We start from the raw sequence: 55,471 nt of genomic DNA, 5'->3' as shown, positions 1-55,471 counted from the left end.
CAGAGTTGGGTGAGGGCGATTAAGTATTTTTTTGGGTGAAGGCAATATATCATCGGCCTATTGATCACCTGTAACCAATGGAAGCTTTTCATGTACAACGTCCGTGACAATGTGCAGGCCAGTTTGGGGCATTTTCGTATGGAAAATTACTGGTTTCGTTACAGTAATTTCGTGCCGCGTTTGTTTAACTGGTGCATCGAACTGGGGTTTGAACCGGGGAAAATCATGCCCTCACGGGCGTTTTGTTCGGATGAGAGTCAAGGCTACCCGGTGATTTTGCTGGCAAAACATTTTGGTATATTTCCATTCAATCATGGGCAAGTGGGCGGGATTATGGCGTGTGACAGACATGGCCCGCACGCACATCACGGTAAAGATTTGGTGATTGTGCATTCCAGCCACGTCGGTTATGACCCCGAAACTATGACTTTTGGTTCTTATCGGCGCATCCAGACGGCGAATCATCGCTGCTCCAGTAACTGCGGTAAAATCCACGCCACTTTGGAGTGGTATCTGCGCGAATACGAGTTTGCCAGCCAAAATATTTTCGTGGATATGCGGGCAGATCATTGCCGTTTAACGCTGGATAACCAGTATTTGTCGCGCAGCCGTGAGCGCAGTCTGGTATTGCATCTGGAAAAGATGGTGGAACACCAGCACGACGGCGAGATGTTGCCGATTGCGATGCAAAGTACCTCGCGCACCTTCATGGCGACCACCACATTTTTCCAGCACATGCGCTGGTTTTTCAATGCAGGCTGCGGCAAGCAACCGATTGGCGATGCGTTGTTGCCGGAATATTTCACTTACCACACCAGCTTGCGCGAAGACACCGATGGCTCGCGTCAATTGGAACAAAACCTAATCGGCGCAATGCCGTGGATTGTCACTTCATCCGAACCCATGCTGACAGCGGCGCAAGCCAATACGCAAGCCGAATTTGACCGCGCTTACCGCAGCATTTCGCAGGATAAAGCGTATCGGGGGCGTAATTTGCTCTACATTGCAGGCTTGCACGTGGATATTTCACCTTCACCGGAGCAGGCGTTCGTATTAACCAAATTCATCCCTTGGGCAGCGTTTGTGCAATTGAAAAATGGCGAGCGTTATGTGCTGGAGCAGGAAGCACTGTTTGCGCGTTTGCAAGCGTGTAACACAGACAACCCGCAGCAATTGGGCTTAGATGCGGCGATTCAGATGATGGAAGACGAGGAAGAAATCCACCTGCACTTGCCGTATTAGCTTCTTGATGTAATCGCTTAAATCGAACGTTACATTAGAAACAATCATCTTTTAATTTCATTAGCACCTGCTTATACTGCGCCCAATCCCATCAGTTTTATAGATTGTTAAAGATTAGTTAATTTGTTTTTTATCAAAAAAGGAAGCTTATCATGTTCGAGAATAAAGAAGGCCAACCAGTCCCTAACGTGACGTTTCGCACTCGCCAAAACAACGCTTGGGTTGACGTGACCACTGACGACGTATTCAAAGGCAAAACCGTCATCGTTTTCTCACTGCCGGGTGCATTCACCCCGACTTGTTCTTCTACGCACGTACCGCGTTACAACCAGTTGGCTGATACCTTCAAGCAACACGGCGTTGATGAAATCGTTTGCATGTCCGTCAACGACACCTTCGTCATGAACGAGTGGAAAGTTGACCAGAAAGCCGACAAAATTACCTTCATCCCAGACGGCAACGGCGACTTTACCGACGGCATGGGTTTGCTGGTCGATAAGCAAGACCTCGGTTTCGGCAAGCGTTCATGGCGTTATTCCATGCTGGTAAAAGACGGCGTGGTTGCTAAAATGTTCATCGAACCCAACAAACCGGGCGACCCGTTTGAAGTTTCTGACGCTGACACCATGCTGGCTTATGTTGCACCACAAGCGACTGCCCCGGCTGACGTGGTAGTATTCACGCGCCCAGGATGCCCGTTCTGCGCCAAAGCTAAGGGTCTGTTGCATGACGCTGGCGTTGATTTCGACGAACTGGTATTGAACCAAGATTACACCAACCGCAGTTTGCGTGCAGTTGCTGGCGTTGACATGGTTCCACAAGTCTTTATCAACGGCGCGTTGATTGGCGGTTCGGATAAACTCGAAGCGTGGTTGAACGCACGATAAGACCCCTCGATAGGTAGAGACGCAAAATTTTGCGTCTCTACGGCTGGTTGTATAAAGTACAGCAAGAATTACGGAGCAAAGCATGAGCCAACATTACGATTTAATCGCCATCGGCGCGGGCAGCGGTGGTTTGTCAGTGGTCGAAAAGGCTGCGAAACATGGCGCGAAGTGCGCAGTCGTGGAAGTCAATGATGACCTCGGCGGTACGTGCGTCAATCGGGGTTGCGTCCCCAAAAAAGTGATGTGGTTTGCCGCGAACTTGGCTCATGCCCAGCACGATGCACAGGATTACGGTTTCGCCACTGTTCCCGGCAAGCTCGATTGGGGCAAGCTGGTGAACAAGCGCGACAACATGATCGGCGGGATTACCGACTGGTACATGGATAGCTTTTTGTCCGAAGCGGGTATTGATCTGATCCAAGGGCAAGCGCGTTTTGTCGATGCGAAAACGCTGGAAGTGAACGGCGAAACCTATACCGCTGACCATATCGTGATTTCTACGGGTGGTCGCCCGATTGTGCCAACGGATATTCCGGGGGCAGAACATGGCATCAGCTCCGACGGCTTTTTCGAGTTGGACGAGCAGCCTGCAAAAGTCGCGGTTGTCGGCGGCGGTTACATCGCACTCGAACTGGCGGGCGTGCTGAATGCTCTCGGTTCAGAAACGCACATGTTGCATCAAGGTTTCCCCGTGCTAATCGGTTTCGATAGCTTGATGCAGAAAACCCTGCGCACGCAAATGGAACATGATGGCATTGTGTTTAACGACACGGCGAAAATTGCCAGTGTGGAAAAGCAGGCTGACGGCAAACTTACCGTGAACTATGCAGATGGCAGCACCTTAAGTGATCTGGATCAGTTGTTGTGGGCGATTGGCCGTAAGACTAACACCGACGATATTGGTTTGGAAAACATCGGTTTGCCACTCGCACCCGGTGGTTTCATCGACGTGAATGAGTATCAGGAAACCAGTGTTCCCGGTGTTTACGCGATTGGGGACATTATCAATAAGCGCGGTGTGCAACTGACCCCGGTAGCGATTGCAGCAGGTCGTCGCCTCGGTGATCGTTTATTCGGTGGCATGAAAGACCGCAAGCTGGATTACAGTCTGATTCCAACCGTGATGTTCACGCATCCGCCGATTGGCACGATTGGTTTGTCGGAAGAAGCGGCGCGGGAAAAATACGGCGATGCGGTTAAGGTGTACAGCACCGAATTTACCCCGATGTATTATTCCTTCGTCAAGCACAAAGCCAAGACCGCGATGAAGCTGGTTGTGGTTGGCGAAGACGAAAAGATCGTCGGTTGCCATGCGATTGGTTTAGGCGTGGATGAAATGATGCAAGGTTTCGCAGTTGCTATCCGCATGGGTGCGACTAAGCAGGACTTTGACGACACCATTGCGATTCACCCCGTTAGTGCCGAAGAAATGGTCACAATGAAATAATTGGGTGGCATTGTCCACCACCGTAGAGACGCAAAATCTTGCGTCTCTACCCCCTGCCCCGCGCTTACAGTTTTTCTAAATTCGCATACCCCAACACCAGCCACTTCACCCCGGCAGTTTTGAAATTTACCTGCACCCGCGAGTGCGCTCCCGAACCTTCAGAATCCACGATCACTCCATCGCCAAATTTGGCATGGCGCACCCGTTGCCCGATCCGATAGCCGACTTCGCTTTCGGCGTATTTGTTTGGGGTGCGTACTGGTGCGGGCGGCGTAACCGGACGGTAGCCGCCGCCATCGGTGTAACGGGTGGGCTGATACGCTTTCACTTTCGGGCGCACTTCTTCCACCAATTCCGGCGGTAATTCGCGCAAGAAACGTGACGGCGGGTTGAATTGGGTACGCCCGTGCAACATGCGCTGTTCGGCGTAACTCATCACCAGTTCTTTTTCCGCACGGGTAATGCCAACGTAGCACAGGCGGCGTTCTTCTTCCAACCGTGCCGGGTCATCGGCGGACATTTGGTGCGGGAACAAGCCTTCTTCCAAACCGCACAAAAACACCAGCGGGAATTCCAAACCCTTGGCAGAGTGCAGCGTCATCATTTGCACGCAATCTTCACCGGCTTCGCCCTGACCTTCGCCCGCTTCCAACGCGGCGTGCGAGAGGAAGGCGGAAAGTTCGCTCATATCCGGGGTTTCTTCGGATTGCACGTAGGTGTAACCCTGTGCGGCGGTGACTAATTCGTTGAGGTTGTCGACGCGCCCTTGCCCCGCTTCGCCTTTTTCTTTGGCGAGAAAATGCGGCTTGAGTCCGGCAAGCTCGATGACGATTTCGACTTGTTCGCGCAAGGGCAGGCTGTGAATGTCGCTCGCCATGCGTTTGATCAGTTGCACGAAACCGAGTACGCCATTGCTGGCACGCGGGGTGAAATCGCCGATGTCAGCGGCTTGCGCGGCGGCTTCCCATAAGGACAGATTGGTGGCGCGGGCGTGGCTGCGCAGGATGTCGACGGTGCGTTCGCCAATACCGCGCGGTGGGTGATTGACGATGCGTTCAAACGAGGCATCGTCTTGATGGTTAACGGTGAGGCGCAAATACGCCAGCGCGTCCTTGATTTCGGCGCGATCAAAGAAGCGTAAGCCGCCGTAGACGCGGTACGGAATACGGTTTTCATTGAAAGTGCTTTCAAATACCCGCGATTGGGCGTTGGAACGGTACAAAATGGCAACGTCGCGACGCATTCCACCCTGATCCACCCATTTTTGAATGCGTCCGGCAACAAAGCGGGCTTCGTCGATTTCATTGAAGGCGGCGTAGAGGTGCAGGCGTTCGCCGTCTTTGCCATCCGTCCACAAGTTTTTGCCCAAGCGCCCTTTGTTGTTGCTGATCAAGGTGTTGGCGGCGTTGAGGATATTCGCAGTAGAACGGTAATTTTGTTCCAGCCGCACCGTTTCGCAATCGGGGAAATGTTTGGTGAAATTGCGGATGTTTTCGATCTTTGCGCCGCGCCAGCCGTAAATCGACTGGTCATCATCGCCCACCGCAAATACCGGATTCTTATCCCCCGCCAGCAGGCGCAACCATGCGTATTGCAGCGCGTTGGTGTCTTGGAATTCGTCCACCAAAATGTGGCGGAAACGGTTACGGTAATGCTGTTGCAGGTCGGGGTTATCGCGCAGCAATTCCAGCGAGCGCAGCAACAGTTCGGCGAAATCGACCACGCCATTGCGTTGGCAGGTTTGTTCGTACACGCTGTAAATTTGCACCATTTGGCGTTGGTTGAAATCGCCTTTGTCTTCAATGTGGTGCGGGCGCGAACCTTCGTCCTTACGCGCATTGATAAAACCGGCGACCTGACGCGGCGGGAAGCGGGTTTCGTCGAGTTCCAATGACTTGAGGATGCGCTTGACCATCCGAATCTGGTCTTCGGAATCGAGGATTTGGAAAGTTTGCGGCAATTTGGCTTGCTGCCAGTGCAGGCGGAGCAAACGGTGCGAAATGCCGTGGAATGTGCCAACCCACATGCCGCCGCTGGGCAGTTGCAGCAGGTCTTGGATGCGCCCGCGCATTTCTGCCGCCGCTTTGTTGGTGAAGGTCACGGCGAGGATACTTAATGGCGAGACATTTTCGACTTCGATTAGCCATGCAATGCGATGTACCAGCACGCGGGTTTTGCCGCTGCCTGCGCCTGCGAGGACGAGGACGGATTTGGGCGGCGCGGCAACGGCGAGTTGCTGCTGCGGGTTTAGGGGGGCGAGTATAGGGGATTGGGTATTATTCATCGTGTGATTGTACTGTAAAAACGCATTAAATCAGAGTTAGCCATGTGTTATTCCACCACCCCATGCAATTCTGCCTCACCCATCCAGTAGCATAATAACGGTGCAGGCAAGCGCATAATGTTAATCCCTTCTGGTGTTCCCGCCAGTAGCCCGAAATCATCCAAGGCTTTAGTGACGACGTAACCGCGACTGATATTTTTTTGCTGGCACAATTCCATCAAGCCCTTGAGTTCGCGCACGCCCGTGTGTTGGGTGCGATATTTCACTTCAAATGGCACAATTTGCCCGCCGACTTCTGCGACAACATCGACTTCGCGCTCCTGTTTACCGCGCCAATAGGTGAAACGTACTTGTTGGGCATAATAACGGGCGAATAAGTGACGAAAAACGGCTGTTTCGGTCGCTACACCCAGTGCTGTCGGGTCATCGAGGATGTTTTTGCCTTTCAATAAGACAGCGGAGGAAATCGCCGCGTCCGCCAGATACACTTTGTAACGCGCCCGCAACACATCTTTGCCATAGCCTAATGGCGGTAAACGATAGATCAGGTGGGTAGCTTCCAGCAATTCGATAAAATGTTGTGCCGTGGGGCGTTTAACTTGCAGGTTGCTACACAAGTCGGTCATATCCAGCAGCCCGCCATCGTGCATACACAGATACAAAAAGGTGTGTTCCAAATCTAAAATACGCCGCACCCCAAACAAAGCGGTCATATCACGTTTCAGCACTTTGTCGATAATGTCTTCGCGTAGCAGGCGTTGGGCTTGTGCCACGCTCTCAATTTGTGCCGTTTGCGGAAAACCACCACGCACCAGATATTCATGAAAATGCCCGGTATACGGTGCAGCTAACTCGGTGACACGGTAAAAATCGGGTGCTGTCCAATCGAACAAATGGCGCAATGAACGCAGTGGCGGTAATTCAGGCAATGCGAGTTGTTTGATGTGCAGGTATTCATAAAACGACAAGGTGGTAATACGGATAGCGTGCCAACGCCCGACCCCGGATTCCTGATCTGCTTCCAACAAGGGCGTGGCTGAACCCGTAAATACAATGCGGCGATCTTTAATAAAATCAATCTGATGTTTGACCCACGTTCCCCAATCGCGAATAAATTGCGCTTCATCCAAAAACAAGTATTCGATGCCTTCGGTACGCGGTTCACGTTCACGCCAAGCGGCTAACACCGCATCAATACCGCCTAATTTGAGCATGGGATGATCAAAAGTGACATACAAAATATTGGCGGCTGGCACACCTTGTTGCAGCAAATCTTCAATGCACTGTAGCAACAAAGTCGTTTTGCCGACCTGCCGCGCTCCCGATAGCAATACCGCACGGTGAACCGGCGGCTGTGTGACCCATTGATTGAGTTCATGCCAAGCGGCACGTTTCCAAGCAGGCAAACCGGCTATATGCCCACCACGCCACCAAGGGTTAAACTGTGCGAGTACGCTGATGAGTTCAGATGGTGATATTTTCATGGAAATAATACTAAATGACTTATTTAGTTAAAGTATAGTTTAACTATTTTGAAAATTTTAGCTAATTTTAGACTTTTCAAATCACTGTGATTGAGGAAACCACCATGCAAATCTGGGTCGATGCCGATGCCTGCCCCAATGTGATCAAGGAAATCCTATTTCGCGCGGCGGAACGTTTACAAATTCGCACCACCTTGGTGGCGAATCAGCCTTTACGCATTCCTCCATCGTTGTACATCAAAACGATTCAAGTGCAGGCGGGCTTTGATGTGGCGGATAACCGCATTGTGCAAGATTTGGCAGCAGGTGATTTGGTGATTACCGCCGATATTCCGTTGGCGGCAGAGGTTATTGAGAAAAAGGGACACGCCCTCAACCCACGCGGGCAGTTTTACACCCCGGAGAATATCCGCGAACGTTTGCGGATTCGTAACGCGATGGAGGAAATGCGCAACAGCGGCGTGATGACCGGCGGGCCTGCGACCTTGAGCTTGAGTGATCGGCAGGCATTTGCGAATCAGTTAGACCGTTTCCTCACCCGCCATCACAAACCGGTTGCGAAAACTTAAACGCAACGCACGCCCGTACCGCCTAAACCACAGTACCCGCCCGGATTTTTCGCCAAGTATTGTTGGTGATAATCTTCCGCGTAATAAAACGTCGGTGCGGACAGCACTTCCGTAGTGATTGCCGGATAACCCGCAGCCTGCAACGCCGCTTGATAAGCCGTCAAACTCGCTTGCGCCGCCGCGTGTTGTTGCGGGGAAAAGGTGTAAATGCCGGAGCGGTATTGCGTGCCAACATCATTGCCTTGGCGCATTCCTTGGGTTGGGTTGTGCGCCTCCCAAAAAATGCTTAGCAAGGTTTCGTAACTCGTTTTCGCCGGATCAAACACCACCAACACCACTTCGTTATGCCCGGTCATACCCGAACACACCTCGCGGTAAGTCGGGTTGGGCGTATGACCAGCGGCATAACCCACCGCAGTGGTATACACACCGGACGCAGACCAAAACTTACGTTCCGCCCCCCAAAAACACCCCAAACCGAACATTGCCTGTTCAAAACCTGCCGGAAACGGCGGCTGCAACGGCTGACCATTTACATAATGGCGGCTTTCCACCGGCATCGGCTCATCACGCCCCGGCAATGCATCGCCAGCTTCGGGCATAACTGCTGCTTTAAATCGACCAAACATAGCAACCTCCGTAAACGCTAAAACCAGTGAATGTCACTATGCCACGTAACGGGTGTTATCCGCTAATTCCGCCTCTTCAAAGCCCTTACTGCGCAAACGGCACGCATCGCATTCGCCGCACGCCTCACCCTGCGCATTCGCGGCATAACACGTCACGGTCGCGGAATAATCCACCCCCAAACGAATGCCTTCACGAATAATATCCGCTTTGGTCAACGCAATCAGCGGGGTATGCAAGGTAATCGGCGCACCCTCGACCCCGGTTTTAGTCGCAAGATTCGCCATCGTCTGAAATGCTGCAATGAATTCCGGGCGGCAATCCGGGTAGCCCGAATAATCCACCGCATTCACCCCGATAAAAATGGCTTGCGCACCCAGCACTTCCGCCCAACCCAATGCAATCGACAAAAACACCGTATTACGGGCAGGCACATAGGTCACAGGAATACCCTGCGTCGGGCTGGTCGGCACCTCAATGCGATCATCCGTTAACGCCGAACCACCGAAACGCGACAAATCCAGATCAATGATTTCGTGACGAACCGCGCCTTGACGCTGCGCTTGCTCAAGTGCCGCCTGCAACTCCGCCGTGTGGCGTTGCCCGTAACGAAAACTCAGCGCGTAACACGCATAACCTTGCGCGATAGCCATTGCCAACACCGTCGCGGAATCCATCCCGCCAGAAAGAAGTACTACTGCTTTTTTCATTCATAAACCTTGAGTTAATCGGCTTTATCGAAATACTACATCGCTTTCAGACGTTCCATCAATCCATATAACCCAATCTGAGTGGTCTGCTCATCTATCGGGAACACGCTCTCCTGTGGTGTCACCACATAACTGTGTTTGGGTTTGATGTCCTGCTGTGAGATGTAAAAGCCTTTACTGATTTTGGGGCGTGGATTACGCTTGATTTCGATCGCCAACTTGCTTTGATCTGGAAATAGCAGGATCAAGTCAATTTCAGCCCCTGCACTGGTGCGGTAAAAATAGGGAATGACCGAATCAGGTGCAGCCGCCAGCAGATTCTCGATCACAAAGCCTTCCCAACTTGCCCCAGAAACCGGATGCATAATCAGTGTATCCCAGTCCTGAATCGTCAGTAGCGCGTGCAACAAACCACTATCCCGAATATACAATATCGGTGTTTTCACCAGGCGTTTGCCGATATTAATGTGGAAAGGCTGCAAACGACGCACCAGCATCAAATCAACCAACAAATCGGTATAGGCGATGATTTTACGGTAATCAATCCCCAAATTATCTGCAATCACCGAGGCATTAAACGGTTGCCCCTGTAAATGCGCCAACATCAGCCATAAACGCTGCATGGTTTCCTGCGGCACGGAGCGGTCAAAAAACGGAATGTCTTTTTCCAGATAGCTGCGAATCAGGTATTTACGTTTACGGAAGCTATCTTCATCTGACGCGGCGAGGTAACTTTGCGGAAAACCGCCGCGAGTCCAGAGCTTTTCGATATTTTCCTTGCCCACTTCCATCGCGTGCAGCGGTGTCATGTCCAAATAAGCGACTCGCCCCGCCAGCCGTTCACCTGCCTGTTTCATCAAATCCACCGATGCCGAACCCAGCAACAGGAACTGCCCAGACTCGCGCCCTTCACGCCTACGCTTGTCGATAACACCGCGCAAAACGGGGAATAAGTCCGGCGTGTTCTGGATTTCATCGAAGATTACCAATTCATCCTTGTGCTGCTCACAAAATAGCTTGGGATTTTGCATCACGCCTTCGCGCTCAACGTAATCTTCTAGGTCAATGTAGATCGCTTTGTGCGTGGTGAGCAGATGTTGTGCCAGTGTGGTCTTACCCACTTGACGTGCGCCGAGTAGCACAACAGCAGGTTGAGATTGCAGGGCTTCAATGAGCGTTTGGGTAAGAGTTCGCTTGATCATCCTTGTAAATTATCATTCATATTGATAATTTACAAGGATGACTGGCGTGCTGTGACTTTTCATTGCACTCACTGCCCATATCCGCTATTAAATAAACAGCCTTCGCCATCAAACAGGTTTGCCCCATGCCGATTGCCCGCAACCCCGCACAGCACAACTACCATTGGATTCCGCGTGAAGCCGAAACCGAATTCCAAAACCTGCTGAAAGACGGCAAAGCCTACGTGTTGCCGCTGGTCGGGGTCGGTGGTGCGGGCAAAACCAGCTTGTTGAGGCGTTTTTTCAGTTATTGCGAACGCAATGAAATCCCCGCGCTTTACATTGATTTGCCGCGTTTGATCGTGTCGGGCGCATTGGATATGTGGCTGCGGGTTGAAACTGTCCATACCAAAGCCTTTGACGAACACCGCAAAAAACTGAATACCAGTTACGAAACATTGAGCGCGATGCTGCAACCCTACGGCGACAATGCCAGCGGTGCGGCAGAGTTATTACAGAAAGGCGTGGGCAAGGATGAGAATTACGGGCTGGCAGTAGGCGCAATCCGTGATGCTGGCAAGCTAGTGTATGAATTTTGGCAACGCAGGGAAAACCAACAACAGCAAGAATTGCTGCAAAAACCAGAAGAAACCTTATTACGCGCCTTGGCTAAGGACTTCCAAAAACACGGTGTCATCCTGATTGACACGTTGGAACAAGCGGGTAAACAAAATCTCTCAACCCGTTTGCGCTTCCGTGATGATGGCGAGTTGGAAACACCTGCCGCCGAGCATCCGCGTACTGCCAACCTGATTGAGTATTGTGCAGGTATGGCACATTTCTTGTTCGATAAGCCTGTCATTATGGTGTTGGCAGGTCGTCCGCCAGCCATCCGCGAATTGGGAGCGTTGCCCTTGGATTATTTTGCCCCAACGGTGGATGTCCCCGCGTTTACTGCTGACGAAATCCGCACCTATCTGGAAAGCAGTTTGCCGCGCCAGATTACGCCCCCGCAAGACAGCGACATTAGCAAGCTGCAACAACTGACCCTTGGCAACCCCTTCTTGCTGGAGCGGGTAGTGCGCCTGTTGGCAGACTGGCAACCGACGTGGGAATGGAAGGTGGAGCAATGGCAACCATTACTCAACAGCTTCCAACAGGACGAACGCCACGGGCTGCTGCTGTACGTCACCCAACGCCTGCTCACGCATGTGCTACCCGACGACCGCGCTTTCTGGCGGCTGGCACTGCCGCGCCAATACATCCACCGCGACATGGCAGAACTGCTGTTCCCCAAAGACGAATTCGGCGAACAATCCGGCTTGCAACGACTGAAAACCTACGAAGAAAAAGGCACGGTTTACCGTGAGCAAGACCCCGACCGCTACTTCCTGCACGATGAAACCCGCGCAGCCTTCACCGCGTGGGCGAAGCGGGAAAAGATTTGGCTGGATAAGACAGCATTAGAAATTCATGCCAACCTTGCCGCATGGTTCGATCAACAAAGTGGTTGGCCTGATAAATACCCCGATCCGAAAGCCAAAACACCGGAAAATGACAATGCACTTTTACTAGAAGGTGCGTATCACACGTTTATGGCAGACTTCGGCTTTGAACAACGGGAGCAAGGCCAAGATAAAGAAGAATTCTGGAAAATGCTGGCGGGTTCATTATACCGCTCAAATGCTTGGAAACGGCAACGTGTTGATCTGCTTCCCAATGAAGAACCACGTAAAACTTCCGAACTGTTAAAAGCAGATTGGGATTATTGTTCAGCCCGTTTCCAAAATCACACGACCCAATACTTGACCCAAAAAGCCAGCCGTGGGGATTTGCCTGCTGATTGGCAAGATAATGAATCCACTCTCCGCGAACTGCTAAAAACAACGCCTGATGACCCTGAAGTGTGGGGACTAATGGCAGAAGTTGATTCCCTGCCAACTGATGAGCGTGAGCAACACCACAGAAAAGCACTTGAACTTGCTCCAAATAATCCAAACAGATTAGGTAGATTTGCAAAGTTCATGGGGATAAAACTAAACAATTACGATGAAGCTGAATATCTTTTGCAAAGGAGTATTGAAGCCGACCCGAAGAATGCTTATTGGCTTCATGATTTTGCCCTCTTCATGGAAACCATCCGCAAGGACTTCAACCGCGCCGAAGCTCTCTACCAGCAGGCCATCGACGCTGATCCCAGCCATGTCCGCAACCTCGGCAATTTCGCCATCTTCATGGAAACCATCCGCAAAGACTTCGACCGCGCCGAAACCCTCTACCAGCAAGCCATCGACGCTGACCCCAATCATGCCCGTAACCTCGGTTGGTTTGCCAACTTCATGTACTCCACCCGCAAGGACTTCGACCGCGCCGAAACCCTCTACCAGCAAGCCATCGATGCTGACCCCAAGCACGCCAACAACCTCGGCAACTTCGCCATCCTCATGGAAGACACACGCAAGGACTTCGACCGCGCCGAAACCCTCTACCAGCAGGCCATCGACGCTGACCCCAAGCACGCCCGCAACCTCGGCAACTTCGCCATCCTCATGGAAGACACACGCAAGGACTTCGACTGCGCCGAAACCCTCTACCAGCGGGCCATCGACGCTGACCCCAAGCACGCCCGCAACCTCGGCAACTTCGCCGACTTCATGAAAACCATCCGCAAGGACTTCGACCGCGCCGAAGCCCTCTACCAGCAAGCCATCGACGCTGACCTCAACCATGCCAACAACCTCGGCAACTTCGCCGACTTCATGGCAAACATCCGCAAGAACTTCGACCGTGCCGAAGCACTCTACCAGCAAGCCATCGACGCTGACCCCAACGATGCCTACAACCTCGGCAACTTCGCCGTCTTCATGCAAAACACCCGCAAGGACTTCGACCGCGCCGAAACACTCTACCAGCAAGCCATCAACGCTGACCCCAACCATGCCCGTAACCTTGGCAACTTCGCCACCTTCATGGAAAACATCCGCAAGAACTTCGACCGCGCCGAATCCCTCTACCAGCAAGCCATCGACGCTGACCCCAGCCATGCCAACAACCTCGGCAACTTCGCTGCCTTCATGCAAAACATCTGCAAAGACTCTGACCGCGCCGAATCCCTCTTACAGCAAGCCATCGACGCTGACCCCAACCATGCCCGCAACCTAGGCTGGTTCGCCGTTTTCTTGCACCTGTACCGCAAAGATTACCCGCAAGCCCAACAGCTTTATCACCGCGCATTGGAAATCGTACCGGACTATGCCAACGTCATGGCAAATCTGGCGCAGCTTTACCTGATAGAAGGCGACAAAACCCAAGGCAAAACCCTCATCGACCAAGCCTTTGCCACCAATCCCGAAGCAGCAGACCTAAAGCTAGAACTCTGGTTCTACCGCCTCGCCCATTTCCCACAAGACTACCCGCAAGCTCAAGCCGAAATCATGGCATTGCTGGAAACGGGCGCACGCTCGGAAGGCTGGGACTTTTCCGGCAACATTGCGCAAGCGGAGAAAGACGGGCATCAAAATATTGCGTTGCTGCGGACACTCGCTGACACCATCAGCGGGCGGACAAGTGAAACGCAAGCCTCTATACTGTGATGAAAACACAAAAGCAGGAAACCACCATGCACGCAATCAAATACGAATACCTGAACCTCGATGAGTATCTCACTGGAGAGCGCGATGTCGATGTCCGCAGCGAATACGTGGATGGGCAAATCTACGCCATGAGCGGGGCAAGTGCCGCACACAATATCATTGCAGGGGAACTGTTCGCCGCTATCCACAACCGCACCGAACCACCTTGCCAACCGTTCATGTCCGATATGAAAGTGGTGATCCGGCATAATGGCAAGAATTTCGCCTATTATCCCGACGTTATGGTTGCCTGTGATAAAAACAATGCCGACAACTACACGCGCAATAGCCCCATTCTGATCATCGAAGTGCTATCCCCCAGCACCCAACGCACGGATTTGGGCGAAAAATTCGCAAATTACACCCAGATTCCCACTTTACGCGAATACGTGATCGTCTCGCAGGACACCCCCCACCTGCAAATATTCCGCCGTCGTAACAACTGGAAGCCGGAGTATTTCTACGCGGGCGACACCTTTACCCTCGAATCCGTCGGGTTGGAAATGGCAGTGGAAAACGTCTACCGACGAGTGCGTAAAGAAGTGGGCTTAGACTAATTTGCATGGCTTGTAATATTGCCAAAATGGCAACATCTTGATAGTCTCTAATGAACTATTTAGAGGAAAACCCCATGTTAGAAACAAGCATTGAACACAAAAGTGAGCGCGTCGTCAGTCGAGTTTCACCGAATGTGAAAGCCCTATTGGAACAAGCGGCTTCTTGGGCAGGGTTTTCTTCGGTTAATCAATTCATTGTGCAATCAGCGGTACGCGAAGCCGAACGGATTGTTCAACAAGAACAGGTTATTCGTTTAAGCTTGCGTGATACTTATGCTTTTCTTGATGCACTAGAACACCCTCCAGCACCCAATGCCGCATTATTACGGGCAGTAAAACGCTATCGTGACAGTGTGATTGTCGAATGATCAGCAGTGCCGAGACGTTAGCGATTGTGTCATTAAGCACAATCCATGACCGCAAAGCGTTCGATTGTGGACAAGAAGACTTGAACCACTATTTGCAACAAACCGCACAGCAGCACCAGAAAAAGCAGGTTTCCCGCACTTGGGTAGCCATTGATCCGACGCAACCCAGCGTAATTTTGGGGTTCTACACCACTACCTTAGCTGAAATTCCGCCTGAACACTTGAATGCAGGCGACGCTAAACGCTTACCTAAAAGCCACCTGCCAGTCGTGCGCTTATCTCGGCTGGCGGTCGACCAACGTTATCAAGGGCAGCAAATTGGACAGAGGTTACTAGTAGATGCAATGGTGCGTATCGTCCGACTGCTGGATGAATTTGCTGTTGTAGCGATGGTAGTAGACGCGAAAGATGCGCAAGCAGCAGCTTATTACCAGCATTTTGGGTTTACGCCGTTGCTGGATGAGCCGTTGAAACTGTATATGCCTGCGGGGGGATTGGTTGCAGCGGTTGGGTAAAGCACTCAATGCCCCGGTTCGTCGTTCCACAAATACTTATGCAACTGCAACTGAAACCGCACCGGCAACCGATCTTCCAACACCCATTCAGCCAGTTCTCGCGGCTTCAGTTCCGTATGGCTGGGGGAAATCAGCACTTCGCACCGCTCGAACAAGCCATGAACTTCGGCAATATCCCGAAACCATTCGTAGTCGTCACGGCTGCAAATCACCGCTTTAAGCTGATCTTTGCTGTCGAGTAACGCGAGGTTTTCCCAACGGTTTTTTGCCGCTTCGCCAGATGCGGGGGTTTTAATGTCCATGACCTTGACCACACGCGGGTCAACGCCTTCCAAAGTGATTGCGCCGCTGGTTTCCAATGACACTTCGTAACCTTGGTCACACAACGTGCTCAATAACGTCAAACAGTTTTTCTGCGCTAATGGCTCGCCGCCCGTTACTGTCACGTAATGCGCTTGATAACTCGCCACTTGCTCAACAATATCCGCCAACGCCATGCTCGTGCCGCCCGTGAAAGCATAAGCGGTATCGCAATAATGACAGCGCAACGGGCAGCCCGTCAGACGCACAAACACCGTTGGCAGGCCAACGGTGCGGGTTTCCCCTTGCAGGGAGTGGAAGATTTCCGTAATGCGTAAGCTGCTCAAATCAATGCCCTTCGGCCTTCATTTTGTCGAGGCGTTCTTGGGCTTTTTGCACGGTTTCGGTTTCACCGGGGAAGAAACTGATCACGTCTTCGAGGGTTTTACGGGCTTTATCCCATTCTTTCAGCTCGTAAAAGCTGTAACCCAACTTTAACGCCGCACCGGGTGCTTTATCGCTACCCTTGTGCTCTTTCAACACCACCAAAAACTCATCAGAAGCGGCTTTGTAGTCTTTTTCAGCATACAAAGCTTCGCCCACCCAATATTGCGCACTGGAAGCCAGTGAACTATTGGGGTAATCCTTGAGGAAGTTGCGGAACAACGGAATCGCGTCTTTAGGCTTTTTCAGCAAGGTGTTAAACGCATCGTCGTAAACCGCACGTTCTTCACGTACCGGCGGTGGCAACGTGCTATCGGTTTTGGTTTCAGCCGACTTGGTGTCATCCGCTTTGGGCGTTTCAGACTTGCTGTCGGTGCTTGTTAGCTTAGCATCATCTTTTGCAGCATCGGGCTTGCTGTCATCAACCTTACTGCTATCGGCGGGTTTACTCGGATTTTTGTCATCCGTCGCGCCTGTACCGTAGCTGTAATAGCTGTTCGGATCAGTGGTCGTAGATTTACCAGCACTAGTGTCTGGCAAAATATCAGGCTTACCCGCATTGGGGTCTGGCAAAACAGTGGATTTGCCGACCGCATCACTGCTTGCACCGGTGCTGGGTGTAGCCGCTGGTGTTGCATCAGGGGCTAACTTGTCCATTTTTTCATCGACTTGCAGAAGAGCTTCTTTTTGGCTTTTCTGTAAACCTTGCAGATCATTACGCAGTTGCTCATTTTCACCGCGCAAACTGCTCATGTCCCGTTCCATTTGGTTCAGGCGTTCTAACAGTTGCAGTGCCGCATCGTCCGATAACGGGGCGGCGATGGCGGGGGCTGACAACAGCAACCCCAGCAGCATCGCCAATGGGCGACGATTATCCTTGTCTCGCATGTCCTTACTCTCCAGCATATTTGATTTCGACGCGGCGATTTTTACTCCACGCGGATTCATTATGCCCGAACTCAGCAGGGATTTCTTCCCCGTAGCCAATCACTTCCATCTGACTGGTATTTGCGCCCTTGATTTGCATGTAATCCAGCACCGAGTAACCACGACGCTCAGACAAAGCCACGTTGTAATCGCGTGAACCGCGCTCATCCGCATGACCTTCCAACCGCACCCGCAAATTCGGGTAGGCTGCCAGCAACGCGGAATGCGCGTTTAACGCATTTTGGAATTCCGGGCGGATGGAGGAGCTGTCGAGATCAAAATAAATGACCCGTTGCGCCAAAATGCTGTTGGGATTGCGTAAATCTGCCGGGGTATATTGCCCGGAACCGTTAGCGTAACCACCGTTAGCACCGTTGCCGTAACCATAGCCATTGCTACCGTTACCTGCACCGCCGCTGCCGTAACCGCCGTTAGTACCGCCCGCACCCGCGCCACCATTGGCATTACCACCTTGTTGGGCGCAACCACTGATGGCTAATACTGCTGATACCAGCATCGCTACTACTAATGTTTTAATATTCATAACACTCGTTCTCTCGCTATTCGTGTTTAATCATTAATCCAGATAAGGCGACCAAGCGGGGTCACGTACATCGCCTGCTTGAGAATACAAAAGCTGATGCGCTTTGCCGTTATCACTCGCCACTGCCAGTGAACCGCGTGCGCCCGCATCGGTGGCATACAATACCATCGTGCCGTTCGGGGAAATCGCTGGGGAGTCGTCCTGCGTACCGCGTGAAATAACGCGCTCTTCACGAGTCGCGGCATTCATCACCGTAATTTTGGAAGAGCCGCCACTTTGACGCACCATTGCCACGCTGTTGCCCGCAATGCTTGCACCGGCATTATACCCGCCGCTGAAAGACATGCGACTATCCCCACCACCGCTGGCGGATGTTTGGTAAAGCTGCGGCTGTCCGCCCCGATCCGAAGTAAACACAATCGTGTTGCCGTCAGCCCATTGCGGCTCGGTATCAATCCCACGGCTGTTGGTGATTTGACGCATCCCGCCGCCGTTTGCACCCGTCACGAAAATATCGTATTCGCCGCGCCCGGTTGCCACACTCATTGCCAGCGATTGACCATCCGGCGACCATGAAGGTGAAGTGCTGGATTTACCGGCTTCAGAAACCGCACGTTTACCACCTGAAGCCAAATCCTGTACATACACCATCGGTCGACCGCTTTCGTAGGAAACGTAAGCAACCTGATTACCGTTAGGCGACCAGCTAGGCGACATCAACGGCTGACGTGAAGATGCAATCGTGCGCGGATTATGCCCGTCAGCATCCGATACGATTAACTGAAAGGTTTGACCACGCGCCGGACCACTGGCAGACACATACGCAATACGGGTATCAAACGCGCCCTTTACCCCGGTAATTTTTTCAAACACCAAGTCAGCGGCTTTGTGTGCCATACGGCGTTGGTTAGGGTGCGCAGGAATACGGAAAGCACCGACGGCCTGCCCGCTACCTACATCAATCAGTTGAAAATCCAGCCCACCGGACTGGCTTCCAACCACCGCATACTGCGCTCCGGCTGCACGTAACGCAGCAGGAGACATATCACCCGCTCGTGTCGGATCAATTAAAGCAAACCGTCCGCTGCGTTGCAGGTCAGCCTCAATGACTTTCGCCAGAGGGCCAAACGGTGCAACCACAATGCGCGTGCCATCAGCGGCAGCATCACTGTCGATACGGATATGTAACTCTTCGGCGTGCGCAGGAGCGACTGCGGCAAACAGGGCGCACACAGAGAGCAAGGTAGTGGCAAGCAGTTTCTTTGTCATAGCTATTACTCAAACGTAATTACAAGGGTATCGCTGTAAAGTTCATCGTATTGTGGTTTTGGAAACGGGTCGGAACCATGAATCGCGGCTTTAAGCGATTCGCAGAACGCGGGGCTACCGTTACAATTTAAAGAGAAACGTCCGATTGTTCCCGGCGCATTGACTTTCAAACGCGCAGTGCCGGACATCCCGAAACGCTCAGACGGTTGCCGCCAATTGCCTTTGACTTTGCGTTTAATCGCACTCGCCCACGCGCTACGCGCAGAGCCTAAATCACGGGCACTAGGGCCGCCACTGCCTGCATTACCACCGTTGCCAGTCGCGGCAGCAGCATTGCGGCGAGCAGCTTCTTCGGCGGCTTTGCGCTTGGCTTCAGCAGCTTTCCAACGTTCGCGGTCTTCAGCTAATTGGCGATCTGCGTCGGCTTCGGCAGCTTTACGCTTGGCTTCCGCAGCCTTCCAACGTTCGCGGTCTTCGGCTAATTGGCGATCCGCTTCGAGTGCGGTACGTGCTTTGTCTTCTTCTGCTTGTTTACGCGCCAAGGCTTCGGACTTTTCTTTTGCTGCTGCTTCGACCTTTTCGCGGGCAATGGCTTCGGATTTTTCCCTGGCACTGGATTCTGCCTTAGTCGCAGCTTCTGCTTTGGCTTTAGCGGCGGCTTTTTCCTGCGCTAAGGCTTCTGCTTTTGCCTTGGCTTTGGCATCGGCTTTTTCGCGCTCGGCTTCGCGGCGTTTTTCTTCGGCTAAGGTTTCACGACGTGCATCAGTTTTAGCTTCAGCTTTACGCTCTGCTTCCGCCGCCGCGCGTTTGGCCTGAGCAGCACGTTCACGTTCGTTTTCTTCGGCAATTTCCTTGGCACGCTTGTCGGCTAAGGCTTTACGACGCGCTTCTGCTTCGGCGACTTCCGCAGCTTTTTCAGCAGCAGCGGCACTGGTTTGCGGCTCCACTACAGGCTGTTTAACTTCTGGCGGCGTTACCGGCGGTGTGGGCGGCAATGTCGCGGTTTCCGTTTCTGGTGGAGTCGCTGGCGGTGTGGCGGCTTGTTCCGGTGGCGTTACTTTTTCTTCAGGTAACGGTAAACCTTCTGGGGCAACCATTTGCACCGGCACATTGGTATCAACGCTAGGGCGATCTGTGAATTTAAAACTCAACAGCAGTAAAACGATGATCAGCACATGGAAAACCAACGCCCACATCAGGGCTTTGGGGTTTTTTAGCAATTCCTTAAACATGGTCTAATCCATCCTTTCGCGCTTAGGGTTTGTTCGGGGCGGGAGCTGAATCAACCACTAGGCTGATTTTCTTTGCCCCGGCTTGTTGGGCTGCCACCATTGCCCCTACCAAGTGCCGGTATTCCGCCGTGCCATCAGCACGTACAAAAATCGGGCGTTCTGCCTTGGGATCAAGCTGGGAGGACACATAGCTGGTAATCGCTGCTGCATCCACTTCCGCACCGTCATCAAGGAAGAAGTGTCCAGCTTTGTCCACAGAAATCGTCAGAGGTTCCTGCTGATTATCGGCGGTTAACGCTTCTGCCTGCGCATCGGGTGCATCCACTTCCACCCCCGCTTGCATCATCGGTGCTGTCACCATGAAAATCACCAGCAACACCAACATAACGTCAATGTAAGGCACAACGTTCATCTGTGACATGGCGCGGCGTTTACGCCGACATTGACAGTGGGCACTCATGCCGGTTTCCTCTGTGCGCTGGCGTGACGTTCCAACAACGCGGTAAATTCTTCGCGGAAGTTGTCGTAGCTCACCACCAAACGGTCAATTTTATCGCTAAAACGGTTATACGCAATGACCGCCGGAATCGCCGCAAACAAACCAATCGCAGTAGCAATCAACGCCTCCGCAATCCCCGGCGCAACCACTGCCAAGGTAGCCTGCTGCATCTGCCCCAAAGAAATGAAGGAATTCATAATCCCCCACACCGTGCCGAACAAACCCACGTAAGGGCTGGTCGAACCCACGGTTGCCAAGAACGCCAGATTTTGTTCCAACTCATCCACTTCTTTGGAAGCCGCCACCCGCATTGCCCGCTGTACCGAGTCCGTCACTGACAAACGCGAACTTGGCTCCGTCGCAATCGCACGCTTATATTCGTGGAAACCGTCGTAGAAAATACGTTCCAAACCGCGCCGGTTAGTTTTCTGCGCTAACTCTTCATACAAGGCATTCAGCGACACCCCGCTCCAGAAACGGTCTTCAAAACGGGTAACATTGGTCTGGGTCGTCGCGATTTTGCCCGACTTCGCCATAATCAATGACCATGAAAACAGCGAAGCCAGCACCAACATCAGCATCACGATTTGCACCACGAGGCTGGCATCAGTAATCAATTTCAAAATGGAAAGGTCGGTAGTCACGGGATCAAATTCCTTATTGCTGGAGGTAGCGGCGTGGGTCGCCGCGTATCTTGGGTAATGCACACTACTTTGACGCTACCATCGGCTAACAGTTCACGTGCATCGGCCTGATTTTGCCGCCAAATCTGTTGATTAAATAGCATACTGGCTTTATGGCATTCGGTCAGCGTCGCGCTGACATAAATTTGTTCATTAAAAAGGGCAGGTTTACGGTAATTAATCGACAACTGACTCAACACAAACAAAAACCCTTGTTGCGCCAGTGCGTCTTGCTCCATCCCAAGGCTGCGTAACCATTCTGTCCGCGCCCGCTCCATGAATTTCAGATAATTCGCGTGATACACAATGCCGCCCGCATCGGTATCTTCGTAGTAAACCCGTATTGGCAAGATAAACTCATTCAAACAGCTCAAAACTGCTACCTTCTTGATTAGTGCCTGCACTCAGATGCGCAGGTATCGTTAGCCCAAAATGTTGCCATGATCGCCGTGTTGCGACACGCCCACGCGGGGTACGCATCAAATAGCCCTGTTGGATTAAAAACGGCTCTAATACATCTTCAATCGTACCGCGCTCTTCCCCAATCGCAGCGGCGAGGCTATCGACCCCAACAGGGCCGCCGTCAAATTTTTCTATGACTGCCAATAACAAGCGTCTGTCCATGTGGTCAAAACCTTGCTCATCGACATTCAGCATATTTAGCGCACGATCCGCAATGTCTGACGTAATCAAACCGTTATGCTTCACTTGCGCGTAATCACGCACCCGCCGTAACAAGCGGTTAGCAATCCGTGGTGTGCCGCGTGAACGCCGCGCAATTTCATACGCCCCGCCCTCGTCAACCTGCGCCCCCACGATTGTACCCGCACGCCGCACGATGTACGCCAAATCCTCCACATTGTAAAACTCCAGCCGCTGCACAATCCCAAAACGGTCACGCAACGGCGAAGTCAACAATCCCGCACGGGTAGTCGCCCCCACCAAGGTAAACGGTGGTAAGTCCAGTTTAATCGAACGCGCCGCAGGGCCATCGCCGATCATAATGTCGAGCTGAAAATCTTCTAACGCCGGATAAAGAATTTCCTCGACCACCGGACTCAGGCGGTGAATTTCGTCGATAAATAATACATCATGTGGCTCAAGATTGGTTAATAGCGCGGCAAGATCACCCGCTTTTTCTAATACTGGCCCCGATGTTTGACGTAAATTTGCGCCCATTTCATGCGCAATGATATGGGAAAGTGTGGTTTTACCCAACCCCGGCGGACCAAAAATTAACACATGATCCAGCGCATCGCCGCGCTGCCGTGCTGCACCAATGAAAATTTCCATTTGCTCACGTACTACTGGCTGCCCGATGTAATCTTGCAACCGGCGTGGGCGAATATGGTCGTCAGCGCGGTCTTCTTCGCGGCTGGCGTGCGGGGAAAGCGGGCGGGCGTGTTGTTTGTCCATCGTTTTGATTCATGTCTTTGATTGTGCGATATTCTAACGGGTTGTGAAGGGTGTAACCAGTGTGTTGGTTACGCCAGCCTGCCACGCCTACCACCAATGTCTAAAACCAAGGAGAATATAATGCTGACGACCAAGACTTTATTACTGGATGCTATTTTTGACCCGCAAAAGGGCTGGGAATATTCGCCCAGCCATGTTCCGCTGAAACGTATTATCGGTGACGATGGCAATGTGAATTACGCGGTAACGGTCGATGACAATGTAATCATGGTCTGTGAACAAAGCGAATGGAAAGGCGGTGAAGCCAGCGACGTACCCGCCAATCGACTGGTGGCAAAAGTGTATTTCACTGGCTTGGAAATTAGCGACGCGCTGGCATTTTTACAATCTAACGCCGGAACCAGCGGTTTACCCGCGTGGGGCTTGGACGGCGATGGCGACCTCACATTGCAAACCGCGTTCCCGATTTCTGCCGATTTCCCGGTGGAATGGGCACGTAAACAGTTGTTGGTTTGCATGGCATTGTTGCGGGAAGCAACCTACGATTTCCTCAAAGCGGTCAATCAGGAAGAGCCTGAGACTGCTGCGCCACAACACCTTTCCTCACAGGAAGATCGCTTTGACTGGGATTCGGCAAAGCAAGTGGCTTCGGTGGCAGGTGAATTTTTAAAGGCGTTTTTGCGCTAAACGTTTGCCTCTTTCCACACCGCTTCCAGTCGCTTGCTGGAGGCGGGTTTCGCTGTCCCTAACTCTTGCGCGAACAGTGAAATGCGGAACTCTTCCAGCAACCAACGGTATTCGTGGCGTTTTTCGCTGGATTTACCACGCTTGTGACGCTCTTTCCACTGATCCCAAAACGGTTGCACTTGCACCCGTAAGGCGCGGTCTTTGGTTGGGTTTTCCGCCAGTTTTTGCAAACGGCGTTGAATGCCTTTGAGGTAACGCGGGAAGTGGCGCAATTCGTCCGGGGTTATCGCTTCCAGAAAACCGACGTACACCAGATGGTTGAGTTGGTCGTTGATGTCGTTTAATGCTTCCAGCCAGGTGGGTGGTGCTTTACTTTTCAGGGATTTACGGATGTCGTGGTAAAGACTTAACGTCGGGGCAAGCAGCCGCGCGGTTTCCTGCGCTTGGGCAAACACTTGCTTGCGGCATTCGCCGAGCGCTTGGGCAAAGCTATCCTGTTTGCGAATGGTGAGATAATCGGCAAATGCTTGGCGGAAAACGTAACGGGTAATGCTTTCCTTGAGTTCTTCGCACTTGCCCGTCGCGGCGTATTGCAAACACATTGCCGCCATCTGCTGGGTGTGCTTCGGCACATCGCGTACTTCCGCAGGCAGTGCCAGCAGGAATAAGCGCAATACACCACACCAATGTTGCGCGGTAGCATCCGGTTCGTTATCAAACAGGCGAATGCTGACGCTATTGCCGTTATCCACCAGCGCAGGCCAAGTGCGCAATTTCATCCCTCCCATTTCCAGCCAATGATTGTCGGGTAAATCGCCAAAGTCCCACGCCGTAATGCCGGTGCGTTCGATGGATTGCACCGGTTGCACTGCCAATTGGTGCTGAGTTTGTTCGCGCACTTTGCCTTTGAGTGCGTCTAAATCGCGCCCTGCTTTCACCACTTTGCCACTGTCGTCGGCGACTTCAAAACGCATTAGCAAGTGTGTCGGCAATTCCAATTCTGCCCATGCTTCGGGCGGAATTTGGCTGCCAGTCATGCGCCGCAAATGCTTTTCCACCTGCACTTGCAACGGCACATCATCGCTGGGTTGAATGGATTCTAGGCAAGCCCGTGCGTAATCCGGTGCAGGCACAAACTGTTTACGCACGTGTTTCGGCAAGCCGCGAATCAGTGCGGTAATTTTTTCTTCCAACATCCCCGGCACGAGGTATTCAAAGCGCGTCGGCGCAAGCTGATTTAAACCCAGCAACGGCACACGCACGGTCACACCATCGTCATCCGCTTTCGGGTCGAAATGGTAACGCAACGGCAAAATCATTCCCTGCACCTGCAAGCTGTCGGGGTATTGTCCGCTGCGTTCATGCCCTGCTTCGCGCTGCATCAGGTAATCACGGGTCAAAAATAGTAGCTTGGGATTTTTGTGTTCCGCGTGTTTGCGCCAGCGTTCAAACGAATGCCCGTTGACCACTTGCGCGGGAATTAACGGCGCGTAAAAGTCGTACAAACGCTGTTCATCGGCGAGAATATCGCGGCGGCGACCTTTGGCTTCCAGCACTTCGATTTCGCTGATTAAATCGGCATTGTGGCGAAAGAACGGCGCGGCAGTGCGGTATTCACCGTACACCAGCGCGTGCCGGATGAAAATCTCACGGCACACGGGCGGGTCAATGCGCCCGTAACTGACTTTACGTTTAGGGGTAATGGTAATACCGAATAATGCGGTGCGTTCAAATGCAGCAACTTGCGCGGATTTTTGTTCCCAATGCGGCTCGGTGTAATGGCGGCGCAGCAAATGATCGGCGAGCTTTTCCACCCATTCCGGCTGGATTTTTGCTACTACCCGCGCATACAAACGTGAAGTTTCCACCAACTCCGCTGCCATGAGCCATTGCGGGGCTTTTTTCTTCAAGCTGGAGGCGGGAAAAATGTGGAACTTGCGCCCGCCCGCGCCTAAATATTCGCGCTCTTCGTCTTTTTGCCCGATATTGCTGAGCAAACCCGTGAGCAAACTCAAATGAATCGCGTCGTAACCGGCTGTGCTAGTACTTCCCCCCATCCCCAACCCTTCCCCCGCAAGGGGGGCAGGGGGTAAGACAGTACCGCCCATTTCCAGCACCATTTGATGCAATTGGGTGTGAATATCGTGCCACTCGCGCAAGCGCATATACGACAGCAGTTCTTTCTGGCACAACTCGCGGAATTTGCGCTGCGACAGGTGTTTACGCTGTTCGTGGAAATAGTCCCACAGTTTCAAAAAGCCCAAGAAATCGGATTCTTCGTGCTTGAAACGGCTGTGTTTTTCGTCAGCGGCTTGTTGCTTATCAATCGGGCGTTCACGCGGATCTTGCAAGGTTAACGCACTGACAATAATCAGCACTTCGCGTAACGCACCGTTGTCGTGTGCCGCCAACAGCATCCGCCCGTAACGCGGGTCGAGCGGCAATTTGGCGAGTTGATGACCAATAGCGGTGACATTGTAATCGTCATCCACCGCGCCCAATTCGTACAGCAACTTGTAACCGTCGCGCACCAAACGGGTATCAGGCGGCTCAACAAAGGGGAAATCTTCGACATCCGCCACCCACATCGTCGCCAATTGCAAAATGACCGCCGCCAAGTTGGTGCGCAAAATTTCCGGCTCAGTAAATAACGCCCGTTTGTTGTAATCGTCTTCGCTGTAAAGACGAATCGCGATACCGTTACTAACCCGCCCGCACCGCCCGGAACGCTGATTCGCCGAGGCTTGCGAGACTTTTTCAATCGGTAAACGCTGCACCCCCGCCCGCCAGGAATAGCGCGAAATCCGCGCATAGCCGCTATCCACCACGTATTTAATGCCGGGAACAGTGAGCGAGGTTTCCGCCACGTTGGTTGCCAAGACGATGCGCCGCCGCCCGTGTGGCTCGAAAATACGGTGCTGTTCCTCGTTGGAAAGCCGCGCATACAATGGCAAAATTTCCGTCGCAGGTGGATGATGTTTGCGTAACGCTTCCGCCGTTTCCCGGATTTCACGCTCACCGGGTAAAAACACCAAAATATCGCCGGGAGCTTCGCGCCCCAATTCATCCACCGCGTCCAAAATCGCTTGGGTTTGGTCACGTTCAAGTTCTTCTTCCGCATCCACGTCCACCAGCGGGCGATAACGGATTTCCACCGGATAAGTACGCCCCGACACATTAATAATCGGCGCGTTATCAAAATGTTGCGAAAAGCGTTCGGGGTCGATGGTGGCAGAGGTGATAATGACTTTCAGGTCACGGCGTTTCGGCAATAACCATTTCAGGTAGCCCAGCAAAAAGTCGATATTGAGGCTGCGTTCGTGGGCTTCGTCGATAATCAGGGTGTCGTATTGGCGCAGCAGCTTATCTTGCTGAATTTCCGCCAGCAAAATCCCGTCGGTCATCAGCTTGATGTAACTGTCGGGCGAGCAACGGTCGTGGAAACGCACCTTATAACCGACCTGTTGCCCCAAAACCGTTTTCAACTCTTCCGCAATCCGCGCTGCCACACTCCGCGCAGCAATTCGGCGTGGCTGGGTGTGACCGATGAAACCGTTGACCCCGCGCCCCAATTCCAAACACATTTTCGGCAACTGGGTGGTTTTACCCGAACCGGTTTCCCCGCACAGAATCACGACTTGGTGGGTGCTGATCGCTTTGAGGATTTCTTCGCGGCGTTGCGCAACCGGCAGGTCGTCCGGGTAGGTGGGTGTGGGCAGGTTTTGCAGGCGCAGGGCGCGGCGTTGGGGGTTCACTGCGTATAAAACTCGTTAAGTGCCAAGCTAATTCCTAACGTATCAAACACCAGCACATCGTCCGGTTGGCTATAAACACGCAGCAACCATTCATCACGTTTCAGACGGTGAAAATGCTCAACAGCTACCGCTTCCGGGTCAATCAGCAGATAGTCTTGCAAGCTGGGAATGGAACGGTAATGTGCAAACTTACTGCTGCGGTCGTACTCACGGGTACTAGGTGATAAGACTTCAACCAATAAAACAGGATTCAGTAACGTTGTCTGCTTGTCATTCAAATCGGGTTGCCCACAATACACTGACACATCGGGGTAAGTATCCAAACCCGACGGCGTATGCACTCGCATATCGCTATTCATCGGTTGGCAAGGCTTACCACGCAATAACTGACGCAAACTCGCAAACAGATTGCCCGCCACCCGCGCATGGTTGAACGTACCACCCGCCATCGCATACGCCTGCCCTGCCAAGAACTCATGTTTGACATCACTCTGCGCTTCCAATAGCAGATAATCTTCACGACTAAAGCAGGGCTTTACTTGCAACATCAACATCCTCCGCAGGATTACGTGGCTGGAGGCACAGTATAGCGGTTACGACCTCAATCCGAAATGTTCTTCCAATACCGCCGCTTGTTCATGTGGCGCAAGGGTGCGCTGGGTGGTGATACCCGCATCCACCTGCTTAAAACTGTCGCCAAACAGGATATTGCGCCCGTTTGCGGTGAAGCACACCACCAGCGGTTTCTGGGTAAACACTGCGTCGGGGTGGGTAGAGTTCAACCAGTTTGCCGGAGCAAAATCAATCCACTCGACCGGGCAGCGGTTAAAGCCGTATTGCTTTGCCCATGCTCCTTCCACTTGCGCTTTGAGGATAATATCGCCACCTTCCTCACTCAGCATGAAAGTGTCGCAACCTTGTGGGATTGGCGTTTCCAGCACATCCAGCCGCAGCGGTGCGCGGATGCCGTAACTGCCAAAACCGAGATCACACAACCATTCTGCTCCGTCCAGCGTGACCAGCAACGCCATGTGGGTACGTGGGCGTTTCATCGGGTAAAACATCGGGCGGGCAGCGACAAACTGGTAAGGGATTCCCAAGGCTTGCAGTGCCATTGCAAACATGCCGTTGACTTCGTAGCAGTAGCCGCCACGCTGCCTACCAACGATTTTCGCCACGATGTCATCGGGGTTAAGGGAAATGGGTTTGCCTGCCAATACGTCCAGGTTTTCAAAGGGTACACTGCGCAACTGGTGCTGCATCAGGGCTTGTACGGTGGCAAGGTTGGGGCGTAATTCGCCTGTGTAGCCGATTCGTTGGCAGTAAGCGGTGAGGTTGAAATTTTCGGCAAGCATGAGAACTCCTCAAAAATTTAATTGTTGGTTCAACTTTGCAACAGCCGCTTCCCAGTTGCGACCGTCAAACGGGATCACTTCGGGTTTGACCATATCCAGCTCGAAATCATCCAGACAGCACACATTGATGCTGATCATGTCCGGCGCGGCGCGGGGGTTACTGAATGGGTGGATGCCGCAGTGACGGCAAAACCAGTGTTTCGCTTCTTTCGTATCAAACTGGTAAAGCTGCAAGGCTTCCTGCCCCTGCAATAGCTGGAATTGCTCCGGTTTAACCCGGTGATGCAGCACGCCTTTCTTGCTACAGATGGAACAATTGCATTGCACCACTTTGTCCAGCACCGTGATGACGGTAAATTTGACCTGTCCGCAATGGCAGCTTCCGTACCAGATTCTGGATTCTTGCTCACTCATCACCATAACTCCCAACCGGTATCGCGCCCGGAGCCAGCCGGGTCAGGTTGCTGTCGATCTGCAAAAACGCCTGCCAGACTTCATCCGGCTCCCATTCCGGCAGCATCACGGCTTTGGCGTCTGCTTCCGGCATCCCCAGCACCAAGTGGTGATACTGGAATAGAAACGCGGAAACGCGGTGATTGAGTGCGCAATGCACCCACACCTTGCGCCCTTCCAGCATTTGCATCAGGGCGCAGAAACGTTGCAAGTGCGCTAGTGTTGGCTCCTCCCACGGTACGGGAATGTGGTAGTAATCCAGCCCCAGGCTGATGACGCGGAAACCTTCGTCTTCCAGTACATTCGGTGAATACGGCATCGCCAGATTAATCACTGCCTCGTAGCCAGCATCAGCAATCGACTGGATTTCATCCGCCAGCGGCTGGCCGGAACTGGCGAGCCGTGCGTTGATGTAGCGGTAGTTGAGGATGGTGCTCATGTCAGCCTCCTGTTTCTTGCTGGATCAGGGTGGAAAATGCCTGTGTCAGTTGTTGATAGTAGGTTCCGGGGCATTCTGCCATTTTCCGCCCGTCGATTTCGCGTACCGGAATCAGTTTCGCGCCTGTGCCGGTGAGGAAACATTCATCGGCGTTGTAGAGATCGTAGGGTGTGAGGATTGCCTCACGCGCCGGGATGCCGTTGGCGACCGCCAGTTCCAGCACGTTTTGGCGAGTAATGCCTGCCAATGCGCCTTCGGTAGCGGGCGGTGTCAGCAACACACCATCGCTGACGATGAATAGGTTGTCTGCCGTACCTTCTGCCACGCAGCCCCGGTCATTGAGCAGAATCGCTTCTTCCACCCCTGCGTAGTTGGCTTCCATCCGCGCCAGAATCGCATTGAGGTAGTTGAGGCTTTTGATACGCGAATCCAGCCGGTCGGGGGTCAAACGGCGCGTCGAAGCGATGATTGCCCGTACCCCTTGCGCCCGCTGCGCATCACTCACCATCTGCAACTGGTCGGCAATGATGATGACACTCGGCTGTTGGCAAGTGGTGGGATTGATACCCAGCACTCCAACCCCGCGTGTCACGATAATACGCAAATAGCCGTCGCTCAGGGGCGAAGCAGCAATGAGTTCCGCCACCGCTTGCGCCAATTCATCGGCTGACAGTGGAATTGCCAGTTGCAACGCCTGCGCTGAACGCTGCAAACGCTTCAGGTGCAAAGGCAGGCGGAATGCCTTGCCATTGTAGAAACGCACGCCTTCAAATACGCCATCGCCATACAGGAAACCGTGGTCAAAAACCGAAATTTTTGCTTCTGATGCGGGCATAATGCTGCCGTCTATCCAGCAGCGGGCTTGGTCAAACATGGCTGATCCCCGAATCCTTGTTGTTACGGAATAGCCAGTGTAGGGTTTCCAGAAAAAGCATTACAGATACAGATTTTCTTTAATTAAGCGACACAGTTTTTGCAGGTATGAGCATTGTATTGCGGAAATTCCAGAATATGGTGATGGAACTCACGCGGCTTGTAATCCAGTCTTTTGCAAAGCCGCTGCCAGCCATTCACTGGCTTCGCTCAAGGTACGATTGCGCAACACTACGCTAATGGTGGGCAATTCAGGAACACTTGGTGGTGGAGCAAGGATTGCCAATCCGGCAGAAACAGCGCAATCGGCACGCACCGTTACTGCCAGCCCTGCCCGTACCGCCGCCATCAATGCCGCCAAGCTGTTGGTGCTATAAACAATCCGCCAAGGTATGCCTGCCTGATCCAGCGCATGGGTGGCGGCTTGCCGAAACTCGCAAGCCCCCTGATACCCCGCCAGCCGCAGGGGATGCAGACCAGACCATTCACTCCCCGCCTTGCCGATCCAGACCATCGCGGCAGTTCCAATCACCTTGCCTGCCAGCGGTTCACGCTCCAGGGTCAGAATGAGATCGTAATCGCCACTGTCATAGCGCTGGATCAACTCATTACCATAGCCTGTTTCCACCACCAGATTGACGTGCGGGTAAGCACGGGAAAATTGCGCCAATAATTCCGGGAGTACACCTTCGCTTAAGCTATGACTAACACCCAGACGGATTTCGGCGGCAAGGCTGTTTTTTGCTAGTGCAAACAAGGCTTCATCCTGTAATGCCAGCCAACGTTTGGCATAGCCGAGGAACTGTTCCCCGGCAGGTGTCAGTAACCGTCGCCTTCCCGAAGTGGCGAACAGGTTGGCATCAAGCTCTGTTTCCAGCTTACGGATTTGCTGGCTAACGGTGGATTGTGTTTTATACAAGTGCTGCGCTGCACGGATAAAACCACCGGACTCGACTACGGTAACAAAGGTTTGCAGTAGCTCCGTACTGACATTGGCCTGCTTCATAGCGATACCCACAATGATCGTCAATAACGATTAATTTAAACAGAAAACATCGTTATACACGAACACTATCGGAAGCTAAAGTAGAGCTACGTTAACCAACAGGAGTTTTACCATGCCTTACATTGCAGTCCGTATCAGCAAAACCGTATCCGCCACGCAAGCCCAGCAACTGGCTGGCGGAATCACCGACATCATGACCAATACCCTGCGCAAACAGCGGTCGTTGGTGGCGGTTTCCATTGAAAGTATCCCGGCCTCCCAATGGTTTATCGCCAGTCAGGATATGGAGGTGCTGCAAAACATCACCGCGTTTGTGTCCGGCATTATCACGGAGGGTACGAATACGGAAGCCGAAAAATCCCGCGCCATTGCCGCCATCTTTGCGCTATTGACCGAGGTTTTGGGTGAGCTGGCGGAAGCCAGTTACGTGGTGTTGGACTGCGTACCTGCAAGCGATTGGGGCTACAGCGGTAAAACCCAGGCAAGCCGCAAGGCGACAAGGAAACAGGAATAGCACTTGCTTACAAAACCATACAGATTTAGATTGAGTGCTACTTGACTCAAACTGTACCGCATGACCCTCTACGACGATATTGCCAACAAACTCACCGCCCACATCGACAACGGCATCTACCAGCAAGGCACGCGCCTGCCCGGTGTACGCCGCCTCAGCCAGCAATTCGGCGTAAGCATTTCCACCATCGTGCAAGCGCAACGCCAGCTCGAAAACCTTTGTCTGATCGAAGCCCGCCCGCGTTCCGGTTATTACATTCGCCTGCGCCCCTGGCTCAAACCCGAATTGCCTACCACTTCACAACCTGTCCTCAAACCCACGCCCGTAACGGGTCAAGAACTGGTGTTACAACTCGCGCAAGCCACCAGCCGCGCCGGTTTCGTGCAACTGGGGGCAGCCGTGCCGGATGAATCGTTCATGCCGATGCGTGCCTTTCAGCGCAGCCTCGCCAAAACCGTGCGGCACTATGGCAAACGCGCCGCCAACTACGCTTTCCCGCCCGGTTTGCCCGAATTGCAGCAACAACTGGCGCGGCGAATGCACCTGTGTGGCAGCCCCGTTGCCGCCAACCGCATCCTCATCACCAACGGCTGTCAGGAAGCACTTTCGCTTGCCCTGCAAACCGTTGCCTGTGCGGGCGATATTATCGCTATCGAATCACCGACCTTCTACGGCTTGCTGCAAGTCATTGAATCATTAGGCATGAAGGCACTGGAAATTCCCACCGACCCGCAGGAAGGCATCAGCTTGCCCGCCCTCGAACGCGCTTTGGAACAATGGTCGGTGAAAGCCTGTGTGCTGATCCCCAATTTCAGTAACCCGCTTGGCAGCCTGATGCCGGTGGAGCGCAAGCAGCAACTGGTCGCCCTCGCCCACCGTCACGACTTACTACTGATCGAAGATGATATTTACGGCGACCTCGGTTTCAACGGCGCACGCCCGCCCAACTTGCTCAGTGTCGAGCCAGATCCTGCCAACGGCAATGTGATTTACTGTGCGTCGTTTTCCAAAACCGTGGCGCAAGGCTTACGGATTGGTTGGATGGTATTGCCGGAACGCTTTTTCCGCCGCGCCGAATACCTCAAATACGTCACCAACCTTGCCGCGCCGACGCTGCCCCAATTGGCACTGGCGGATTTCCTTGCGCACGGCGGCTACGAACGTTATTTGCGCCAAGTGCAAACCCGCTACGCCCGCCAAGTCGATTTGTTCAGCCACGCCATTAGCCAGCATTTCCCCGCAGGCACACGGGTGACGCAACCCAAAGGCGGCTTCGTATTGTGGGTGGAATTGGCGGAGGGCAGGAATACTTTGCAGATGACGCAACACTTGCTGAAACAAGGCATTAGCATTGCACCGGGGCAAATCTTTTCCGCCACGCAAAAATACCGGAATTGCATCCGCATTAGTTGTGCGCAGCCATGGACAGAGCAAGTCGAACAAGCGGTGGCGAAAGTGGGCGCGTTGTGTGCTATTCCACTGGCTTTTTGATTCGCTACTATTTCTTACCCAACGCCCCCACTCCCAGCATCACCAACAACATCCCCGCCAGATGGAACCAGCCGAACGGTTCCCCCAGCAATGCCACTGCCAGCAGGATGGTGATGAGCGGGCCGGATGTGCCGACAATGCTGGTACGCGCCGCGCCGATGCGCCCAATCGCCTCGCTGACCATGAAACTCGGTAACACTGTGCTGAAAATGCCCAGCAGCAGCGCGTAACCCCACGCCGTCGGGTTGACCAGCAAATCACTGACACGATGGGTCAACAGGAAATGAATGCATACGAACAGCGTCGAAGCCAACATCGCAATGCTGGTGAATAAGCGGCTGCCAAATTGCCCAATCAAACCTTTACTGAACACCACGTAAAACGCAAAAATCAGTGCAGCGGTTGCCACCATCGCCACGCCCAAAGTCACATCCGCCCCGCCGAGATTGGCCTCGTGCGCATACAGCAGCATCACCCCGCTGTACGTCAGCACCAGTGCCAGCATAATGCGCGGGGTAATCGCTTCGCGCAGAAATACCCAACCCAGCAATGTGGTCATGATCGGGTACGTGTAAAGCGTGAGGCGTTCGAGTTGTGCCGAGACGTAATTCAGCCCCTGCATATCCAGCCAGGATGACAAGTAATAGCCCATGAAACCCAGCAACATGATTGCCGCCAACGGTTTGGGTGCAGGTATCCGGGTTGGCGTTTGCCGTAGCAACCAGCCAAGCATGAGCAGATAAAACGGTGCTGCCACCAGCATCCGCAAGGTCAACAGCGTAACCGTATCCACCCCTTGCGCGTAGGCCAGCTTGATGAAAATTGACTTGAGCGCGAATAACGCCGTGCCGCCGACAGCCAGCAGCCAGCCGGTACGGAAATGGTGTTGTGATAAGGCGATTGACGTTTTTCCCATATTGGGAATATAACACCCGCCCTGAATGATAAGAATCGCTGCCATGAAAAACCGTCCTGCCCTGTTCGCCATCGTCCTTACGATCATTGCCTCCGTCATTTTGGCGGGAATGGATTCGTTGGGGAAATTCCTGATGCGCGAGTTTTCGACTTTTCAGGTGACGTGGGCGCGGTTCCTGTTCCACAGCATTATCGTGTCGCTGCTGTTTTATGGGCAGGGTTTGCGCCATTTTGCTGTGACCCGTGCGCCGAAAACGCAGTTGTTGCGCGGCTTGTGCATGGTCGGCATTAACACCTTGCTGTACATGGCGATCAAGACGGTGAGTCTGGCGGAAGCGACGGCGTTGATGTATTTGTCGCCGGTACTCGTCACCTTATTCGCGGGCATATTCTTGGGGGAACGTATTTTGCCGCGTCATTTATTAGCGGTTGCTGCCGGGTTTGTCGGGGTGCTGGTGATTATTCGCCCCGGTTTTCAGACCTTTGAACCGGCGTTATTGCTGGCGTTTTTTGCCTCGCTGCTGCTGGCACTGTATTTTCTGCTGACCCGTAAAGTGGCGGGTGTGGATGATCCGCGCACCTCGCTGTTTTATACCTCGATTGTCGGCGCAGTGGTGCTGAGTTTCCTCGTGCCGCTGTGGTGGAAAACGCCCGATGCGCTGCAATGGCTGCTGCTGATTAGCATGGGCGCGTTCGGTGCGATTGGGCATTTCCTGCTGATCAAGGCGTATACGCTAATCACCGCGTCGGAACTGTCGCCTTGGCTGAATGCGCAGGTGGTGGCAGCGACGTTATATAGCGTGTTCCTGTTTCAGGATGTGCTGGGGTGGAATTTCTTTGTGGGAAGCGGGCTGATCGTGGGCGCGGGGCTGCTGTTGTGGTTGCATAACCGGCGGGTATCCTGAGAGCAAAAAATACCCTTGTATTTTATCCAAATACAGCCCAAAACTACCTTGTGTTTTATACTTTAATAGATAGTTCTTCAGCTATGTATAGGGATATTATCGTTGTCGCTGTATTTGCCATCAGGTGATTACGGATATTCGAGCAATTAGATTTTTTCATCTGAAATCTCCAAATCTACTTTCACAATGTCCGAATTGGTCGACCTAACTATGCGGAGAATTGATATGGTGAAGTCAGAAGGTGTTTCGACTCCACCTTCAAGTTTTCGCACTTCACGGCTGCCAAATGCCCAGAATCCACCTTCCTCAAGCTCATTGAGCAAAAGCGAAAGTCGATAAGCAGTTTGAACCCTATCTCCAGCCTCAAGATCTGCTGATAATTCACCATAATCTTGAGCTTCTTGCAGAAATGAAGCGATTAGGTTGGTTTCTGTCTCCGACTTCGGATCATCGTGTTCAAATTGGTAGCCATGTGCATTGGACAAAATTGTCAACAAGTCTTGACCAGTCATCAACCGAACCAAATGGCTGGGTATGTTTTCTGTAACCTGACGAATCCTTATTCCTTCATGTGTCGATTGCTCTAGTGCTGTTCTGACCCATTGCTCATGATTCGATTTGAGGGACTGAAGTAAGCCGACTGTATAAGTTTCGCACTGATCATCAATGATCTTGTGATGGACTTTGCACAATAAAATGAGATTGTCGATAGCGTCGATTTGATCAACTGGAAATACGATGTCGTGCCTCGGTCCATTAATTTGTCCCGAAATAATATGACATTCGTCTCCAATAACGGATTCATTGTCGGCAGCGGTCGAGTCAGCTACAAGCTCCTTCCGACACATCGCGCAACGATTGCCTGATCGCCCCCATAAGACCTTCCTAGTTTTATTTGAGATTCCCATATTGACCTAATTGTTGTTGGTAACGATAAATAGGGTAGCTGTAGAGTTTGAGTTGAGTCATAGCGTTTGCTCTCGATCAAGTATCCAGCAACGTGGATGGTGAGTGTAACCAATCCGCCCGTAATACGCATTCGCCGCCGGAGCTGCAATCAGTATCAGCTTACAATGCCTGCCCAATTGCTGCTGGGTGAGGATTTGCAGTTGCTTGCCGATGCCCTGCCGCTGGTAGTTTTGGTCAACTGCCAGATCAGATAGGTAACAGGCGTAATGAAAGTCGGTCATGGAACGCGCCACGCCCACCAGTTGGTCGCCATCCCACGCTGTCACCAGCAAGTTGCTGTTGTTTACCATGCCTTCCATGCATTCGCGGTCGTCGATGGGGCGGCGTTCGCCCAAGGTAGAGCGACGCAGCAGGTCGATGAATTGGTCTGCCGAAATGGGGGTATTTATCTGGTACTGAATCGTCATAGGATGTAGCGGCGGGCGAGGTAAGCCAAAATCGCCGCCGGAAATGGGGTGGTCATAGAGTTTGAGTTGGGTCATAGTGTTTGCTCCCGATCAAGTATCCAACAACATGGATTGTGAGTATACCCGCAGGAACAGCTTGGAATGCAGCGTTAAATATTTGCGCTCATCCAGAACTCGCAAACTATAAAAATTAGGCATCATTAAAACAATGCCTGAGAGAAAAGCCCCACCATGCGATAGACGGGGCAAATATTGAATAATGTCTCGATAAATTATCGTTAAAAATTAAGGGCGTGTCGGATAAGGGCCTGCTACGGATACACAATATTTAGTTCCCGCTGGAGCCTGCAAAGATGGAAGCTTGTCTGAACCCAAAATAGATTTCAACATTTGATTTGATGTCGCTGAACCATCTGCTGGTGCAAATCCTTGAGGACAATAACTGGCAGCTACAAGGCAAACAGAACCTAAGTAATCATGTTCGCTACAAGCCATTGCATTTGCGCTAACCAAGATACCAGAAGCAGTAATGAGCGTTGCAAGCACGCGGGTAATTTTATTAGCCATGAATAATCCTTTGTTGATGATTTACAGGGAAATGATTTGATTAATAACAAACCACTTGTTTTAGTTATAAGCTATTGACTATATTTTGGTCAATTGATTTTTTGTAACATCCATTGTTACAAAAAATCAGCAGCAATGTGATCCATCTGAATTCATGTGCGCTGGTGCTTCTCGCCAATCAGCTCAATCTGATAGCCATCCGGGTCTTCGAGGAAGGCGATAATGGTCGTACCCGCATTCATCGGCCCGGCTTCGCGGATGATCTTGCCGCCCGCTGCCCGCATTTTTTCGCAGGCGGCGTGCACATCCGGCACTTCCAGCGCGATATGCCCGAACGCCGTACCCAGTTCGTACTGATCCACGCCCCAGTTGTAGGTCAGCTCCAGTACGGTCTGGTCGGTTTCGTCGCCATAACCGATGAAAGCCAGGGTGAATTCGCCCGCCGGATAGTCCTTGCGGCGCAGCAGTTGCATACCGAGGACGTTGGTGTAAAACGCAATCGAGCGTTCCAGATCGCCGACGCGCAGCATGGTGTGAAGGATTCGCATGGTAAAACTCCTGAAAATACGATCCGCCCATTCTGCCCCGATCGGGTCGTGGCAGCAAATCTACACAAAACTTTACATTCACTGCACATTCCAGCAACGCACGCCGTTCATGATTAACCCATACCAGCCAGACACGGGTTGGTTCCAAACCACTCATTTTAGGAGCATTGATCATGACTGACGTAAACCAGACAACAACAGACACCACCACTAACACTACGGAAACCACCGCCAGTAACCCGGCAGCGGACAACACCACGGCTGACACTTGCCGCTGGCATAAATGCCGTCCCTTTGGGGATCAGCACGGCTGGCATGTCCCACACGCTGGCAAAAAGAAAGTGGTGTTGGGTGTGTTCCTGATTACACTGCTGGCATTCATGGCAGGCAAGGGTTGCAGCCACCACCCGCACGGACACTGGCAACACCGGGGGCAAGCAGAACAGCCCGCCGTTACCCAGTCCTACAACGGACAAAACCAGCAAATGCCCTTAAGCATGATGCTGGATGGCATTGCTGCCACCCCGGAACAGCGGGCCAAAGCGGTTGATCTACTGCATTAAGTTGCATTTGGGCGATAATCAAGGCAGCGTTACCCCGTGACGCTGCCCTTACCCGTGGAGAATGAACGTGCCGGAACCCTTGTTGCTGATTGATGACGATGTGCGTTTAAGCCAGATGCTGGTGCAATATCTGGGCGAAGCCGGTTTTGCCGTCACCTGTGCCGCTACCGGCAAAGCGGGCTTGCAGCTTGCCAGTCAGGCGCATTGGGGCTTGATTATCCTCGATCTGATGCTGCCGGATGCGGATGGGCTGGATTTGTGCCGCACCTTGCGTAATGGCAATACGGCATCCATTCCCATCCTCATGCTCACCGCGCGTGGCGATGCCACCGACCGTATTATCGGGTTGGAAATGGGTGCGGATGATTACCTGCCGAAACCGTTTGAACCGCGAGAATTACGCGCCCGCATCAAGGCTATCCTGCGGCGTGGGGCACGCGATGCCACGCATGTGCCGGTCTTGCGTTTTGGACGTTTGGAAATCGACCGCGAAGCCCGCGAACTCCGTGTCGATGGGCAAGTGCGCGAAGTCACCAGCTACCAGTTCGACCTGCTGGTGGCGATGGCGGAACGTGCCGGACGGGTATTGAGCCGCGAACAATTGCTGGACATGGTGAAAGGCGAACCGCTGGAAGCCTTCGACCGCTCGATTGACGTACACATTTCACGCCTGCGGGCAGCCATCGAAGACAACCCCAAACATCCGCGCCGTATCCTCACTTTGCGTGGGGCAGGGTATGTGTTCGCACGTGCACAAGACAGTGACGATGCCTTATGAAAAAAAACTGCCGCCACCCCGGACACCACATGCGCCAGCATCTGGAAAGCCATTACCTCAAGCACATTGAGGGCGTGGAAGAACCGCGCCGCTTTCGCCTGTTGCGCAAACGCCTGTTCCTGCAAATCTATGTGGTGGTGGTCAGTAGCGTCTTGTTGGTGTCGGCACTCTCCGGGGTGCTGCTGCATTTGCGGGCGGAAGGCGTGACCCACATCCCTATTATCCCGTTGTTGATGTTGACCGCGTTGGTGGTGTCACTGGGGGCGTACCCAATTGCGCGTCGCCTCACTTACCGTCTGGAACAGTTGCGCCAAAGCGTGGAAGCCCTAGGCGAAGGCAAGCTCGAAACCCGAATGCCGGTCAAGGGCTGTGATGAAGTGGCGATACTCGCCAGCAGTTTCAACCAATCCGCCGAGCGTATCCAGACCCTGCTGGTTGGGCATCGCCAACTGCTGGCGAATGCTTCGCACGAATTGCGCTCGCCACTAGCACGGCTGCAAATGAGCCTCGCGATGCTGGCTGAACAGCAACACCTAGAAAACACGCCCGCTGTGACTGCGATGCGTCAGGACATGCGCGAACTCAACCAGTTGGTGGAAGAAATCCTCCTCGCCAGCCGTTTGGACACGCTCGAAATCCCACTCGAACAGCAAGCCGTCGACCTTGCTGCTTTGCTTGCCGAAGAATGCGCCCGCACCTCCGCCGACTGCGAAGCACAAGCCTTGCAAGTCATGGGCGATGAACGCTTGCTGCGCCGTTTGCTCCGCAACCTGCTCGAAAATGCTCGCCGCCACGGCGGAGGTGAAGTCACTGCCCGCTTGTATGGCACTGATTCGCACACCCTGACCCTGCAAGTGCTGGATCGTGGCGCGGGCATTCCCGCCGACGCACAAAGCCGCGTATTTGAACCCTTCTACCGCCCCGCTGGTCATGGGGAAGCACAAGGTGGTTGGGGGCTGGGTTTGAGTTTAGTCAGGCAGATTGCCACCCGGCATGGTGGCAGTGTGGTATGCAAATCCCGCGCAGGGGGCGGGACGGTGTTTGAGGTGGTGTTGCCGCTTCAGCAAGCCGGTATCGGGTAACGGCTACTTGCCAGCCAACGGTCATGCCAGCCGCGCCATCACCAGTTCCATATTCGCCACCGCCAACCCCGGTTTAACCTCAAACACCTTGTGGCTGTCAGGAAACTGCTGGTGCAATTGCGCCAGTGCGGTGAAGTAATCCCATGCCTGCGTGTAGTCATCCGCGCTGTTCAAGCCGAGGCTTTCGCTTTCCACAAAGGTGAGGTGTTGGTCAGTCAGCCCGTTGTTGGCGTGCAGGTGGAAATGCAGCCGCACGCCCTTATCTTCCAGTTCATGCAGCCATTGCAACCATTGCGGCAGGCTTTCCGGTGACCAAATCTTGGCATGACCGATGTCGAAACAGCAGTGGACGTAACGCAGCTCCAGCCGTTCCACCAACTCAAACAACCAGCGATAAAACGCCAGCGAGTGGAAGGTATTCTCGATGTGAACCGGGTGGTCGTATTCCGCACAAAAGCGTTCCAGCAAACGCAATTGCCGTGTCAGATGTTCGCCTAGTGCGTCACGGAACGCGGGGCGATGACTGAGCGAATACTTGTGGGCGTGCATAATTGAATACGCCGAACCGATGGCTTTGGCGGAAGCAAACTGCTGGTGCAATTCCATTTCCTGCCGGTCAAGCCCAAACAGCGTCGCTTGGTAATGGTTAAAATGGGTGTTGATGGGGATCGGCTGGACGGCTTCGCGCAGAGTGGCAACGATGAATTCCCAGATTTCCGCATCGCCCGAATACAAGCCAACTTCCAGCGGGCGTTGCTGGGCAATGGCGGCATGAACCACGGGTGCTTCGTCCGCGAGGTTCTTTTTCATGATTTTGTAGCCGAATTTTTGCATGGTGTTGCATCCAATCAAGGGTTTACGTCACAGAAGCTGCGCTGCCGTCAGAATTTGCCCATAGTCCGCGTCGCTCATATCGGTAAATTTGCGCAAATTACTTTCGGCAACGCTGGTCGGAGGCCAAGGCGGAGGCTCTGCCAACCAGCCGTATTCATCGCGCATGTGCCGCCGGTCGCTCAACAACTTTTCGGCATATTCCACACTAGGCATGACCCGGAATAGCGGTACAAACCTCGGTTTTAACAGGGATTCATCCAAAAATGCTTGGCGAAAATAATCCGCTATAGGCGTGCAAAATGCCAAGGTGGTGTCGAAATCGAGAATGTAACGCGCATCCGGCGCGGCGTGCCACAGCAACACAACGTGGTAATCCCACAGCAGGGGTTCAGTTGGCGTATTCGCTTTGCGCTGGCAGCGGATGGGGAAAAACCTGCCTTTTGATGCCATCACAATCACATCGCTGTGCTGAAATTCTGGCTGCTGACACAGATGCCAGATGTTTTCTTCGCAATAGCTGGGCTGATAGCGGTAATGTTCCCGTTCGGGCAGTTTCATAACGCTTTTACATCTACTCCCCAACTCGCGTCAGGATTTGGCGGATAACGGCGGCGGCAATCCGAAAATCTGCCTGATGCAAAGTTTCAAACACTTGGCGGGCGGACGTGATCAAACCTCTTTACGACGCGAGCCATTGTTCCAGCGTATCCATGTCTTGGTTGGCTTCGGAGGCGGTTTGATTGATGACGGGAATACCCAGCCGTGAAATATGTGCGATGAAATCTGCCAACACCATATTGGCTAACCGGGCGGAACGTGCCAGTGACAATACCCCACCCTTGAATAGAGACGTTGCTAACGCCGTGCGCACACCGGGCATATCCAGCATTCCGCCAGTCTGGTTCAAACCAATCATGAGGGCATCGGGCTGGTCGCGGTTCATTACCAGCACCATATCTTCGTGGGCGTAGCGTAAAGCTTCACTAGGGTTGTTTTTCAGGCTGCTGATATTGACCGTTTTCATGCCTATATATCCAAGGATGGTTAGATAGGATGATTATAGGGGATAATCACACAAGTTATTACTGAATATACTTGTCTTGAGGCGCATTCATGATTGTAGTAATGTATCTACATCAGCACAAGATCAGCGAGGTACACACCATGATCACCACCCTTTCCAGCCGTGCGTTCAACCAAGATGTAGGCCACGCCAAGAAAGCCGCCATGAATGGCCCGGTTTTCATCACTGACCGTGGGCGGCCTGCACACGTGTTGCTGACTATCAGCGAATACCAACGCATCACCGGCAAATCAACGAGCATAGTCGAATTATTAGCCATGCCCTCAGTGACTGAGATTGAATTCGAGCCGCCCCGCCTGCGCGGTAAACTCTACCAACCTGCGGATTTGTCGTAATGTTTGTGCTGGACACCAACGTAGTTTCCGAATTGCGCAAAGCCAACACAGGCAAGGCGAACGCAAATGTTGTCGCATGGGCAAACAGTGTCCTACCTGCCAGCCTGTTTCTGTCCGTCATCAGTATTTTGGAACTGGAAATGGGCATTCTCCTGATTGAACGCCGCGATCAGGAGCAGGGGAAAATGTTACGAAACTGGCTTGAAAATCAAGTATTACCAACGTTTGAGGAGAGGATTCTGGCGGTTGATACCGCCGTTGCGCGGCAATGCGCCCGCTTGCATGTTCCCGACCCTTGCTCAGAGCGCGATGCGTTGATTGCCGCCACTGCCTTAGTCCACGGAATGACGGTCGTTACCCGCAATGTGGATGATTTCAAGCCCACCGGCATTGCCATTCTGAATCCTTGGGAGTGACCCTCATGCCGCCGCTGGCTTCAAACGCTCCACCACTTTCGTCGCATACGACAAGTAAAATTCGCCCTGCGCATCGGTTTCATGATCAAGGGTAATCGGGAGTTTTTCACCCAAACCTTCCGCCGCATTGAGCCGGTTCTGGAAGGCGGATTTATTGCGTGCCAACCAGATAAATTCGCGGTGAGCAGGCTCGGTAAACACCATCACCAATAACGCGGCATGATCGGCTTGCATCACCGCACACAAAGCGTTTTCAAAATCTTTCATGCGAGTGAGTTCTGCCGCGCTGGGCAGACCTTCTGCGTCGAGTTCGGCAAACTCCCACAAAATGCTGAAGCGTTCGGGGTAGTTCCGAAACGGGAAATTCACCCCCACATCCAGCACCCGCAACAGGTGTAAACCGTCATCCGCTGCGGCTTGTTGCACCACTGTCCACGAAGGTTCGGCTGGGTTGCTAGTGTTGTCGGTCATGGTCATTCACCTAGGTTTGCTGCAAAGCCGTCATCTTAAACTAAAAATGTGCCTAATATTTCCATGCCTCATAAAATAAGCTATAAGTGAGCTATAGAATAACGGCGAATGACTCATGACATGGAACTGGCAACAACCCGACTGGCCTAACTTCAGCTTCGACCCGCTGAAGCTGATGCCATTGGAAACCGCTTTTGCACACGAATCCGGCTTGCTGCTGGGCGCATTCACGCACCTGACGGAAGACAACCGCATCCAGTTGAAAGTGGAAATGGTCAGCAACGAAGCCATGCAAACCTCAGCGATTGAAGGCGAATACCTCAACCGTGACAGTGTGCAATCGTCGATTCGGCGGCAGTTTGGTTTGCAAACCGATCGACGACAAGTGACACCTGCGGAATACGGCATCGCAGAAATGATGGTGAATTTATACACCCACTTTCAGCAACCGCTCAGTCATCAAACCCTGTTCGACTGGCATTCGATGTTGTTGAACGGGCGGCGGGATTTGCAGGTAATCGGCGCGTACCGCACGCATGTTGAAGCCATGCAGGTGGTTTCCGGGAGACTGGACGATCCCAAGATACATTTTGAAGCCCCACCTTCCGAATGGGTTGCTGCGGAAATGGCTACCTTTGTGGATTGGTTCAACCGCACCGAAACCAACGCACCGCACGCATTGCCGCCCCTGATCCGCGCAGGCATTGCCCATCTGTATTTCGTCAGCATCCACCCGTTTGAAGACGGCAATGGGCGTATTGCCCGCGCTTTGGCAGAAAAAGCCCTTGCGCAAGGCTTGGGGCAACCCACGCTGATTGCGCTTGCTCACACCATCGAACAGCACAAAAAAGCCTATTACACCGAGCTGGAATGGGCGAACAAGGCGAACAACATTCAACGTTGGCTGGCGTATTTCGCCGAAACCGTGCTGGCGGCAGTACGCCATTCGCGCCAGCAAGTCGAATTCCTGATCGGCAAAACCCGTTTGTATGACCAAGTGCGTGGCAAACTGAATTCACGTCAGGAAAAGGTCGTGGCGCGGCTATTTGCGGAAGGCATCGGCGGGTTCAACGGCGGTATGAGCGCGAAAAACTACATCAGTTTGACGAATGCCTCCCGCGCAACGGCTACCCGCGACCTGCAAGATCTGGTTGAATTGGGTGTGCTGCACAAAACCGGGGAATTGCGATATGCGCGTTATTGCATCAATTTAGCGGTGTGTATCGACAATTAGGCCACCGATGGTTTCAAACGCTCCACCACTTTCGTCGCAGATGTAATACTATCCGCGAATACCAAAATCACCAGCCAGAGGAACACATGAGTAAACCAACCCACGAAACACTCGGATTTTCCACCCGCGCAATCCACCATGCTTACGACGCTTATGCAGGCACGGGCGACTTGAATCCGCCGGTACACATGAGTTCCACCTACACCTTCCCCACGGTGGAAGACGGCATGAAACGTTTCGCGGGCGAGCAACAGGGTTTCGTGTATTCGCGTGTTGGCAACCCCACCACGGTGTTGCTGGAACAACGCCTCGCTGATTTGGAAGGCGGGGAAGCGGCGTTGGTCACAGCCTCCGGCATGGGCGCAACCGCCGCCTTGCTGTGGACGTTACTCAAACCGGGCGATGAAATCATTGCCGATAAAACACTGTACGGTTGCACTTATGCGTTTTTCAATCACGGGCTGGCGAAATTCGGCGTAACCATTACCCACGTCGATATGGCTGACCCCGCCAACCTTGCGGCTGCGATTAGTGCGAAAACCCGCATCGTATTCTTTGAATCGCCTGCCAACCCCAATATGCGTTTGGTGGATATTCCGGCGGTTGCGGCAATCGCTCACCAGCACGACAATTGCAAAGTGGTAGTCGACAACACTTATTGCACGCCTTATTTGCAACGCCCGCTGGAATTGGGCGCGGATTACGTGGTGCATTCCGCCACTAAATACCTCGGTGGACACGGCGATTTAATTGCAGGAGCCATTGTTGGCGATGCGGAAACGCTGACTCAAGTGCGCTTTTACGGCATCAAAGATATGACTGGCGCGGTAATGTCATCGCAGGATGCATTTCTGGTGTTGCGCGGTTTGAAAACCCTCGCGCTGCGGATGGATCGGCACTGCCAAAATGCGCAAGCGATTGCCGCCTTCCTTGCCAATCACCCCGCCGTCGCAGTCTGTCATTACCCCGGCTTGGAAAGCTTCCCGCAATACGCTTTGGCACAACGGCAAATGGCACAACCGGGCGGCATGATTGCGTTTGAACTCAAAGGCGGCTTTGAAGCAGGTTGCCGTTTCATGAACGCACTCAAACTGATCACCCGCGCGGTAAGCCTCGGCGATGCGGAAAGTCTGGCGCAACACCCCGCGAGCATGACGCATTCCACCTATACGCCAGAAGAACGTGCAGAACACATGATCAGCGAAGGACTGGTGCGGATTTCAGCGGGTCTGGAAGACATCGCAGATTTACTGCGGGATGTGGAACAAGCGTTGTGTCATTGAAAGCGTCAGGTGTTCAAATAATTTGAAACTTCGATCAGATTCATGTCTGGGTCGCGGAAATACACAGAAAGAATGGAGCCAGTTGCTCCTGTACGTTGGACTGGCCCCTCAATTACTGCGACATTGCACGCAGTAAGGTGGTTTATTACCTCAGATAGCGGAGTTGACGTGATAAAACACAAATCAGCAGAACCGGGGGTAGGTTGTTGTGCTTTTGGCTCAAACTCTTTTTGATACTGATGCAAGTTGATTTTCTGCGAGCCAAAAGACAGAGCCTTTCGATCACCAGCAAAAGTAACAATGCCCATGCCCAAGACACTGGTGTAAAAGGTGGTGGTAGCCTCGATATTGCTAACGGTCAACACCAAGTGATCAAGATAATCAATTTTCATGGCGAGTTCTCATATGGTCAACCTTTGAGATAATCAGCCTCACACTGTCTTTACGCAATCAAGTGTGCAAGACACCATTCCCTTTTGCTATTCGATACACTCACCCACTGCGTGAGTTTGACTCGTGGAGCTATGGATGGTGGGCAAGACGCAAACGCGGCATAAGCGCAAAGACCACCAGCATGACAAGGTACACCGAGCCAGAAATTTTGTCGCGGCTGGCGAGGTATTCCGCCAGTGATTGGCTTTGCAGCACAACAGCCAGTACCAGTTCCGCGCTAACGGACAGTGCCAAGGCAGTAAACCCGACCACCAGCACACGACCACGGGTTTGCACTTCGGGGTAACGCCGCAGGATGTAGCCCGCCGCGACAACGATGACCATTGCCATGATCGGCATTTCGGCAAGCTCTGCCCAACGTTCGCCGAGGTGAGGTACGACAAAGAGCACACGCACGCTGCCCAAGAGAAAACCTGCGCCCATCACGAGGGCAAAGTAGAGAAAACTGGCGCGAATCATAGCGGTCATGGGCTGCTCCGTTTCGATGAATGCGAGGCTTGAACATCATCCTGTCACGCCTACGTCGCTTAAACCAGTTGTTTCACGTTGTTTTCTTCGGCTTGGCTTTTTTTGGGGCAGGCAACGGCAATTCACTAGCCGTTAGCCGAATCAGCTCCGCCATTGCCCGCTGGTCATCCAACTCTTCGCCAATCAGAAAATGCGGCTTCGCGCCCGGATAGGGCGGTGCTTCGGTAATGCTGTCGAGTTTGGCACGTCCTCCCGCTGTCGGCTTGACGAACACTTGGTTGTCGCACACCAGTGCCACCACTTTGCCGTCGCAATACAGCGCGTATTCACCAAACATTTTTCTGAAGGTGATTTGCCCCGCACCCTGCATCTGGTCGCGGACGTATTCGACGAAACTTAACTCGGTTGCCATAGCTTTTGCTCTCCGAACCAACGGGTAGATTGTGGAAGGAAGTGGGGTTTTACGTTAGCAGTCATGATATTACAACGCTTGCCGAAACGTCAGGTTGATACGCGCTTCAGTCCACGGTTCAGTGGGGTGTTGAAGAGGTTGAGGTTCATGGGGGGATTTTAACCGGCTTCTCTGATATTTATCATCAGCCCCTGCAAACCCATCAGTTAGCATGATGGTAAGCCTTAAGGAGAAGGCGAGTTACGCAAAGGAAATCAATTGACTTTCCCTGTTCTGTTTTAAGATTTGAAGGAGAAAGTTTATGAAACTGAAATCAATATTATCTTCCGCGCTAGTTACAATGATGTTGTTAGCGTCTTTTAGCGTAAAAGCGGCGGATGAAGTAAAAGGTTTGTTTGTTGTTGTGACGACACCTGACCCGCAAACACAAATGATGGCAATGGTATTATCAACCCAGACCCTTAAAAAAGGCAAAACTGTGCAGGTATTGCTGTGCAGTGCTGGAGGGGATCTTGCTCTTAAAAATACGCAAGAAGTTATTTTAGAACCCCAAAAGAAATCCCCACAAATGCTGTTAAAAAACCTGATGAAAGAAGGGGTAGTCGTGCAGGTTTGCCCGTTGTATTTACCCAATAAAGGGGCGGCACTGACCGATGTAGTAGAGGGCGTGACTCAGGCTGACCCTGCATTAATTGCGGATGTGCTGTTACAACCTGACGTTAACTTATTTGCCTTTTAGGGAAAATACCGTGTAGCCCCGCCGTATCCACTCCGCTAATGATCGCGGGTGGTGCGGTGGGGTTTTGTATTAATGGCAATGGCATTACAACGCTTGCCGAAACGTCAGGTTGAGACGCGCCTCACCCAGCAACGGGTGTTGTCCCGCTTTGAGTGGTGCAATGCCGTGGAACACCAGCCGCGCTTCCCTGCCCCACACCACCACATCGCCGTGCAGCAATGGCACTTTCAGCACCTTGTCACTGCGCTGCAAACCGCCCCACAAAAACGTCGCGGGCAAACCCAACGACACCGACACAATCGGCGCGGTCAGATCGGGTTCGTCGCGATCTTGATGCAGTGCCATTTTCGCACCCACTTGATAACGGTTGATCAGGCAAGCATCCGGCTGGAACGCGGGGAAACCTGCCGCCAGTGCTGCGGCTTGCGCCAAGCTGCGGAAATCCGCTGGTATTGCAGGCCAGGCTTGCCCACTCAGCGGGTCAGTGGTGCTGTAGCGGTAGCCTTTGCGGTCGGTGATCCAGCCCGCCGTGCCGCAGTTGGTCATCGCCACCGACATCGTATAGCCGCCGGGCGTTTGCATCTGCCGGAACGGGGCTTGGGCAGCAATGGCGTGGATGCCTGCCAGCAAGCTGTCGGTGTGGGCGGTGGCGTATTGGCGCAATACCTGCGCACCGGGGCTTAAGGGTTCAGTCCACTGTTCGGGCGGGGTGTTGAAGAGGTTGAGGTTCATGGGGGGATTTTCAGCGAAAAAACACTGCATGATAGTGATAATTGACTGTATAATCTTGAGTAATCTATAGCCAAATAGGAAAATTTTCCGTAATGACAATAAGTCATCACTCAGCACAAGTGGTTGTGTATTCTGATTAGCGGTTTCCGCATAGCCATGTTATGGATGGCTTCCGTTTGAGCATGGTGATTTCATGAGTACAAGAAATGGATTATGAAATGGATAAGAAGACACAAGGTGCATGGATTGTCCACCATGCTGAAAAGTTAAAATCTGTAACAAATGCTGACAATGAATTTGAACAAATTAATTTTGCCGGAAAGTGTGGTGTTTTGTTGTCAAGTTTGTCTTCGGATAATCAGAGTGTATTGGATAATAATCGCGTAAATGCTTTAGCACGAGCGGCCAATATTAATGCAAGAACGGAACTTCCTGCATTTTTAGGCGAACTCGAAAGACAAAGAATAATTTCAATAGGTAAAAATGCAATTGAGGTTTTAGGATTGCACGCTGGCAGCGTTTTAGAGCATACATCAAGAATATTTGAAGAGTCATCACCTGAAAGTAAAGAAATTGCTGTAATTCAACTAGCAGAAAATTGCTCTCAGCTACCGATGGATGAAAAGAATGCAAAAGAAATTATATCCGATTTATTTAAAATAGATTCATCTGACATTAATAATTTATTTCACAATGCCGAGTGCATAGGATTTATAGATAGCGAAGAAGCTTATAATAAAAACAAACTACTGTTTAACGGTAACTTGTTTCGAGGCACTGATACTAAAAAAGCTTACGCCATTATTAGTGCAATGAACCAAAATGATAATTTAAAGCTAAAAGAAGTAAACGATATGCTGGCTAAGGAAGGATGCTTAAGTGCGGCAATAGTAAAGAGGATACTAGGTAATGATTTATATGTAAAGGCTCAGTCGATAGCATTATTCGATGTGAACGCTATTGGTAATGAAAGCGGACGCCATGAGTTTGTTACACGACCATCTGCGTTTAATAAATACTCTAATTCAACAGTAGAAGATGCGTTCGATCTTGCGAAGGCGTTTGTTACCTCTTTGACTTATGGCATGACTTCAAGTGCTTATAATCGAGGTCGAATTCAAATGATTACAGCCTTGCTTTCTAAATTAAATCGTGGTGAGTGGGTCGGGCCAGCAACAGCAATAGGTCAAGACTATCAGATTTTGGAAATGAAAGGAGTTGTTAAAGTTGAGAAAGTAGTTGGCAATCGGTGTAGAATGAAGTTATTAAAACGAGACGTTGGACAGTTAGCTCTACAAGTAATAAACGAAGGTGATGCTAGTCAAAATTCACTTGAATCATTGCCAAGTGTTTCTGTTACTACTTATCAAGCCCCAGAACAAACCAGGCAGTTAATTCGTAAAAATCAAACCACACCAATGAAGCGCAACGTTGGTGAAATATTGAATCAGCTAAGAACAGGGGGAATATAATGTCTAATGCCGAGTTAAAAAAAGGAGAAAATGCAGAGGAAAAGTTAAGACTTTACTTTCTTAGCCTTGGTTATTTTGTTGTTAGATCAGTAAAAGCTGAATACAAGGGATTCGATGTTACAGACGTAGATTTATTTTTATATTCAAGATCTTCTCCTATTTCACGAGAAAGAACCAATGTTGATATAAAAATGAAACAGCGTCCCCAAGCACTGGAAAGAGTTTTTTGGACGAGAGGATTAAAAGAAGTCCTTGGTTTAGAAAAGTGTATAGTTGCCACTACTGATAAAAGAAGTCATGTGGGGGAGTTTGGAGCTAAAAATGAAGTTTTAGTATTAGATGGTAACTTTATGAACAAGCTAGACTCTACAAATCGCTATTCTATAGAACGACTAAATGAAGAAGAATTTATTTCACTCATGGAAAATTATAACTCTAAGAGCTGGAAAAAGGATTACGAAGAAGCCAAGTCAAACTTATTAAATAGATTCAATTTTGATGGATTAAATAGCCTACTTAATAAAATAAAGAATTTTATGGAAGAAATCTGTTCGGGGCATTCAAATGAAGTATGTTATCGTGCTTTATATGTCTATATCGCATATTTCTTAATCACGTTGGATTACTCAATAAAAGATTTTAGCTATAAAGACCAAAAAGACCGCTCTAAACTAATTTCAGAAGGGGTTCGATTTGGCGAAATGGGAAAGAAGAAATCAGAAGAAATTATTGCTATGTCTTCAGCACTTATGACATCATTTATGAACAAAGAGGATTATGATATTAATGCCATTGAAAATGAAGTGTTATCTCAGTTCATGAGTATTCCATCTACAGATATTGCTGACTACCTTGGGAGTACAAAAATGATGCAACGTTTACTCCCAATAGCTATCGAGTTAGAAGGCAGTGCCTTTAATAGAAAGTATATAACCCCACTGGGAATGTCATCAGAAGTACAATCAATACTTGGGCTACTTTGTGATTTCTATTCTATTGATCGGAAGCGAATCTTGGTATAGAAGTACATAAAAACATGCTGCTACGGGAACTGTACTCGTTAGTACACCAGAATTTCCGCAAAGTGCGGATTACACTCCATACGCTCTAATAGAGAGAATGATAATGAATATAGACATTAAGATTTTGAGAAAAGGTGACTCTGTATTAAACGTCTTTAATTATATGAATAGCGTAGCTGTATCTGTAAAAAGAAAAAATGGGCATATAGATATTTTTTTACTTAATGAAAATAATGAAGGCATTCCTGAAATCGCTTCTATATGGAAAATCAGCGAAGGTGATAATGAAATAGAAGTAAGCAAAGGCGATATGAAAATTTCTACATTTTAAGGTGGTTACATGCGTTGTAGTAACTGTAACCAAGAAGGTCACAATCGTAGAGTATGTCCAAATGCAGTTTCAACCAATGAAGAATCCAGAGACAGAGTCATTATCCTACGAATAGATGGAATGACTCAAGAAGAGCAGAATATAATGCACTCAGAGTTGGTGAAGCTAAAGAAAAGATTAACTTCAGATAAAGCAAAAGCAACTCTTGTTGAAGGCAACGCTAAAGAGTTACCGAGCAAGATTAAAGCATTGCTTGAAAATCAAAATAATGATTAAGAAACGCCCATATTCTCATGCAAAAAATCAGCGAGAAATTAAAGAAATACAAGCAAATATTTGCATTTTTTGCTGGAGTAGTGAAAAAAAGGAAGCTAGAGGACATCACCTAATTCCCTACTCAGAAGATGGCAGTGATAACATCATCAATTTTGTAACTCTATGCAATGATTGTCATAAAAAATACCATGCAGGAAAATTAAATATTGACATTTATAGATTTTGATAATCGGACAAATCATGGATGACTAGAAACTAGCAGAACCATTTATTCCTTCGTAAAGCGTTGGACTGCATTTTTAGCTCGTTTGTAAGAAATCCCCAAGGCTCTGTCACGTTTTTCTGCAACTAAACTATTGTTCCGTGCGTCTTTTTTTAAAAAAAAGCACAATAACCTAAAGATCGTACAACACAATAACCTAATAATGGTATAGCATGATAACCTAAAGATTGTCTGTCACAGCCCGCGAGTACCCCCATGTCCCCAGCCGACAAACTGGCACAATCCCTGAGTGTCTTGAAAGCCTTGCAAGACCAACAGCGCGTTGGCATCCAAAGCAGCGAGCTAACCCGCACCCACCGCGAACGCCTGCTGCAACAAGGTTTCCTGCGCGAAGTCATGAAGGGCTGGTTCATCCCCACCCGCCCGGATGAACGCCAAGGTGAAAGCACTTCTTGGTACGCATCCTTCTGGGGTTTCTGCCACGATTATCTAAATACCCGCTTCGGCACTGAATGGTGTTTGGGCGCAGAACAATCCATCAGCCTGCACGTCGGCAACTGGACAATTCCCCGGCAATTGCTGGTACGTTCCCCCAAGGCAGGCAACAAACCGGTTGCACTCTTGCATGGCACATCATTGCTGGATTTGCGCTTGGAGATTCCCGCCCCTGCATACATCCAAACCCTTGACGGTATTCGCGTTATGCGGCTGGAAGTGGCAATTATCCAATGCTTACCGCGTCAATTCAGTGCCAATCCGATTGAAATGCGGGCAGCGTTGGCGATGTTACCCGATGCGTCCAACCTGTTACGGCATTTGCTAGAAGGCGGCAATAGTGTCGTGGCGGGGCGTTTGGCTGGCGCGTTCCGCAATATCGGGCGGGATGCCATCGCCGATAATCTACTTGCCACCCTCCGCAGTGCCGGTTACAGCGTTAGCGAGCAAGACCCATTTGCGGATAGGCCGACGTTACCTTTGCAAAGCCGCAGCCATTCCCCCTATGTCAACCGCCTGCGCATGATGTGGCAGCAATACCGCCAGCCTGTCATCGAGCATTTCAACGTTACCCCCAATCCAGTCACGGATGCGACAAGCTACCTGCAACACGTCGAAGAGGTGTATCTGACCGATGCTTACAACTCCCTCTCCATCGAAGGCTATCGAGTCAACACCCAACTAATTGAGCAGGTACGCAGCGGGCAATGGAATCCGCAAACCAACCCCGCCGACCGCGAACATCTGGATGCGATGGCGGCGCGTGGTTACTGGCAAGCCTTTCAAGCGGTCAAACACAGCGTTGCCAAAGTATTACAAGGCGAAAACGCAGGTACGGTTGCCAGCCACGATCTCGATACGTGGTATCGGGAACTGTTTGCCCCCAGCGTTACCGCCGGTATCCTGAGTGCTGTCAATTTGGCAGGCTACCGCAATCACCCCGTTTACATCCGCCATTCCCAGCACGTCCCACCCAACCACGAAGCGGTACGCGAACTCCTGCCCGCCTTGTTTGAACTCATGGAAAATGAACCCGAACCCGCCGTGAATGTGGTGCTGTCACACTTTTTCTTTGTCTACATCCACCCGTATATGGATGGCAACGGACGTTGCGGGCGTTTCCTGATGAATCTCATGATGGCAGCAGGCGGCTACCCGTGGACAGTCGTCCCATTGGCAAAACGCGACGAGTACATGGATGCGCTGGAACAGGCTAGCGTTGGGCAAAACATTGTGCCATTTACCCGTTTCATCGCTGGGTTGGCAGCAAACCAGTGGAAATGAGTGCGCTATACTCACGACACAAACCATCAGGACACCACCATGATTCCCGTCGGCTATATGTACAAAAAAGTTGTCATCAAACCGGATTGGCTGCAAGCCGCCAACGCCGTTGATGTCTACTCACTCAGCAACTGCATTTCCCACGGCTTTGCCGATTACATCAACTATTGGGAACACAACGGTTACTGGCTATTCGATTCGCCCGCCATTATCGAAGCTCTCGCAGCGGCTGAAAATATCGACCTAAGCGACACAACCCTGTTTTATTACGAAGCCTATGAGTACGAATACATCGAAGAAACCGACACATGGGCAACGTTCGCACCCGAACCATCATGCGTGACCGAGGTGCAAATCCCAGCACACAAACACCTCGAAGGCTTTGATGTCACTACGTTTTCGGGACACGTCGAGCCGGAATGCTCACCACTTTCATGCAACGCATTAGCCGCTGATATTTCGGTCAACCAACATTGCCTGTTCAATACGTTTATTGAGGCAAAAGAAGCCATAGAACGTGGATTTTTCAAGAATTCCGAACCGGGGCCGTACCGGATTTTTGCGGTTTACACGCTAACGTTTGCCGAAACTTAACGGGTTCCCACATCACTACGGGAAGTGTTCAACATGGATTTCGGCGGTAGTGATATGACCCTACAACCCCATTCCCAACACCACCAACCCGAAGCTGATAACGATAGCCCCCAACAAGCGTTGCCGCCAATGTTCCCGCTCTTGCATAACAATAATCGCAAATAGGCTGGCGATTACGATACCGCTGTTGGTAAAAGCCACGACATAGGCCGCAGGCAGGTATTGCATAACATAAATCACTAACACATAGGCCGTACCGATAAATAACCCACCCGGCAATACGAAACGCCATTGGGGACGACACACAGGTACGACCCTCCCCTGTTGCCAGTAATTCAGTGCGCTGAGCAGTACGAAAGATGCGCCGTAGCCCAACGAAACATACCCCAATACAGCAGGCAAACTTGGTAAATAGCCTATTGCCACTTTATCGCTTAACGAATAAATACTGGTACAAAATGCCGCCAATACGATCCACGGTAACGCATGGCGGGCGTTTCCCTGTTTACCGCCGGAAGCGAGTAACCATAACCCGACCACACTGATCAGAATACCCAACAACGCTTGTGTGCCGGGGATTTCATCAAACCACAACCATGCCCAAAGAATAATCAATAACGGTGAGCTGCGAGCCAGTGGATAAACATACGCGGCGGGGGCTTTCGCATAAGCATGACGCAACCCAATGAAATATAAACTGTTAGCCAACATAGTCGTCACCATCGCCCCCACCAATGCCCACGACCAATGCGCATCCACCAGCAACCCGTAGACCCCTATCGGCCCCAGTAACACTAGGTGTGTTAACAGCCCCCACCACAAAAAATGGCACTGGGTGTTGACATGACGCGCCATCAAATTCCAAGAGACATGCATCAACACAGAAACGGCAATGAGTAACAAGGAGATCAATATCATGAAATCTCACACAAGGAGCTGATTCAAAAACGGCATCATAACTGATATTACGGTTGCGTCAGCCAATACCGCCACAGTTGTCATTTCCTGACAGCCGCGTCACTGCCACTAGCTGACGCACGCTATCGACGTAAAAACAAACCAATTAATTTTCAATAACTTGAATAAACAACTAACGTTGGCACGGGGGTTGCAATAACATTCTCAGTCAGAACAGTGCAACAGCAAAAGAATTTATCAGCAAGCCCCAAGAAGCAGAGAGCAGGCGTAA

General features: G+C 51.7%; 63 protein-coding genes (1 of these 63 running past the window's edge). 28 read left to right on the top strand and 35 right to left on the bottom strand.

Annotated elements, in window-relative coordinates; translation table 11 throughout:
• From J9260_RS01330 to gorA, 4 genes are all read left to right on the top strand, one after another.
• On the top strand, nt 1-23 hold the 3' end of the coding sequence (locus J9260_RS01330; RefSeq protein WP_246499567.1) for a hypothetical protein. It extends 277 nt beyond the left edge of the window; 23 of the gene's 300 nt are visible here — the last part of the coding sequence; the start codon falls outside the window, past its left edge; the stop codon is at nt 21-23.
• A 67-nt stretch (nt 24-90) separates the two neighbouring features.
• A complete protein-coding gene (locus J9260_RS01325) occupies nt 91-1,242 on the top strand; it encodes a hypothetical protein (protein ID WP_210219270.1) in 1,152 nt (383 codons plus the stop codon).
• Nucleotides 1,243-1,394: 152 nt separating this feature from the next.
• Entirely contained in the window at nt 1,395-2,129 is a 735-nt protein-coding gene (locus J9260_RS01320) for a glutathione peroxidase (protein WP_210219269.1), read from the top strand.
• A gap of 82 nt (nt 2,130-2,211) precedes the next feature.
• Nucleotides 2,212-3,576: a glutathione-disulfide reductase gene (gene gorA / locus J9260_RS01315; protein ID WP_210219268.1), complete on the top strand. Its 1,365-nt coding sequence runs from the start codon at nt 2,212-2,214 to the stop codon at nt 3,574-3,576.
• Between the two features lie 64 nt (nt 3,577-3,640).
• Here the strand turns inward: gorA and uvrD are convergent, their stop codons facing one another.
• Together uvrD and J9260_RS01305 are read right to left on the bottom strand one after the other, a co-directional pair.
• Nucleotides 3,641-5,860 (bottom strand): DNA helicase II, encoded by a 2,220-nt coding sequence (uvrD, locus tag J9260_RS01310; RefSeq protein WP_210219267.1) that lies wholly within the window; start codon nt 5,858-5,860, stop codon nt 3,641-3,643.
• Between the two features lie 47 nt (nt 5,861-5,907).
• Nucleotides 5,908-7,344, bottom strand: coding sequence for an ATP-binding protein (locus J9260_RS01305; protein ID WP_210219266.1), 1,437 nt, complete (start codon nt 7,342-7,344; stop codon nt 5,908-5,910).
• A gap of 104 nt (nt 7,345-7,448) precedes the next feature.
• On the opposite strand from J9260_RS01305, the gene J9260_RS01300 reads away from it, so the two are divergent.
• Nucleotides 7,449-7,913, top strand: coding sequence for a YaiI/YqxD family protein (locus tag J9260_RS01300; RefSeq protein WP_210219265.1), 465 nt, complete (start codon nt 7,449-7,451; stop codon nt 7,911-7,913).
• Here J9260_RS01300 and msrA read toward each other — a convergent pair.
• The 3 genes from msrA to J9260_RS01285 are packed head-to-tail and all read right to left on the bottom strand — an operon-like array spanning nt 7,910 to nt 10,452.
• Nucleotides 7,910-8,542, bottom strand: coding sequence for a peptide-methionine (S)-S-oxide reductase MsrA (gene msrA / locus J9260_RS01295; protein ID WP_210219264.1), 633 nt, complete (start codon nt 8,540-8,542; stop codon nt 7,910-7,912). The genes J9260_RS01300 and msrA overlap by 4 nt on opposite strands.
• A gap of 36 nt (nt 8,543-8,578) precedes the next feature.
• On the bottom strand, nt 8,579-9,250 hold the full coding sequence (queC, locus tag J9260_RS01290; protein WP_210219263.1) for a 7-cyano-7-deazaguanine synthase QueC: 672 nt from the start codon (nt 9,248-9,250) through the stop codon (nt 8,579-8,581).
• A 35-nt stretch (nt 9,251-9,285) separates the two neighbouring features.
• Nucleotides 9,286-10,452: an ATP-binding protein gene (locus J9260_RS01285; protein ID WP_210219262.1), complete on the bottom strand. Its 1,167-nt coding sequence runs from the start codon at nt 10,450-10,452 to the stop codon at nt 9,286-9,288.
• 125 nt (nt 10,453-10,577) lie between these two features.
• On the opposite strand from J9260_RS01285, the gene J9260_RS01280 reads away from it, so the two are divergent.
• The 4 genes from J9260_RS01280 (at nt 10,578) to J9260_RS01265 (ending at nt 15,503) form a co-directional block, all read left to right on the top strand.
• The gene (locus J9260_RS01280; RefSeq protein WP_210219261.1) at nt 10,578-14,024 is read left to right on the top strand and encodes a tetratricopeptide repeat protein; all 3,447 of its coding nucleotides are present in this window, start codon (nt 10,578-10,580) and stop codon (nt 14,022-14,024) included.
• Nucleotides 14,025-14,050: 26 nt separating this feature from the next.
• The gene (locus J9260_RS01275) at nt 14,051-14,620 is read left to right on the top strand and encodes a Uma2 family endonuclease (protein ID WP_210219260.1); all 570 of its coding nucleotides are present in this window, start codon (nt 14,051-14,053) and stop codon (nt 14,618-14,620) included.
• A 74-nt stretch (nt 14,621-14,694) separates the two neighbouring features.
• Nucleotides 14,695-14,988, top strand: coding sequence for a type II toxin-antitoxin system TacA family antitoxin (locus J9260_RS01270; RefSeq protein ID WP_210219259.1), 294 nt, complete (start codon nt 14,695-14,697; stop codon nt 14,986-14,988).
• Nucleotides 14,985-15,503 carry a GNAT family N-acetyltransferase gene (locus J9260_RS01265; RefSeq protein WP_210219258.1) on the top strand — a complete coding sequence of 173 codons (519 nt, stop codon included), beginning with the start codon at nt 14,985-14,987 and terminating at the stop codon, nt 15,501-15,503. Before J9260_RS01270 ends, J9260_RS01265 begins: the two co-directional genes overlap by 4 nt.
• A 5-nt stretch (nt 15,504-15,508) precedes the next feature.
• Here J9260_RS01265 and queE read toward each other — a convergent pair whose 3' ends face one another.
• The 9 genes from queE to ruvB are packed head-to-tail and all read right to left on the bottom strand — an operon-like array spanning nt 15,509 to nt 22,817.
• Nucleotides 15,509-16,150 (bottom strand): 7-carboxy-7-deazaguanine synthase QueE, encoded by a 642-nt coding sequence (gene queE / locus J9260_RS01260; protein WP_210219257.1) that lies wholly within the window; start codon nt 16,148-16,150, stop codon nt 15,509-15,511.
• A gap of 1 nt (nt 16,151) precedes the next feature.
• The gene (gene ybgF, locus J9260_RS01255; RefSeq protein WP_210219256.1) at nt 16,152-17,135 is read right to left on the bottom strand and encodes a tol-pal system protein YbgF; all 984 of its coding nucleotides are present in this window, start codon (nt 17,133-17,135) and stop codon (nt 16,152-16,154) included.
• Nucleotides 17,136-17,139: 4 nt separating this feature from the next.
• Nucleotides 17,140-17,718: a peptidoglycan-associated lipoprotein Pal gene (gene pal / locus J9260_RS01250; RefSeq protein ID WP_210219255.1), complete on the bottom strand. Its 579-nt coding sequence runs from the start codon at nt 17,716-17,718 to the stop codon at nt 17,140-17,142.
• A gap of 33 nt (nt 17,719-17,751) precedes the next feature.
• Nucleotides 17,752-18,987 carry a Tol-Pal system beta propeller repeat protein TolB gene (gene tolB, locus J9260_RS01245; protein WP_210219254.1) on the bottom strand — a complete coding sequence of 412 codons (1,236 nt, stop codon included), beginning with the start codon at nt 18,985-18,987 and terminating at the stop codon, nt 17,752-17,754.
• Nucleotides 18,988-18,992: 5 nt separating this feature from the next.
• Nucleotides 18,993-20,219 (bottom strand): cell envelope integrity protein TolA, encoded by a 1,227-nt coding sequence (gene tolA / locus J9260_RS01240; protein WP_210219253.1) that lies wholly within the window; start codon nt 20,217-20,219, stop codon nt 18,993-18,995.
• Between the two features lie 22 nt (nt 20,220-20,241).
• Entirely contained in the window at nt 20,242-20,679 is a 438-nt protein-coding gene (locus J9260_RS01235; RefSeq protein WP_210219252.1) for an ExbD/TolR family protein, read from the bottom strand.
• Complete coding sequence (gene tolQ, locus J9260_RS01230; protein WP_210219251.1) at nt 20,676-21,362, bottom strand: protein TolQ; 687 nt, start codon at nt 21,360-21,362, stop codon at nt 20,676-20,678. Before tolQ ends, J9260_RS01235 begins: the two co-directional genes overlap by 4 nt.
• A complete protein-coding gene (gene ybgC / locus J9260_RS01225; protein WP_210219250.1) occupies nt 21,359-21,766 on the bottom strand; it encodes a tol-pal system-associated acyl-CoA thioesterase in 408 nt (135 codons plus the stop codon). Before ybgC ends, tolQ begins: the two co-directional genes overlap by 4 nt.
• The gene (gene ruvB, locus J9260_RS01220) at nt 21,759-22,817 is read right to left on the bottom strand and encodes a Holliday junction branch migration DNA helicase RuvB (protein ID WP_210219249.1); all 1,059 of its coding nucleotides are present in this window, start codon (nt 22,815-22,817) and stop codon (nt 21,759-21,761) included. Before ruvB ends, ybgC begins: the two co-directional genes overlap by 8 nt.
• Nucleotides 22,818-22,937: 120 nt before the next feature.
• Here ruvB and J9260_RS01215 point away from each other — a divergent pair, with 120 nt between their 5' ends.
• A complete protein-coding gene (locus tag J9260_RS01215) occupies nt 22,938-23,504 on the top strand; it encodes a hypothetical protein (protein ID WP_210219248.1) in 567 nt (188 codons plus the stop codon).
• Here the strand turns inward: J9260_RS01215 and hrpA are convergent.
• From hrpA to J9260_RS01180, 7 genes are all read right to left on the bottom strand, one after another.
• A complete protein-coding gene (gene hrpA, locus J9260_RS01210; protein ID WP_210219247.1) occupies nt 23,501-27,259 on the bottom strand; it encodes an ATP-dependent RNA helicase HrpA in 3,759 nt (1,252 codons plus the stop codon). The genes J9260_RS01215 and hrpA overlap by 4 nt on opposite strands.
• Nucleotides 27,256-27,807, bottom strand: coding sequence for a Uma2 family endonuclease (locus J9260_RS01205; protein ID WP_210219246.1), 552 nt, complete (start codon nt 27,805-27,807; stop codon nt 27,256-27,258). The genes hrpA and J9260_RS01205 overlap by 4 nt, the downstream gene beginning before the upstream one ends.
• A gap of 45 nt (nt 27,808-27,852) precedes the next feature.
• Nucleotides 27,853-28,614: an arylamine N-acetyltransferase family protein gene (locus tag J9260_RS01200; protein WP_210219245.1), complete on the bottom strand. Its 762-nt coding sequence runs from the start codon at nt 28,612-28,614 to the stop codon at nt 27,853-27,855.
• A 9-nt stretch (nt 28,615-28,623) separates the two neighbouring features.
• The gene (locus tag J9260_RS01195; RefSeq protein ID WP_246499566.1) at nt 28,624-29,028 is read right to left on the bottom strand and encodes a GFA family protein; all 405 of its coding nucleotides are present in this window, start codon (nt 29,026-29,028) and stop codon (nt 28,624-28,626) included.
• Nucleotides 29,021-29,506: a protein tyrosine phosphatase family protein gene (locus J9260_RS01190; RefSeq protein ID WP_210219243.1), complete on the bottom strand. Its 486-nt coding sequence runs from the start codon at nt 29,504-29,506 to the stop codon at nt 29,021-29,023. Before J9260_RS01190 ends, J9260_RS01195 begins: the two co-directional genes overlap by 8 nt.
• A gap of 1 nt (nt 29,507) precedes the next feature.
• Entirely contained in the window at nt 29,508-30,380 is an 873-nt protein-coding gene (ilvE, locus tag J9260_RS01185; protein ID WP_210219242.1) for a branched-chain-amino-acid transaminase, read from the bottom strand.
• Between the two features lie 150 nt (nt 30,381-30,530).
• Nucleotides 30,531-31,385 (bottom strand): LysR substrate-binding domain-containing protein, encoded by an 855-nt coding sequence (locus J9260_RS01180; RefSeq protein ID WP_210219241.1) that lies wholly within the window; start codon nt 31,383-31,385, stop codon nt 30,531-30,533.
• 112 nt (nt 31,386-31,497) lie between these two features.
• Here J9260_RS01180 and J9260_RS01175 point away from each other — a divergent pair, with 112 nt between their 5' ends.
• Both J9260_RS01175 and J9260_RS01170 read left to right on the top strand, forming a co-directional pair.
• Nucleotides 31,498-31,899, top strand: a complete 402-nt coding sequence (locus tag J9260_RS01175) for a tautomerase family protein (RefSeq protein WP_210219240.1) — start codon at nt 31,498-31,500, stop codon at nt 31,897-31,899.
• 60 nt (nt 31,900-31,959) lie between these two features.
• Nucleotides 31,960-33,390, top strand: coding sequence for an aminotransferase-like domain-containing protein (locus tag J9260_RS01170; RefSeq protein ID WP_210219239.1), 1,431 nt, complete (start codon nt 31,960-31,962; stop codon nt 33,388-33,390).
• Between the two features lie 7 nt (nt 33,391-33,397).
• Here J9260_RS01170 and J9260_RS01165 read toward each other — a convergent pair whose 3' ends face one another.
• Nucleotides 33,398-34,351, bottom strand: a complete 954-nt coding sequence (locus J9260_RS01165; RefSeq protein WP_246499565.1) for a DMT family transporter — start codon at nt 34,349-34,351, stop codon at nt 33,398-33,400.
• On the opposite strand from J9260_RS01165, the gene J9260_RS01160 reads away from it, so the two are divergent.
• Nucleotides 34,350-35,210, top strand: a complete 861-nt coding sequence (locus tag J9260_RS01160) for a DMT family transporter (protein ID WP_210219238.1) — start codon at nt 34,350-34,352, stop codon at nt 35,208-35,210. The genes J9260_RS01165 and J9260_RS01160 overlap by 2 nt on opposite strands.
• 146 nt (nt 35,211-35,356) lie before the next feature.
• Here the strand turns inward: J9260_RS01160 and J9260_RS01155 are convergent, their stop codons facing one another.
• The 4 genes from J9260_RS01155 to gloA form a co-directional block, all read right to left on the bottom strand.
• Nucleotides 35,357-36,058 (bottom strand): hypothetical protein, encoded by a 702-nt coding sequence (locus J9260_RS01155; protein WP_210219237.1) that lies wholly within the window; start codon nt 36,056-36,058, stop codon nt 35,357-35,359.
• Nucleotides 36,059-36,175: 117 nt separating this feature from the next.
• The gene (locus J9260_RS01150; RefSeq protein ID WP_246499564.1) at nt 36,176-36,661 is read right to left on the bottom strand and encodes a GNAT family N-acetyltransferase; all 486 of its coding nucleotides are present in this window, start codon (nt 36,659-36,661) and stop codon (nt 36,176-36,178) included.
• 210 nt (nt 36,662-36,871) lie between these two features.
• A complete protein-coding gene (locus J9260_RS01145) occupies nt 36,872-37,153 on the bottom strand; it encodes a tail fiber protein (protein WP_210219236.1) in 282 nt (93 codons plus the stop codon).
• A 152-nt stretch (nt 37,154-37,305) separates the two neighbouring features.
• Nucleotides 37,306-37,701 (bottom strand): lactoylglutathione lyase, encoded by a 396-nt coding sequence (gloA, locus tag J9260_RS01140; RefSeq protein ID WP_210219235.1) that lies wholly within the window; start codon nt 37,699-37,701, stop codon nt 37,306-37,308.
• A gap of 173 nt (nt 37,702-37,874) precedes the next feature.
• On the opposite strand from gloA, the gene J9260_RS01135 reads away from it, so the two are divergent.
• The 3 genes from J9260_RS01135 (at nt 37,875) to J9260_RS01125 (ending at nt 40,124) form a co-directional block, all read left to right on the top strand.
• Entirely contained in the window at nt 37,875-38,264 is a 390-nt protein-coding gene (locus J9260_RS01135; protein WP_210219234.1) for a hypothetical protein, read from the top strand.
• A gap of 67 nt (nt 38,265-38,331) precedes the next feature.
• Entirely contained in the window at nt 38,332-39,042 is a 711-nt protein-coding gene (locus J9260_RS01130) for a response regulator (RefSeq protein WP_246499563.1), read from the top strand.
• Entirely contained in the window at nt 39,039-40,124 is a 1,086-nt protein-coding gene (locus J9260_RS01125; protein ID WP_246499561.1) for a sensor histidine kinase, read from the top strand. The genes J9260_RS01130 and J9260_RS01125 overlap by 4 nt, the downstream gene beginning before the upstream one ends.
• Nucleotides 40,125-40,145: 21 nt before the next feature.
• Here J9260_RS01125 and J9260_RS01120 read toward each other — a convergent pair whose 3' ends face one another.
• The 3 genes from J9260_RS01120 to J9260_RS01105 all read right to left on the bottom strand — a co-directional run bounded on the left by J9260_RS01120 (nt 40,146) and on the right by J9260_RS01105 (nt 41,982).
• Nucleotides 40,146-40,958, bottom strand: coding sequence for a hypothetical protein (locus tag J9260_RS01120; RefSeq protein WP_210219232.1), 813 nt, complete (start codon nt 40,956-40,958; stop codon nt 40,146-40,148).
• Nucleotides 40,959-40,985: 27 nt separating this feature from the next.
• On the bottom strand, nt 40,986-41,516 hold the full coding sequence (locus tag J9260_RS01115) for a protein N-terminal glutamine amidohydrolase (RefSeq protein WP_210219231.1): 531 nt from the start codon (nt 41,514-41,516) through the stop codon (nt 40,986-40,988).
• A gap of 121 nt (nt 41,517-41,637) precedes the next feature.
• Nucleotides 41,638-41,982, bottom strand: coding sequence for a UPF0175 family protein (locus J9260_RS01105; RefSeq protein ID WP_210219229.1), 345 nt, complete (start codon nt 41,980-41,982; stop codon nt 41,638-41,640).
• An 89-nt stretch (nt 41,983-42,071) separates the two neighbouring features.
• On the opposite strand from J9260_RS01105, the gene J9260_RS01100 reads away from it, so the two are divergent.
• Nucleotides 42,072-42,377 carry a type II toxin-antitoxin system prevent-host-death family antitoxin gene (locus J9260_RS01100; RefSeq protein ID WP_246499559.1) on the top strand — a complete coding sequence of 102 codons (306 nt, stop codon included), beginning with the start codon at nt 42,072-42,074 and terminating at the stop codon, nt 42,375-42,377.
• Nucleotides 42,377-42,793, top strand: a complete 417-nt coding sequence (locus J9260_RS01095; protein WP_210219228.1) for a type II toxin-antitoxin system VapC family toxin — start codon at nt 42,377-42,379, stop codon at nt 42,791-42,793. Before J9260_RS01100 ends, J9260_RS01095 begins: the two co-directional genes overlap by 1 nt.
• 3 nt (nt 42,794-42,796) lie before the next feature.
• On the opposite strand, the gene J9260_RS01090 is transcribed toward J9260_RS01095, so the two are convergent.
• Complete coding sequence (locus J9260_RS01090) at nt 42,797-43,264, bottom strand: DUF695 domain-containing protein (RefSeq protein WP_210219227.1); 468 nt, start codon at nt 43,262-43,264, stop codon at nt 42,797-42,799.
• Nucleotides 43,265-43,379: 115 nt separating this feature from the next.
• Here J9260_RS01090 and J9260_RS01085 point away from each other — a divergent pair, with 115 nt between their 5' ends.
• Together J9260_RS01085 and J9260_RS01080 are read left to right on the top strand one after the other, a co-directional pair.
• Entirely contained in the window at nt 43,380-44,498 is a 1,119-nt protein-coding gene (locus J9260_RS01085) for a Fic family protein (RefSeq protein WP_210219226.1), read from the top strand.
• Between the two features lie 86 nt (nt 44,499-44,584).
• Nucleotides 44,585-45,781, top strand: a complete 1,197-nt coding sequence (locus J9260_RS01080) for a methionine gamma-lyase (RefSeq protein ID WP_210219225.1) — start codon at nt 44,585-44,587, stop codon at nt 45,779-45,781.
• Between the two features lie 5 nt (nt 45,782-45,786).
• Here the strand turns inward: J9260_RS01080 and J9260_RS01075 are convergent, their stop codons facing one another.
• The 3 genes from J9260_RS01075 to J9260_RS01065 form a co-directional block, all read right to left on the bottom strand.
• The gene (locus tag J9260_RS01075; RefSeq protein WP_210219224.1) at nt 45,787-46,173 is read right to left on the bottom strand and encodes a VOC family protein; all 387 of its coding nucleotides are present in this window, start codon (nt 46,171-46,173) and stop codon (nt 45,787-45,789) included.
• A gap of 130 nt (nt 46,174-46,303) precedes the next feature.
• Nucleotides 46,304-46,702: a hypothetical protein gene (locus tag J9260_RS01070; RefSeq protein ID WP_210219223.1), complete on the bottom strand. Its 399-nt coding sequence runs from the start codon at nt 46,700-46,702 to the stop codon at nt 46,304-46,306.
• A 73-nt stretch (nt 46,703-46,775) separates the two neighbouring features.
• A complete protein-coding gene (locus J9260_RS01065; protein ID WP_210219222.1) occupies nt 46,776-47,114 on the bottom strand; it encodes a TfoX/Sxy family protein in 339 nt (112 codons plus the stop codon).
• Between the two features lie 301 nt (nt 47,115-47,415).
• Here J9260_RS01065 and J9260_RS01060 point away from each other — a divergent pair, with 301 nt between their 5' ends.
• Complete coding sequence (locus J9260_RS01060; RefSeq protein WP_210219221.1) at nt 47,416-47,853, top strand: DsrE family protein; 438 nt, start codon at nt 47,416-47,418, stop codon at nt 47,851-47,853.
• Between the two features lie 84 nt (nt 47,854-47,937).
• Here the strand turns inward: J9260_RS01060 and alkB are convergent, their stop codons facing one another.
• On the bottom strand, nt 47,938-48,585 hold the full coding sequence (gene alkB, locus J9260_RS01055) for a DNA oxidative demethylase AlkB (RefSeq protein ID WP_210219220.1): 648 nt from the start codon (nt 48,583-48,585) through the stop codon (nt 47,938-47,940).
• Between the two features lie 206 nt (nt 48,586-48,791).
• Between alkB and J9260_RS01050 the strand changes: the two genes are divergently transcribed.
• The 7 genes from J9260_RS01050 (at nt 48,792) to J9260_RS01020 (ending at nt 54,282) form a co-directional block, all read left to right on the top strand.
• The gene (locus J9260_RS01050; protein ID WP_210219219.1) at nt 48,792-50,057 is read left to right on the top strand and encodes a hypothetical protein; all 1,266 of its coding nucleotides are present in this window, start codon (nt 48,792-48,794) and stop codon (nt 50,055-50,057) included.
• A complete protein-coding gene (locus J9260_RS01045) occupies nt 50,057-51,079 on the top strand; it encodes a hypothetical protein (protein ID WP_210219218.1) in 1,023 nt (340 codons plus the stop codon). Before J9260_RS01050 ends, J9260_RS01045 begins: the two co-directional genes overlap by 1 nt.
• Nucleotides 51,080-51,182: 103 nt before the next feature.
• Nucleotides 51,183-51,410 (top strand): hypothetical protein, encoded by a 228-nt coding sequence (locus J9260_RS01040; protein ID WP_210219217.1) that lies wholly within the window; start codon nt 51,183-51,185, stop codon nt 51,408-51,410.
• A gap of 120 nt (nt 51,411-51,530) precedes the next feature.
• The gene (locus J9260_RS01035; protein ID WP_210219216.1) at nt 51,531-51,686 is read left to right on the top strand and encodes a hypothetical protein; all 156 of its coding nucleotides are present in this window, start codon (nt 51,531-51,533) and stop codon (nt 51,684-51,686) included.
• Nucleotides 51,679-51,912 carry an HNH endonuclease signature motif containing protein gene (locus J9260_RS01030; protein ID WP_210219215.1) on the top strand — a complete coding sequence of 78 codons (234 nt, stop codon included), beginning with the start codon at nt 51,679-51,681 and terminating at the stop codon, nt 51,910-51,912. The genes J9260_RS01035 and J9260_RS01030 overlap by 8 nt, the downstream gene beginning before the upstream one ends.
• Nucleotides 51,913-52,164: 252 nt before the next feature.
• On the top strand, nt 52,165-53,688 hold the full coding sequence (locus tag J9260_RS01025) for a Fic family protein (RefSeq protein WP_210219214.1): 1,524 nt from the start codon (nt 52,165-52,167) through the stop codon (nt 53,686-53,688).
• A gap of 39 nt (nt 53,689-53,727) precedes the next feature.
• Nucleotides 53,728-54,282, top strand: a complete 555-nt coding sequence (locus J9260_RS01020) for a hypothetical protein (protein ID WP_210219213.1) — start codon at nt 53,728-53,730, stop codon at nt 54,280-54,282.
• A gap of 60 nt (nt 54,283-54,342) precedes the next feature.
• Here J9260_RS01020 and J9260_RS01015 read toward each other — a convergent pair whose 3' ends face one another.
• Nucleotides 54,343-55,200, bottom strand: coding sequence for an EamA family transporter (locus tag J9260_RS01015; RefSeq protein WP_210219212.1), 858 nt, complete (start codon nt 55,198-55,200; stop codon nt 54,343-54,345).
• Nucleotides 55,201-55,471: the final 271 nt, after the last annotated feature.

This window comes from Thiothrix unzii, assembly GCF_017901175.1.
Taxonomy (GTDB): domain Bacteria; phylum Pseudomonadota; class Gammaproteobacteria; order Thiotrichales; family Thiotrichaceae; genus Thiothrix; species Thiothrix unzii.
The sequence above is the reverse complement of the archived record's forward strand: the minus strand, read 5'-3'. Positions and strand labels throughout refer to the sequence as shown.

Bases quoted from the DNA above. Each gene is read 5' to 3' on its own strand.
- J9260_RS01325 (WP_210219270.1), top strand. From the start codon at position 91: ATGTACAACGTCCGTGACAATGTGCAGGCCAGTTTGGGGCATTTTCGT.
- J9260_RS01320 (WP_210219269.1), top strand. From the start codon at position 1,395: ATGTTCGAGAATAAAGAAGGCCAACCAGTCCCTAACGTGACGTTTCGC.
- gorA (WP_210219268.1), top strand. From the start codon at position 2,212: ATGAGCCAACATTACGATTTAATCGCCATCGGCGCGGGCAGCGGTGGT.
- uvrD (WP_210219267.1), bottom strand. From the start codon at position 5,860: ATGAATAATACCCAATCCCCTATACTCGCCCCCCTAAACCCGCAGCAG.
- J9260_RS01305 (WP_210219266.1), bottom strand. From the start codon at position 7,344: ATGAAAATATCACCATCTGAACTCATCAGCGTACTCGCACAGTTTAAC.
- J9260_RS01300 (WP_210219265.1), top strand. From the start codon at position 7,449: ATGCAAATCTGGGTCGATGCCGATGCCTGCCCCAATGTGATCAAGGAA.
- msrA (WP_210219264.1), bottom strand. From the start codon at position 8,542: ATGTTTGGTCGATTTAAAGCAGCAGTTATGCCCGAAGCTGGCGATGCA.
- queC (WP_210219263.1), bottom strand. From the start codon at position 9,250: ATGAAAAAAGCAGTAGTACTTCTTTCTGGCGGGATGGATTCCGCGACG.
- J9260_RS01285 (WP_210219262.1), bottom strand. From the start codon at position 10,452: ATGATCAAGCGAACTCTTACCCAAACGCTCATTGAAGCCCTGCAATCT.
- J9260_RS01280 (WP_210219261.1), top strand. From the start codon at position 10,578: ATGCCGATTGCCCGCAACCCCGCACAGCACAACTACCATTGGATTCCG.
- J9260_RS01275 (WP_210219260.1), top strand. From the start codon at position 14,051: ATGCACGCAATCAAATACGAATACCTGAACCTCGATGAGTATCTCACT.
- J9260_RS01270 (WP_210219259.1), top strand. From the start codon at position 14,695: ATGTTAGAAACAAGCATTGAACACAAAAGTGAGCGCGTCGTCAGTCGA.
- J9260_RS01265 (WP_210219258.1), top strand. From the start codon at position 14,985: ATGATCAGCAGTGCCGAGACGTTAGCGATTGTGTCATTAAGCACAATC.
- ybgF (WP_210219256.1), bottom strand. From the start codon at position 17,135: ATGCGAGACAAGGATAATCGTCGCCCATTGGCGATGCTGCTGGGGTTG.
- pal (WP_210219255.1), bottom strand. From the start codon at position 17,718: ATGAATATTAAAACATTAGTAGTAGCGATGCTGGTATCAGCAGTATTA.
- tolB (WP_210219254.1), bottom strand. From the start codon at position 18,987: ATGACAAAGAAACTGCTTGCCACTACCTTGCTCTCTGTGTGCGCCCTG.
- tolA (WP_210219253.1), bottom strand. From the start codon at position 20,219: ATGTTTAAGGAATTGCTAAAAAACCCCAAAGCCCTGATGTGGGCGTTG.
- J9260_RS01235 (WP_210219252.1), bottom strand. From the start codon at position 20,679: ATGAGTGCCCACTGTCAATGTCGGCGTAAACGCCGCGCCATGTCACAG.
- ruvB (WP_210219249.1), bottom strand. From the start codon at position 22,817: ATGGACAAACAACACGCCCGCCCGCTTTCCCCGCACGCCAGCCGCGAA.
- J9260_RS01215 (WP_210219248.1), top strand. From the start codon at position 22,938: ATGCTGACGACCAAGACTTTATTACTGGATGCTATTTTTGACCCGCAA.
- J9260_RS01205 (WP_210219246.1), bottom strand. From the start codon at position 27,807: ATGTTGCAAGTAAAGCCCTGCTTTAGTCGTGAAGATTATCTGCTATTG.
- J9260_RS01200 (WP_210219245.1), bottom strand. From the start codon at position 28,614: ATGCTTGCCGAAAATTTCAACCTCACCGCTTACTGCCAACGAATCGGC.
- J9260_RS01195 (WP_246499566.1), bottom strand. From the start codon at position 29,028: ATGAGTGAGCAAGAATCCAGAATCTGGTACGGAAGCTGCCATTGCGGA.
- J9260_RS01190 (WP_210219243.1), bottom strand. From the start codon at position 29,506: ATGAGCACCATCCTCAACTACCGCTACATCAACGCACGGCTCGCCAGT.
- ilvE (WP_210219242.1), bottom strand. From the start codon at position 30,380: ATGTTTGACCAAGCCCGCTGCTGGATAGACGGCAGCATTATGCCCGCA.
- J9260_RS01180 (WP_210219241.1), bottom strand. From the start codon at position 31,385: ATGAAGCAGGCCAATGTCAGTACGGAGCTACTGCAAACCTTTGTTACC.
- J9260_RS01175 (WP_210219240.1), top strand. From the start codon at position 31,498: ATGCCTTACATTGCAGTCCGTATCAGCAAAACCGTATCCGCCACGCAA.
- J9260_RS01170 (WP_210219239.1), top strand. From the start codon at position 31,960: ATGACCCTCTACGACGATATTGCCAACAAACTCACCGCCCACATCGAC.
- J9260_RS01160 (WP_210219238.1), top strand. From the start codon at position 34,350: ATGAAAAACCGTCCTGCCCTGTTCGCCATCGTCCTTACGATCATTGCC.
- J9260_RS01165 (WP_246499565.1), bottom strand. From the start codon at position 34,351: ATGGCAGCGATTCTTATCATTCAGGGCGGGTGTTATATTCCCAATATG.
- J9260_RS01155 (WP_210219237.1), bottom strand. From the start codon at position 36,058: ATGTGTCGGAAGGAGCTTGTAGCTGACTCGACCGCTGCCGACAATGAA.
- J9260_RS01150 (WP_246499564.1), bottom strand. From the start codon at position 36,661: ATGACCCAACTCAAACTCTATGACCACCCCATTTCCGGCGGCGATTTT.
- J9260_RS01145 (WP_210219236.1), bottom strand. From the start codon at position 37,153: ATGGCTAATAAAATTACCCGCGTGCTTGCAACGCTCATTACTGCTTCT.
- gloA (WP_210219235.1), bottom strand. From the start codon at position 37,701: ATGCGAATCCTTCACACCATGCTGCGCGTCGGCGATCTGGAACGCTCG.
- J9260_RS01135 (WP_210219234.1), top strand. From the start codon at position 37,875: ATGACTGACGTAAACCAGACAACAACAGACACCACCACTAACACTACG.
- J9260_RS01125 (WP_246499561.1), top strand. From the start codon at position 39,039: ATGAAAAAAAACTGCCGCCACCCCGGACACCACATGCGCCAGCATCTG.
- J9260_RS01120 (WP_210219232.1), bottom strand. From the start codon at position 40,958: ATGCAAAAATTCGGCTACAAAATCATGAAAAAGAACCTCGCGGACGAA.
- J9260_RS01115 (WP_210219231.1), bottom strand. From the start codon at position 41,516: ATGAAACTGCCCGAACGGGAACATTACCGCTATCAGCCCAGCTATTGC.
- J9260_RS01105 (WP_210219229.1), bottom strand. From the start codon at position 41,982: ATGAAAACGGTCAATATCAGCAGCCTGAAAAACAACCCTAGTGAAGCT.
- J9260_RS01100 (WP_246499559.1), top strand. From the start codon at position 42,072: ATGATTGTAGTAATGTATCTACATCAGCACAAGATCAGCGAGGTACAC.
- J9260_RS01095 (WP_210219228.1), top strand. From the start codon at position 42,377: ATGTTTGTGCTGGACACCAACGTAGTTTCCGAATTGCGCAAAGCCAAC.
- J9260_RS01090 (WP_210219227.1), bottom strand. From the start codon at position 43,264: ATGACCGACAACACTAGCAACCCAGCCGAACCTTCGTGGACAGTGGTG.
- J9260_RS01085 (WP_210219226.1), top strand. From the start codon at position 43,380: ATGACATGGAACTGGCAACAACCCGACTGGCCTAACTTCAGCTTCGAC.
- J9260_RS01080 (WP_210219225.1), top strand. From the start codon at position 44,585: ATGAGTAAACCAACCCACGAAACACTCGGATTTTCCACCCGCGCAATC.
- J9260_RS01075 (WP_210219224.1), bottom strand. From the start codon at position 46,173: ATGAAAATTGATTATCTTGATCACTTGGTGTTGACCGTTAGCAATATC.
- J9260_RS01070 (WP_210219223.1), bottom strand. From the start codon at position 46,702: ATGACCGCTATGATTCGCGCCAGTTTTCTCTACTTTGCCCTCGTGATG.
- J9260_RS01065 (WP_210219222.1), bottom strand. From the start codon at position 47,114: ATGGCAACCGAGTTAAGTTTCGTCGAATACGTCCGCGACCAGATGCAG.
- J9260_RS01060 (WP_210219221.1), top strand. From the start codon at position 47,416: ATGAAACTGAAATCAATATTATCTTCCGCGCTAGTTACAATGATGTTG.
- alkB (WP_210219220.1), bottom strand. From the start codon at position 48,585: ATGAACCTCAACCTCTTCAACACCCCGCCCGAACAGTGGACTGAACCC.
- J9260_RS01050 (WP_210219219.1), top strand. From the start codon at position 48,792: ATGGATTATGAAATGGATAAGAAGACACAAGGTGCATGGATTGTCCAC.
- J9260_RS01045 (WP_210219218.1), top strand. From the start codon at position 50,057: ATGTCTAATGCCGAGTTAAAAAAAGGAGAAAATGCAGAGGAAAAGTTA.
- J9260_RS01040 (WP_210219217.1), top strand. From the start codon at position 51,183: ATGAATATAGACATTAAGATTTTGAGAAAAGGTGACTCTGTATTAAAC.
- J9260_RS01035 (WP_210219216.1), top strand. From the start codon at position 51,531: ATGACTCAAGAAGAGCAGAATATAATGCACTCAGAGTTGGTGAAGCTA.
- J9260_RS01030 (WP_210219215.1), top strand. From the start codon at position 51,679: ATGATTAAGAAACGCCCATATTCTCATGCAAAAAATCAGCGAGAAATT.
- J9260_RS01025 (WP_210219214.1), top strand. From the start codon at position 52,165: ATGTCCCCAGCCGACAAACTGGCACAATCCCTGAGTGTCTTGAAAGCC.
- J9260_RS01020 (WP_210219213.1), top strand. From the start codon at position 53,728: ATGATTCCCGTCGGCTATATGTACAAAAAAGTTGTCATCAAACCGGAT.
- J9260_RS01015 (WP_210219212.1), bottom strand. From the start codon at position 55,200: ATGATATTGATCTCCTTGTTACTCATTGCCGTTTCTGTGTTGATGCAT.